General features: G+C 33.9%; 54 protein-coding genes and 1 other RNA gene (2 of these 55 running past the window's edge). 36 read left to right on the top strand and 19 right to left on the bottom strand.

The features are described 5' to 3' along the window. The 3 genes from JHL15_RS13770 to JHL15_RS13760 all read right to left on the bottom strand — a co-directional run. Window positions 1–246, bottom strand: the 5' portion of a protein-coding gene (locus JHL15_RS13770) for a putative quinol monooxygenase (protein ID WP_200246612.1). Its footprint begins 54 nt before the window's first position; 246 of the gene's 300 nt are visible here — the first part of the coding sequence; it begins with the start codon at window positions 244–246; its stop codon lies beyond the left edge, outside the window. Window positions 247–269: 23 nt separating this feature from the next. Then, the gene (locus tag JHL15_RS13765; RefSeq protein WP_200246610.1) at window positions 270–950 is read right to left on the bottom strand and encodes a type 1 glutamine amidotransferase domain-containing protein; all 681 of its coding nucleotides are present in this window, start codon (window positions 948–950) and stop codon (window positions 270–272) included. Window positions 951–1,088: 138 nt separating this feature from the next. After that, window positions 1,089–1,664, bottom strand: coding sequence for a Crp/Fnr family transcriptional regulator (locus JHL15_RS13760; RefSeq protein ID WP_200246608.1), 576 nt, complete (start codon window positions 1,662–1,664; stop codon window positions 1,089–1,091). A gap of 152 nt (window positions 1,665–1,816) precedes the next feature. Here JHL15_RS13760 and uvrA point away from each other — a divergent pair, with 152 nt between their 5' ends. The 3 genes from uvrA (at window position 1,817) to JHL15_RS13745 (ending at window position 5,602) form a co-directional block, all read left to right on the top strand. Beyond that, on the top strand, window positions 1,817–4,648 hold the full coding sequence (gene uvrA, locus JHL15_RS13755) for an excinuclease ABC subunit UvrA (protein WP_200246606.1): 2,832 nt from the start codon (window positions 1,817–1,819) through the stop codon (window positions 4,646–4,648). Between the two features lie 282 nt (window positions 4,649–4,930). Then, the gene (locus JHL15_RS13750; RefSeq protein ID WP_200246604.1) at window positions 4,931–5,326 is read left to right on the top strand and encodes a hypothetical protein; all 396 of its coding nucleotides are present in this window, start codon (window positions 4,931–4,933) and stop codon (window positions 5,324–5,326) included. A 141-nt stretch (window positions 5,327–5,467) separates the two neighbouring features. After that, window positions 5,468–5,602 carry a bacteriocin-like protein gene (locus tag JHL15_RS13745; protein ID WP_089026601.1) on the top strand — a complete coding sequence of 45 codons (135 nt, stop codon included), beginning with the start codon at window positions 5,468–5,470 and terminating at the stop codon, window positions 5,600–5,602. Window positions 5,603–5,671: 69 nt separating this feature from the next. Here JHL15_RS13745 and JHL15_RS13740 read toward each other — a convergent pair whose 3' ends face one another. Next, window positions 5,672–6,199: a hypothetical protein gene (locus JHL15_RS13740; RefSeq protein WP_200246602.1), complete on the bottom strand. Its 528-nt coding sequence runs from the start codon at window positions 6,197–6,199 to the stop codon at window positions 5,672–5,674. Between the two features lie 165 nt (window positions 6,200–6,364). Here JHL15_RS13740 and JHL15_RS13735 point away from each other — a divergent pair, with 165 nt between their 5' ends. The 3 genes from JHL15_RS13735 (at window position 6,365) to JHL15_RS13725 (ending at window position 7,834) form a co-directional block, all read left to right on the top strand. Beyond that, a complete protein-coding gene (locus JHL15_RS13735; protein WP_200246600.1) occupies window positions 6,365–6,877 on the top strand; it encodes a DUF421 domain-containing protein in 513 nt (170 codons plus the stop codon). A 5-nt stretch (window positions 6,878–6,882) separates the two neighbouring features. Next, window positions 6,883–7,392 carry a GNAT family N-acetyltransferase gene (locus JHL15_RS13730; RefSeq protein ID WP_200246598.1) on the top strand — a complete coding sequence of 170 codons (510 nt, stop codon included), beginning with the start codon at window positions 6,883–6,885 and terminating at the stop codon, window positions 7,390–7,392. A 202-nt stretch (window positions 7,393–7,594) separates the two neighbouring features. Further along, window positions 7,595–7,834, top strand: coding sequence for a hypothetical protein (locus tag JHL15_RS13725; RefSeq protein WP_200246596.1), 240 nt, complete (start codon window positions 7,595–7,597; stop codon window positions 7,832–7,834). A 317-nt stretch (window positions 7,835–8,151) separates the two neighbouring features. Here the strand turns inward: JHL15_RS13725 and JHL15_RS13720 are convergent, their stop codons facing one another. Then, window positions 8,152–8,466, bottom strand: coding sequence for a DUF4286 family protein (locus JHL15_RS13720; protein ID WP_200246594.1), 315 nt, complete (start codon window positions 8,464–8,466; stop codon window positions 8,152–8,154). A 148-nt stretch (window positions 8,467–8,614) separates the two neighbouring features. Between JHL15_RS13720 and gyrA the strand changes: the two genes are divergently transcribed. The 6 genes from gyrA to JHL15_RS13690 all read left to right on the top strand — a co-directional run bounded on the left by gyrA (window position 8,615) and on the right by JHL15_RS13690 (window position 15,780). Beyond that, on the top strand, window positions 8,615–11,215 hold the full coding sequence (gene gyrA, locus JHL15_RS13715; RefSeq protein WP_200246592.1) for a DNA gyrase subunit A: 2,601 nt from the start codon (window positions 8,615–8,617) through the stop codon (window positions 11,213–11,215). Window positions 11,216–11,239: 24 nt separating this feature from the next. Further along, entirely contained in the window at window positions 11,240–12,265 is a 1,026-nt protein-coding gene (locus JHL15_RS13710) for a tetratricopeptide repeat protein (protein WP_200246590.1), read from the top strand. A gap of 171 nt (window positions 12,266–12,436) precedes the next feature. Next, complete coding sequence (locus JHL15_RS13705) at window positions 12,437–13,273, top strand: 1,4-dihydroxy-2-naphthoyl-CoA synthase (RefSeq protein ID WP_089026593.1); 837 nt, start codon at window positions 12,437–12,439, stop codon at window positions 13,271–13,273. An 82-nt stretch (window positions 13,274–13,355) separates the two neighbouring features. Further along, window positions 13,356–14,285 (top strand): 1,4-dihydroxy-2-naphthoate octaprenyltransferase, encoded by a 930-nt coding sequence (menA, locus tag JHL15_RS13700; RefSeq protein ID WP_200246588.1) that lies wholly within the window; start codon window positions 13,356–13,358, stop codon window positions 14,283–14,285. 14 nt (window positions 14,286–14,299) lie between these two features. Continuing rightward, window positions 14,300–14,749, top strand: a complete 450-nt coding sequence (locus JHL15_RS13695) for an SRPBCC family protein (RefSeq protein WP_200246586.1) — start codon at window positions 14,300–14,302, stop codon at window positions 14,747–14,749. A gap of 344 nt (window positions 14,750–15,093) precedes the next feature. After that, a complete protein-coding gene (locus JHL15_RS13690) occupies window positions 15,094–15,780 on the top strand; it encodes a metal-dependent hydrolase (RefSeq protein WP_200246584.1) in 687 nt (228 codons plus the stop codon). Window positions 15,781–15,795: 15 nt separating this feature from the next. On the opposite strand, the gene ffs is transcribed toward JHL15_RS13690, so the two are convergent. After that, window positions 15,796–15,893, bottom strand: an RNA gene (gene ffs, locus JHL15_RS13685) — signal recognition particle sRNA small type. Window positions 15,894–16,025: 132 nt separating this feature from the next. Here ffs and JHL15_RS13680 point away from each other — a divergent pair. The 12 genes from JHL15_RS13680 (at window position 16,026) to JHL15_RS13625 (ending at window position 26,590) form a co-directional block, all read left to right on the top strand. Next, window positions 16,026–16,604: a DUF4199 domain-containing protein gene (locus JHL15_RS13680; RefSeq protein WP_200246582.1), complete on the top strand. Its 579-nt coding sequence runs from the start codon at window positions 16,026–16,028 to the stop codon at window positions 16,602–16,604. A 15-nt stretch (window positions 16,605–16,619) separates the two neighbouring features. After that, a complete protein-coding gene (locus tag JHL15_RS13675) occupies window positions 16,620–17,570 on the top strand; it encodes a glycosyltransferase family 2 protein (RefSeq protein ID WP_200246580.1) in 951 nt (316 codons plus the stop codon). Between the two features lie 3 nt (window positions 17,571–17,573). Next, window positions 17,574–17,966: a hypothetical protein gene (locus JHL15_RS13670; RefSeq protein ID WP_200246578.1), complete on the top strand. Its 393-nt coding sequence runs from the start codon at window positions 17,574–17,576 to the stop codon at window positions 17,964–17,966. 19 nt (window positions 17,967–17,985) lie between these two features. Further along, entirely contained in the window at window positions 17,986–18,714 is a 729-nt protein-coding gene (locus JHL15_RS13665) for a DUF3667 domain-containing protein (protein WP_200246576.1), read from the top strand. A gap of 6 nt (window positions 18,715–18,720) precedes the next feature. Next, window positions 18,721–19,422 carry a GIN domain-containing protein gene (locus tag JHL15_RS13660; protein WP_200246574.1) on the top strand — a complete coding sequence of 234 codons (702 nt, stop codon included), beginning with the start codon at window positions 18,721–18,723 and terminating at the stop codon, window positions 19,420–19,422. Between the two features lie 136 nt (window positions 19,423–19,558). Then, complete coding sequence (locus JHL15_RS13655; protein WP_200246572.1) at window positions 19,559–21,274, top strand: phospho-sugar mutase; 1,716 nt, start codon at window positions 19,559–19,561, stop codon at window positions 21,272–21,274. Window positions 21,275–21,378: 104 nt separating this feature from the next. Beyond that, window positions 21,379–22,632 carry a pyridoxal phosphate-dependent aminotransferase gene (locus JHL15_RS13650; protein WP_200246570.1) on the top strand — a complete coding sequence of 418 codons (1,254 nt, stop codon included), beginning with the start codon at window positions 21,379–21,381 and terminating at the stop codon, window positions 22,630–22,632. Window positions 22,633–22,756: 124 nt separating this feature from the next. Further along, on the top strand, window positions 22,757–23,725 hold the full coding sequence (locus JHL15_RS13645; RefSeq protein ID WP_200246568.1) for a phosphatase PAP2 family protein: 969 nt from the start codon (window positions 22,757–22,759) through the stop codon (window positions 23,723–23,725). 58 nt (window positions 23,726–23,783) lie between these two features. Next, window positions 23,784–24,509 (top strand): 3-deoxy-manno-octulosonate cytidylyltransferase, encoded by a 726-nt coding sequence (gene kdsB, locus JHL15_RS13640; protein ID WP_200246565.1) that lies wholly within the window; start codon window positions 23,784–23,786, stop codon window positions 24,507–24,509. A 187-nt stretch (window positions 24,510–24,696) separates the two neighbouring features. After that, window positions 24,697–25,359 carry a histidine kinase gene (locus tag JHL15_RS13635; protein ID WP_200246564.1) on the top strand — a complete coding sequence of 221 codons (663 nt, stop codon included), beginning with the start codon at window positions 24,697–24,699 and terminating at the stop codon, window positions 25,357–25,359. A 55-nt stretch (window positions 25,360–25,414) separates the two neighbouring features. Then, window positions 25,415–25,990, top strand: coding sequence for a glutathione peroxidase (locus tag JHL15_RS13630; RefSeq protein ID WP_200246562.1), 576 nt, complete (start codon window positions 25,415–25,417; stop codon window positions 25,988–25,990). Window positions 25,991–26,074: 84 nt separating this feature from the next. Continuing rightward, window positions 26,075–26,590, top strand: coding sequence for a VOC family protein (locus tag JHL15_RS13625; RefSeq protein ID WP_317193039.1), 516 nt, complete (start codon window positions 26,075–26,077; stop codon window positions 26,588–26,590). 164 nt (window positions 26,591–26,754) lie between these two features. Here the strand turns inward: JHL15_RS13625 and JHL15_RS13620 are convergent, their stop codons facing one another. Then, window positions 26,755–27,411, bottom strand: coding sequence for an NAD(P)H-binding protein (locus tag JHL15_RS13620; RefSeq protein WP_200246560.1), 657 nt, complete (start codon window positions 27,409–27,411; stop codon window positions 26,755–26,757). A 287-nt stretch (window positions 27,412–27,698) separates the two neighbouring features. Here JHL15_RS13620 and JHL15_RS13615 point away from each other — a divergent pair, with 287 nt between their 5' ends. After that, window positions 27,699–28,052, top strand: a complete 354-nt coding sequence (locus JHL15_RS13615) for an MmcQ/YjbR family DNA-binding protein (protein ID WP_200246559.1) — start codon at window positions 27,699–27,701, stop codon at window positions 28,050–28,052. 37 nt (window positions 28,053–28,089) lie between these two features. On the opposite strand, the gene JHL15_RS13610 is transcribed toward JHL15_RS13615, so the two are convergent. Together JHL15_RS13610 and JHL15_RS13605 are read right to left on the bottom strand one after the other, a co-directional pair. Next, a complete protein-coding gene (locus JHL15_RS13610) occupies window positions 28,090–28,578 on the bottom strand; it encodes a hypothetical protein (RefSeq protein ID WP_200246557.1) in 489 nt (162 codons plus the stop codon). An 11-nt stretch (window positions 28,579–28,589) separates the two neighbouring features. Beyond that, entirely contained in the window at window positions 28,590–29,510 is a 921-nt protein-coding gene (locus JHL15_RS13605; RefSeq protein WP_200246555.1) for a bifunctional riboflavin kinase/FAD synthetase, read from the bottom strand. Between the two features lie 321 nt (window positions 29,511–29,831). Between JHL15_RS13605 and atpD the strand changes: the two genes are divergently transcribed. The 3 genes from atpD to JHL15_RS13590 all read left to right on the top strand — a co-directional run bounded on the left by atpD (window position 29,832) and on the right by JHL15_RS13590 (window position 32,577). Further along, window positions 29,832–31,340 carry a F0F1 ATP synthase subunit beta gene (gene atpD, locus JHL15_RS13600; protein WP_200246553.1) on the top strand — a complete coding sequence of 503 codons (1,509 nt, stop codon included), beginning with the start codon at window positions 29,832–29,834 and terminating at the stop codon, window positions 31,338–31,340. A gap of 56 nt (window positions 31,341–31,396) precedes the next feature. Beyond that, complete coding sequence (locus JHL15_RS13595; RefSeq protein WP_200246551.1) at window positions 31,397–31,678, top strand: FoF1 ATP synthase subunit delta/epsilon; 282 nt, start codon at window positions 31,397–31,399, stop codon at window positions 31,676–31,678. Window positions 31,679–31,755: 77 nt separating this feature from the next. Then, window positions 31,756–32,577 (top strand): hypothetical protein, encoded by an 822-nt coding sequence (locus tag JHL15_RS13590; protein WP_200246549.1) that lies wholly within the window; start codon window positions 31,756–31,758, stop codon window positions 32,575–32,577. An 808-nt stretch (window positions 32,578–33,385) separates the two neighbouring features. Here the strand turns inward: JHL15_RS13590 and JHL15_RS13585 are convergent. The 4 genes from JHL15_RS13585 to JHL15_RS13570 form a co-directional block, all read right to left on the bottom strand. After that, window positions 33,386–35,569, bottom strand: coding sequence for a B12-binding domain-containing radical SAM protein (locus tag JHL15_RS13585; protein ID WP_200246548.1), 2,184 nt, complete (start codon window positions 35,567–35,569; stop codon window positions 33,386–33,388). A gap of 87 nt (window positions 35,570–35,656) precedes the next feature. Next, entirely contained in the window at window positions 35,657–36,112 is a 456-nt protein-coding gene (locus JHL15_RS13580) for a glucosaminidase domain-containing protein (protein ID WP_200246546.1), read from the bottom strand. Window positions 36,113–36,244: 132 nt separating this feature from the next. Then, window positions 36,245–37,516: an aminotransferase class I/II-fold pyridoxal phosphate-dependent enzyme gene (locus JHL15_RS13575; protein WP_200249166.1), complete on the bottom strand. Its 1,272-nt coding sequence runs from the start codon at window positions 37,514–37,516 to the stop codon at window positions 36,245–36,247. A gap of 79 nt (window positions 37,517–37,595) precedes the next feature. Further along, on the bottom strand, window positions 37,596–38,633 hold the full coding sequence (locus tag JHL15_RS13570) for a PLP-dependent cysteine synthase family protein (protein WP_200246545.1): 1,038 nt from the start codon (window positions 38,631–38,633) through the stop codon (window positions 37,596–37,598). A 224-nt stretch (window positions 38,634–38,857) separates the two neighbouring features. Here JHL15_RS13570 and JHL15_RS13565 point away from each other — a divergent pair, with 224 nt between their 5' ends. The 8 genes from JHL15_RS13565 to JHL15_RS13530 all read left to right on the top strand — a co-directional run bounded on the left by JHL15_RS13565 (window position 38,858) and on the right by JHL15_RS13530 (window position 52,814). Then, window positions 38,858–42,343: a glycosyltransferase family 117 protein gene (locus JHL15_RS13565; RefSeq protein ID WP_200246543.1), complete on the top strand. Its 3,486-nt coding sequence runs from the start codon at window positions 38,858–38,860 to the stop codon at window positions 42,341–42,343. Window positions 42,344–42,637: 294 nt separating this feature from the next. After that, window positions 42,638–46,123, top strand: coding sequence for a glycosyltransferase family 117 protein (locus JHL15_RS13560; RefSeq protein WP_200246541.1), 3,486 nt, complete (start codon window positions 42,638–42,640; stop codon window positions 46,121–46,123). An 89-nt stretch (window positions 46,124–46,212) separates the two neighbouring features. Then, window positions 46,213–47,697 (top strand): LTA synthase family protein, encoded by a 1,485-nt coding sequence (locus tag JHL15_RS13555; RefSeq protein ID WP_200246540.1) that lies wholly within the window; start codon window positions 46,213–46,215, stop codon window positions 47,695–47,697. A 235-nt stretch (window positions 47,698–47,932) separates the two neighbouring features. After that, entirely contained in the window at window positions 47,933–48,463 is a 531-nt protein-coding gene (locus tag JHL15_RS13550; protein ID WP_200246538.1) for a DUF1697 domain-containing protein, read from the top strand. A gap of 107 nt (window positions 48,464–48,570) precedes the next feature. Further along, a complete protein-coding gene (kdsA, locus tag JHL15_RS13545; RefSeq protein WP_200246536.1) occupies window positions 48,571–49,380 on the top strand; it encodes a 3-deoxy-8-phosphooctulonate synthase in 810 nt (269 codons plus the stop codon). A gap of 44 nt (window positions 49,381–49,424) precedes the next feature. Next, a complete protein-coding gene (locus tag JHL15_RS13540) occupies window positions 49,425–51,656 on the top strand; it encodes a TonB-dependent receptor plug domain-containing protein (protein WP_200246534.1) in 2,232 nt (743 codons plus the stop codon). Window positions 51,657–51,853: 197 nt separating this feature from the next. Then, window positions 51,854–52,231 (top strand): HYC_CC_PP family protein, encoded by a 378-nt coding sequence (locus tag JHL15_RS13535; protein ID WP_200246532.1) that lies wholly within the window; start codon window positions 51,854–51,856, stop codon window positions 52,229–52,231. 109 nt (window positions 52,232–52,340) lie between these two features. Beyond that, window positions 52,341–52,814 carry a DUF3347 domain-containing protein gene (locus tag JHL15_RS13530; protein WP_200246530.1) on the top strand — a complete coding sequence of 158 codons (474 nt, stop codon included), beginning with the start codon at window positions 52,341–52,343 and terminating at the stop codon, window positions 52,812–52,814. 127 nt (window positions 52,815–52,941) lie between these two features. On the opposite strand, the gene JHL15_RS13525 is transcribed toward JHL15_RS13530, so the two are convergent. The 6 genes from JHL15_RS13525 to JHL15_RS13500 all read right to left on the bottom strand — a co-directional run. Further along, a complete protein-coding gene (locus tag JHL15_RS13525) occupies window positions 52,942–54,060 on the bottom strand; it encodes an FAD-dependent monooxygenase (RefSeq protein WP_200246528.1) in 1,119 nt (372 codons plus the stop codon). 13 nt (window positions 54,061–54,073) lie between these two features. Further along, entirely contained in the window at window positions 54,074–54,574 is a 501-nt protein-coding gene (locus tag JHL15_RS13520; RefSeq protein ID WP_200246526.1) for a GNAT family N-acetyltransferase, read from the bottom strand. 35 nt (window positions 54,575–54,609) lie between these two features. Beyond that, a complete protein-coding gene (locus JHL15_RS13515) occupies window positions 54,610–55,203 on the bottom strand; it encodes a hypothetical protein (RefSeq protein WP_200246524.1) in 594 nt (197 codons plus the stop codon). Between the two features lie 154 nt (window positions 55,204–55,357). Beyond that, window positions 55,358–55,819 (bottom strand): hypothetical protein, encoded by a 462-nt coding sequence (locus tag JHL15_RS13510; protein ID WP_200246522.1) that lies wholly within the window; start codon window positions 55,817–55,819, stop codon window positions 55,358–55,360. 67 nt (window positions 55,820–55,886) lie between these two features. Then, window positions 55,887–56,753, bottom strand: coding sequence for a sigma-70 family RNA polymerase sigma factor (locus JHL15_RS13505; protein ID WP_002979276.1), 867 nt, complete (start codon window positions 56,751–56,753; stop codon window positions 55,887–55,889). A 211-nt stretch (window positions 56,754–56,964) separates the two neighbouring features. Further along, on the bottom strand, window positions 56,965–57,671 hold the 3' portion of the coding sequence (locus tag JHL15_RS13500) for a S1/P1 nuclease (protein ID WP_200246520.1). Its footprint extends 85 nt past the window's final position; only the last 707 of its 792 coding nucleotides appear in the window; its start codon lies off the right edge, out of view — the gene reads right to left on this strand; its stop codon occupies window positions 56,965–56,967.

The following is a 57,671-nucleotide window of genomic DNA, read 5'->3' as shown; positions in this document are numbered from 1 at the left end:
CTGTTCGAGAACTACATTCTTGAAATATTCTGAATTACGGTGAACTTCTACAGCATCTGCATTTACGTATCCCTCAAATAAAATCAATGTATTGGCGTCAGACTGACTTTGATGAAGTTGATACAACAAATTTCCTTCTTCCTGGGAGCTTTTAAAAGCAACCTCTTTCATAAGGTTTAATACTTGGTCTAATTGCCCCTCTTTTACTTGCCATCTGGCATAAACATAAACTGCTTTTTTATCCATCTTTTGAAATTTACGATTAAAAACTACCCTCTTTTAGATTCTAAAATAGCAACTATTTTTTCACCAACACCTTTTGCGGAAGCTGGGTTTTGTCCGGTTACAATGTTTCCATCGGTAATACTGTTTGCAGACCAGGGTTCAGAAGCATGAAAAATTGCACCTTGTTCAGTTAATGCAGATTGAAGGTCGAAAGGAACATCTGCTCTTGCATAATTATCCTCTTCTTCTGTGGTAAAGGAAGCGATGTTTTTTCCTTTTACCAAATAAGTTCCATCACTTAACTTGACATTAAGAAGAGATACAGGGCCATGGCAGACAGCGCCAACGACACCATTTCTTCCATATACTTCAGCAATAACCTTTTTTAAAAGAGCTGCTTCAGGCATATCTACCATTGGAGCAAGACCACCTGGAATGAATACAGCATCATATTCTTTGATATTGACATCAGAAAGTTTTTTCCCTTTTTGCATATCTTCCCATCCTTTTCCAGTCAGGAATTTTAAATTATCAGGATCATCAGCTAAATGTAAAGCATCTAAATAGGGAGTTTCACCCGTTAGACTTGCAAAATCGATTTGATAATCTGCTTTTGAAAATTCAGCATAAGGATGTGCTACTTCTGGTAAGAAGGTTCCGGTTCTTCTATTTCTTGGTCCGATCGAGTTGGCATTGGATACAATGATTAATACTTTTGGCTTCATAACTGACATTATTTTGTTGATTAAAAATTTCGTTCTTCTTTTGAAAATGTTCTTAATTTTCATAGCAAATGTATGGTGAATAAACGCCTGAAAAGAAGGAGTGAAGTCACAAAAAAAGTGTGATTCAAATCACACCTATTACCTATTACTGTTCGTATACAGCCTACTTAATGTTTCCCTGCTGATACCCAGATATTCTGCAACATACTTTTTAGGAATGTGAAGGATAAGATCAGGATATAATTTTGAAAACGCCTCATATCGTTGCTGAGGTGTACTGGATAACAGGATGGTAATCCTTTGCTGTAAAGCGATATAACCATTGGTAAGCTTTACCCTGAAGAAATGTTCCATTTTATGAAACTCTGATGCTAGTTTTTCTCTTCCTTCTAATGTAAGACATACGACCTCTCCATCTTTCAGACATTCTACAAACATGGTGGCATTCTTTTGCTTAAAGAATCCAATATAATCTGTCATCCACCAATTTTTTTTAGCAAATTGCAAAATATGTTCTTTCCCGTTTTCGTCAATATAAAATACCTTATATATTCCATCCAGCGCTAAAAATTCATACTTTACTTCGTCGCTTTCATGAAGCAAAAACTGGTTTTTTCGAACTTTTTTTAAAATAAAGAATGTTTTGATGTATTCAAATTCCTCATCACTGATTGGGGTTATTTCTTCAATATGTTCTCGTAATCTTTGCATCATAAGGCTAAGTTAAAATCAATGTAAAATTAAACTTTAAAAACAAAAAGTTAAGTCTTTTATGGCTAATTAATCTAACACTTTTTAACATAAAAAATTCCATAAAATTCCGTATTTTTGCACATTGTGATTTTCAGGTAAAGTCACGCCAAATTATGAGTAAATCAACAGAATATATAGAAATTTACGGTGCACGCGAGCACAATCTAAAAAATATCAATGTCAAAATCCCACGCAATGAATTGGTGGTTATTACCGGACTTTCCGGGAGTGGAAAATCTTCATTAGCTTTTGATACTATTTTTGCAGAGGGGCAGCGTCGTTATATCGAAACATTTTCAGCATACGCAAGACAATTTTTAGGAGGACTGGAGCGTCCGGATGTAGATAAAATTGAAGGTCTTTCTCCTGTTATTGCGATCGAACAGAAAACAACCAATAAAAATCCCCGTTCCACTGTAGGAACAGTTACCGAACTATATGACTACCTCCGTTTGTTATATGCACGTGTTTCTGATGCTTATTCATTGTCTACAGGAAAGAAATTGGTAAGTTATACAGAGGATCAGATTCTCGAAACCATTAAAGAAAACTATAAAGGGGAAAAGATCATGCTGATGGCTCCTGTGGTTCGTTCAAGAAAGGGGCACTATCATGAGCTTTTCGTACAAATGGCGAAGAAAGGATATGGGCAGGCCAGAATAGATGGTGAATTGCAGGATATTGAATACGACCTAAAACTTGACCGTTATAAAACCCATGATATCGATATTGTTATCGACCGTTGGATTATCGGGGAAAGTGCTTCTGAAAGCAGAATGGAGAAATCGTTGAGAACAGCGATGGAGATGGGAGAGGGAATTATTGGAATTCAAAAACTGGGAAGTACGGATATTGAGTATTTCTCAAAAAATTTAATGGATGCTGAAACAGGGCATTCATTAGCGCTGCCGGAACCTAATACTTTTTCATTTAATTCTCCAAAAGGGAGCTGCCCGGATTGTAAAGGTCTGGGAACGATAAAGAAAATAAATACGGATTACTTTGTTGAGAATCCAAAGTTATCGATCAATCAGGGTGGGCTATTGCCATTGGAAGATATTAAATCTAACAAATGGATTTTAGCACAGATCAAAAATATTCTTGAGATCTTCGGTCTGGGTTTAACGACTCCTATGAAAGATATTCCGGCAGAGGCGTTAGACTATATGTACTATGGCTGTCATAAAGAATTTAATAAAGATCTTAAATATGCAGGTATCACCAAGAAAATAAAAATCAGTTTTGATGGATTGATTCCGTTTATGGAAGAGATTATTGATGAGAAAGAGTCCTATGAAGGTGTTTTGCTGGAAAGACATTTTACTACTGAAGAGACCTGTCCTGAATGTAATGGCACACGTTTACAACCATCAAGTCTGAGTTTTAAAATAGATGGTAAAAACATTGCTGAAGTAAATGGACTGAGTTTATCAGATCTGAAAGACTGGCTGCATGATGTAAAAGACAAATTCTCAGAAAAGAATAAGATCATTGCCTATGAAATTTTAAAAGAAATCGAAACCAGACTTCAATTCTTACTTGACGTCGGATTAGATTATCTGAGTTTAAGCAGAAGTTCTAAAACACTTTCCGGAGGAGAGTCCCAAAGGATCCGTCTTGCAACACAGATTGGATCTCAGCTGGTTAATGTTCTTTATATTCTGGATGAGCCAAGTATCGGTCTTCATCAAAGAGATAATGAAAGACTTATTAATTCATTAAAAAATCTTAGAGACATCGGAAACTCTGTTCTGGTTGTAGAACATGACAAAGATATGATCCTTGAGGCAGATGAAGTTTTGGATATCGGACCAAGAGCAGGAAAGTTTGGGGGTGAAATTCTTTGGCAGGGAAAACCAAAAGATTTGCTGAAAGCTGATACGATCACAGCAGATTATATCAATGGGAAAAGAAAAATTGAAATTCCGGCTGAAAGAAGAGCGGGGAATGGAAAAAATATTGTTTTAAAAGGAGCTACAGGTAACAATTTAAAAAATGTGACTCTTGATATTCCTTTAGGAAAATTGGTAGTGGTAACAGGGATTTCAGGAAGTGGGAAATCTTCTTTGATCAATGGTACTTTATACCCAATTTTAAACAAACATTTTTACAGAGCTGTTCAGGAACCATTGCCTTATAAGAAAATTGAAGGCCTGGAGCATATAGATAAAATAGTAGATGTAGATCAGGCTCCGATCGGAAGAACGCCAAGATCAAATCCTGCAACATATACAGGAATGTTCACTGATATCAGAAACCTTTTTGCTGAGTTACCGGAAAGTAAGATCCGTGGTTACAAACCAGGAAGATTTTCGTTCAATGTAAAAGGAGGAAGATGTGAAACTTGCCAGGGAGGAGGACTGAAAGTGATCGAAATGAACTTCCTGCCTGATGTGTATGTTCATTGTGAAACCTGTAATGGAAAACGATTCAATAGAGAAACTCTGGAAGTTCGCTATAAAGGAAAATCGATCTCTGATGTACTGGATATGACGATTGATGAAGCGGTAGATTTCTTCCAACCTATTCCTAAAATTTTCAGTAAAGTAAAAACACTACAGGATGTCGGTTTGGGATATATCACAATGGGACAACAGTCAACGACACTTTCCGGAGGAGAAGCTCAACGTATTAAGCTGGCTACAGAATTGGCAAAAAGACAAACGGGAAATACACTTTATATTCTCGATGAACCAACAACAGGATTGCATTTTGAAGATGTTAAGATCTTGATGGATGCGATCAATCAATTGGTAGAACTAGGAAACTCATTCATTATTATTGAACACAATATGGATGTGATAAAACTGGCGGATCATATTATTGATGTTGGTCCGGAAGGAGGGAAGCATGGAGGACAGATTGTTGCTCAGGGAACTCCGGAAGAAATTATTAAATCTAAGAAAAGTTTGACAGGGAAGTTTTTGAAGAAGGAATTCGAATAATTTCATCACTTCCTGTTTATACAAGTTCAATTTGAGGTTAATGCAACCTAGAATAAAGTAAAAAAAGATTAAACTGTATCAGTTTAGTCTTTTTTTTGTTTCTAATTTGAATTTCAATATTAAATTTTTATCTTTTTTAAAAATTAAATCATTGAAAATCAGATAAATAAATTTCAATGTTAATTTAATGTTAACTGAATATTAATTTAATGTAAATTATTTTAATAACTTAGTGTTAGAAATATAAAATAATTCAATTATAATATTTAAAACCATATAGTTATGAAAAATAAAATTCAAATATTTGTAGCTTCGTTTTTAGCTATTGGGTTTATCTCAATGAATATATGTAAAGCACAAACTACCGATAGTAATGTGATTCAGGAGATTCAACTGAATAAAAATGATACATTCAGTAAGATCAGAAAAGAACTGATCAATAATTTTGATTTTCTGAATTATGAATATAAGCAAGGAGTTGTGAATTCAGAGGTGAAATTTGATATTACAGAAAGTGGAAAAATAGTCAATGTCCATTCTACAGGCGATTGCAAAAATGTAAGCAAAGAGATTGAAAACGTTTTGTCACACCTTACCATAAACCGCAAAAATTTTAATCAGAATATCATCGCTTATACTTACGTGATGCCAGTAACTGTCGAGATTGATAACAGGTAAATGTCATTCTAGAAAAGATAGTACGGTTCCATTTCAGTTTTTATTTATGAGATGTAAATAGTGAAAATTTTCTATAAAAAACTGTAATAAAATAGTAAGTAATTCGTTTTAAATTTAACCAACCATTAAAATTAAAACAATATGAACAATTTAAAGAAACTTAACAAGCAGGAATTAAAATCAGTATATGGTGGACAGCCAAAAAAATACTGTGTATACTGTGAAAGATTAAATCAGACAGTTTGCAGTGAAGTTCCAATCGCTCAATGTCCGTAAATAAAAGAGCTGCCTGACGAGGCGGCTTTTTTTATGGCTAAAATAATGATATTTACTTTTGAAAGTTTCCTATAATCCTTTCTTTGTTTCTGTAATAAAAGCTTTTAACTGTTCTTTGAGATTGGAGCGTTCAGTGAAAATAATATTGTCGATTTTCCATCCATTATCATTAATCAATTGAATGCTGTTTTCCCAAACAACAGCAGGATATGTTTTATCGTCAGCTTTATATTCACCTATTTCAAGTTCTACAGTGGCTTCCGCAGTATTTCCGGTTATATTTATCTTCGTTACTTTTTGTTTTGTAGCATCCGGTACACCAGTGAAAATAAAACTTTCTACCATAGCTGGTTTATCAGTCGGATGATCACTCTTCTTTATTCTCTCCGCATCAGCAACTGAAACGCTATGTGCTTCATCAAGTATATTTTTTAAATCAGGGGAAAATAAATCTTTTGAAGAGATCGAATTCGATGAGGTGGTGTACTTGTATAATTGGTCTATTTTTGAGGAAACTTCAACTTCAGATGTTGTCTTGCTTGTTACACAGCTGTTGAAAATTAATAGAATACATAAGCAAGAAAATAAGTGTTTCATAATTTGTGTTTGGATGTGTAATCAGGTCTCAAACTTTATGCCATAAATAAATTTAGAAAGGTGAAATAATTCAGGTTTTCTTGTTTTAAAATTTTAACAGTCTCTTTAAAAATGATAAACAGAATCAGAAAAATTTATACATTTGAATAGACATAAATAAAAACAGTGAATCCTATTCTAGATGTAGTAGTCCGATCGCTTTGCGTTTATCTTTTTATGGTTATTGCCATTCGTTTGTTTGGTAAAAATCAGCTTTCTCAGCTTAATGCAGGAGATGTGGTTTTACTGCTTCTTATTTCCAATGCAGTACAGAATGCGATGGTGGGACCGGATACTTCTTTACAAGGAGGTCTTATTGCTGCATTAGTTCTTTTTGCAGCTAATTTTATATTAAAAAGACTGATGTTTTCAAGTCGTTCCTTTGAAACTTTTATGGAAGAAGATCCTGTTATCCTGATTAGAGATGGGAAGGTAGATGAGAAAGCTCTTGATAAAGTGAAAATCACCAGGGATGAATTAGAAGAGGCGATAAGAGAACATGGAATAGAAAAGATAGATAATGTAAAACTATCAGTTCTTGAAGTGGATGGAAATATCAGTGTTGTTTCAGAAGATAATCAAACGAAACAAACCCATTATTCCAGAATAAAAAGAAAGAATAAAAGAAAATATCATTAAATAAAATGAACTACGAGATCAGAGAAATGCTTCCTAGCGATGAAGTACGTGTTTTAGAAATATTTCAACAGGGAATAGATGGCGGTATTGCAACTTTTGAAACAGAAGTTCCTAACAGGGAGGCCTGGAATATGGAGTTTTTTAACGATTGCAGATGGATACTTGAGAATGAAAATAATGAAGTGGTTGGATGGGCTGGTTTAAAACCTGTAAGCAAAAGAGAATGTTTTAAGGGAGTAGCAGAAGTGAGTATCTATTTTGACACCAATTATCAGGGAAAAGGTTTAGGGTCAGTATTACTAAAAAAACTGATTTTAGATAGCGAAAACCACGGTTTCTGGACTTTACAGTCCAATATATTCCCAGAGAATGAGGCGTCAATAAAATTCCATCAGAAAAACGGATTCAGAACAGTTGGGGTTCGTAAAAAAATAGGACTGTTGAATGGAGAGTGGAAGGATCTGGTTATGCTTGAGAAGAGAAGTGACACGGTTGGGTTTGAAGGCAATGTTTAATTAATAGTTGAAAATTGAAAATTGAAAGTGGAAAACTAGGAAAAGCAAAAGTTTATTATGGTTTATTTTCAAAGCCTTAATTTTGCCTTCTAGCTTCTAGCTCTCAACTTTCCACTTTCAATTTTCAACTTCTACTAAATATCAAAATTCCCTTTGGCATCAACCTTGTTTATATTCATTTCGAAATTTGAAAAATGAAAATATGAGCGGTTTGATAAAAATGCTAGGTGTGGTTTCTTTTACTTTAATGCTAAGCAGCTGTACAGTTCAGGAATACCACCATGGAAGGAGAGGATTACCACCGGGGCAAGCGAAGAAGGTGTATGGCGGAAGTGCAAGATACTATGCTCCAGGTCAGGTTAAAAAAAGAGTTTACTATTATGAATACAATGATAATCGTGGACGTAAACACAAAGAACATAAAAGACATCACAGAGACTAAGATCTCTTGAAAAATTAAAACCCTGTAACAGCAGGGTTTTTAATTTTATGTGGTGTTTTGAAATTTATTGTGTGTGAAATAAGCATCTGGCATTCAGATTGTTGTTATCATGGTAATCATAAAAAGTAAAAATATGAAAAGTCTCATCAAAACTATTGGAGCATTGGCTTTGGTTGGTTTGCTGGCTTCTTGTCTGCATCATCCGCCTCCACATCCAAGACCTCCGGAACCTCCACATCATTCGAGGTAAGAAAGAAATATTTTTGATTTAAAATTCAAAAAATAAAAAAGCCCTGTAATACAGGGCTTTTATCTTATTAAAGTCTCGTTTTTTTTGGGTTCAGAAAAGTATTGAAGATCATAACCTCCTGTCCAAATTGTTTTTCTACTCTTTCAGCGATGTTGACGAGTTCACTCTCTATAAAATCTGTTCGCAGTTCCTCATTATCGAAGATCAGCAAGAGATTGTAATTTTTTCCATCTTCAATATAATCACTATGCACTTCTGAAAGGATATATTTATTGACATCCATTAGATTTTCTGTCATTAAAACCAATGTTTCATCCATATAATTTTCCCATTCTTCAAGATTGTTTTTCGTGCAGTGGAAAGTTATACTTAATACGCTCATATTTTAAGAATTTTTAAGATTTTGTGGATAAATTCTACCACAAAAATCGGTAAAAATTTCGTAAATTAGCCCGTTAATAAAAAACCAAAATAAATAATTTTCAGACTCACAGCTAAAAGTCTGACTATCATTATAATAAAATTTGTTTATGCAAAAAGAAGGAGAAAGACTAATTCCTATCAACATTGTTGATGAAATGAAGTCATCTTATATCGATTATTCGATGTCGGTTATCGTTTCAAGAGCGTTACCTGATGTAAGAGATGGCTTGAAACCCGTTCATAGAAGAGTGCTTTATGGTATGTATGGATTAGGGGTTTTTTCTAATAGAAAATACTTAAAATCTGCGAGAATTGTTGGGGATGTTTTAGGTAAATATCACCCGCACGGAGACTCTTCGGTATACGATGCAATGGTAAGAATGGCGCAACCTTGGAGTTTACGATATCCTCAGGTTGATGGTCAGGGTAACTTCGGTTCTATGGATGGTGACCCGCCTGCGGCAATGCGTTATACTGAAGCAAGACTGAAAAAAATCTCTGATGATATCCTTGCTGATCTGGATAAAGAAACTGTTGATTTTCAGAATAACTTTGATGATAGCTTACAGGAACCTACTGTAATGCCTACCAAAATCCCTAATCTTTTAGTAAACGGAACTTCCGGTATCGCTGTAGGTATGGCGACCAATATGGCTCCGCATAACTTATCAGAGTCTGTGGATGCAATCATAGCCTATATCGATAACAAAGAAATCACTATTGACGAATTGATGCAGCATATTGTTGCTCCTGATTTCCCAACGGGTGGTATTATTTATGGATATGATGGTGTAAGAGATGCATTCCATACAGGAAGAGGAAGAGTTGTTCTGAGAGCGAAAGTTAATTTTGAAGAAATAGGAAACAGAAACGCTATTATTGTTACTGAAATTCCTTATCAGGTAAACAAAGCTGAGATGATTGCCAGAACAGCAGAGTTGGTAAAAGATGAAAAAATTCCTGGAATTTATGAGATTAGAGATGAGTCAGACAGAAATGGTCTTCGTGTTGTTTATGAATTAAAAAATGATGCGATCCCTAATGTTGTCCTGAACTTATTATATAAATATACAGCACTTCAGACTTCTTTTAGTGTTAATAATATTGCTTTGGTACATGGAAGACCGGAGCAGTTAAATCTAAAAGATATTATCCATCATTTCGTTGAACACAGACATGAAGTAATTGTAAGAAGAACTCAATATGAGCTTAAAAAAGCGAAAGAGAGAGCTCATATCTTAGAAGGGTTCATGAAGGTGATCGGTACGCAGGATTCATTGGATAAGGCTATTTCTATTATCCGTCACAGTGCGAACCCTCAGGCTGCTAAAGAAGGTTTGATTCAGGAATTTGATCTTTCTGAAATTCAGGCTCAGGCAATTCTGGATCTTCGTTTGGCTCGTTTAACGGGAATGGAACTTGATAAGATCCGTGATGAGTATGACGCGATCATGAAAGAAATTCAGAATTTGGAAGATATCTTGGCTAATGAAGGCAGAAGATTTGAAATCATTAAAGAAGAATTACTTGAAGTAAAAGAAAAGTATGGTGATGAGAGAAGAACTGAAATCGATTATTCAGGTGGAGAGATGTCAATCGAAGACATTATTCCAAATGATGCTGTAGTTCTTACTATTTCTCATGCCGGATATATCAAAAGAACTTCCCTTTCAGAATATAAAATTCAAAGTAGAGGTGGTGTAGGAAACAGAGCTGCAACGACAAGAGATGAAGATTTCCTTGAATATATCGTTTCTGCAACCAATCACCAGTACATGTTGTTCTTTACAGAAAAAGGAAGATGTTATTGGTTGAGGGTATTTGAAATCCCTGAAGGTTCTAAAACAGCAAAAGGTAGAGCTGTTCAGAATTTGATCAATATCGAACCAGATGATAAGATCAAAGCGTATATCAGAACAAATGATCTGAAAGATGCAGAATATATCAACCAAATGAGCGTTGTAATGATTACCAAAAATGGTACGATCAAGAAAACATCACTTGAAGCTTATTCAAGACCAAGGGTAAATGGTATTAATGCTATTGAGATCAGAGATAACGACCAGTTATTAGGAGCATGGTTAACGAATGGAACTTCACAGATCATGATCGCTACTAAAAATGGTAAATGTATCCGTTTCCCTGAAGAAAAAGTAAGAGAAGTAGGTAGAGGTTCTATCGGGGTTCGTGGTATTACTATGGAGGATAATGATGAGGTAATTGGTATGATTGTTGTGAACGATGTAGAGAACGAAACCGTTTTAGTAGTTTCTGAGAAAGGATATGGTAAGAGAACAGCTGTAGAAGATTATAGAATTACCAACAGAGGAGGAAAAGGAGTTATTACCCTAAATATTACCGAAAAAACAGGAAATCTTATTGCAATCCAGAATGTAACGGATGAGGATGGATTAATGATTATCAACAAATCTGGAGTTGCAATCCGTATGAATATGGATGAAATGAGAGTAATGGGTAGAAATACTCAGGGAGTGAGAATGATCAACCTTAAGAAAAATGATGAGATTGCGGCGATTGCAAAAGTAGAAATGGACAAAGATGTAGAAGAAGAATCAGATGAGAATGGAGAAGGAGTAGAATCTACAGAAAGTAACGATGCAGAAATTAATGTAACACCACAATTAGAGAATAATTCAGAAGAGGATAAACCTGCAGAAGAAACTGGAGATTCTGATTCTGAAGAATAAATGTAAATAAAATAAATTCTGATTATGAAAAAGCTAATTTTAAGTATAGCGATCATTTCTTCGGCTTTTGCTTTCGGACAGAAGAAAGATACAAATGCTCAGCTACAAGAAGCTAACAAAGCAGCTATGGATGCATACAATGCAAAAAACTATGCTGTTGCGGCTCCTAAATTTTTAGAAGTATATAACTTACTAAAGACTAATGGCCAGGATGATAAAGTGTATATGTATTATGCAGGACTTAACTATGCTTTGGCTAACAATGTTGACGAAGCTATTAAGATATACACTGAATTGATCAATTCAGGTTATACAGGAGTTCAGACAAACTATACTGCAAAAGAAAAAAAATCAGGACAGGTTGCTACTTATGATAAAGGAACTTGGGAAATGTTGAAAAAGTCAGCAGATTATTCTGATTTCAAAACTGAGCAGACACCAAGTGTAGAGCCAGATTTGTATGAAACTTTATCTACCTTGCTTTTAAATGCTAAAAAGAACGACGAAGCAGTTGCGGTAATCGAAAAAGGATTAGCTAAATTTCCTAACAATGCAAAGCTAAAAGATTTCCAAAGTACAGCTTATTACCAGTCAGGAAACACAGATAAATTTGTTGCTACTTTAAAAGAGCAATTAGCAAAAAATCCTAATGATGCTACCAATTGGTATAATTTGGGAGTTATGCAGTCTAAAAATCCTGCCACTGCAGCTGATGCTGAGGTTTCTTTCAAAAAAGCAATCGAATTAAAGCCTGATTTTGCAAATGCATACCAGAATTTGGTTTATTCTGTAATTGGAGAGGATGATAAAGCAGTAGCTGAAATTAATACCCTTAGAAAAACTAAGCCGGATGATGCGACTAAGTTAATTGAAGCAAGAAAGGAAAGATTTAACAAAGCTTTACCTTATGCTGAAAACTGGTATAAAGCACTTCCTAATGATGTAAATGCTGTTACTATGTTAAAAGAGATTTATAGCATTACTAAAAACCAGGCTAAGATGGCTGAAATGAAAGCTAAAGAAGCTGAACTTCAGGGAAAAGCTAAATAATAATTCTGAAAAAGAATTTTATAATATAAACCGGAACATTTTTGTTCCGGTTTTTGTTTTTTAATATAAAAATGAGTCACAGAAATATCAGTGTTTTTTTAGATGATAATCCTTATTTTCAGACGTTAAAATTCTTTGCAATTCCGTATCTTTGAGAAAAATTTTTACAAAATGATTGAGTGGAAAACCGCCAAAGAATACGAAGATATTACCTATAAAAAATGCAATGGTGTAGCACGAATTGCTTTCAATAGACCAGAAGTTCGTAATGCTTTCAGACCTAAGACTACTTCAGAATTATACGACGCTTTTTATGACGCCTATGAAGACTCTTCTATAGGAGTTGTTTTGCTTTCCGGTGAAGGGCCAAGCCCTAAAGACGGAGGATGGGCTTTCTGTAGTGGTGGAGACCAAAAAGCAAGAGGGCATCAGGGCTATGTAGGTGAAGATGGAAGACATCGCTTGAATATCTTAGAGGTTCAGCGTTTAATCCGCTTTATGCCTAAAGTTGTAATTGCTGTAGTACCAGGTTGGGCAGTAGGTGGTGGACATTCACTTCATGTGGTTTGTGACCTTACTTTAGCAAGTAAAGAACATGCTATTTTCAAGCAGACTGATGCAGATGTTACCAGTTTTGATGGTGGATACGGATCTGCTTATTTGGCGAAAATGGTAGGTCAGAAGAAAGCGCGTGAAATCTTCTTTTTAGGTAGAAATTATTCAGCTCAGGAAGCTTTAGATATGGGAATGGTTAATGCTGTAATTCCTCATGAAGAATTAGAAGATACTGCTTACGAATGGGCACAGGAAATTTTAGCTAAATCTCCAACTTCGATCAGAATGCTGAAATTTGCAATGAACTTAACTGATGATGGAATGGTTGGACAGCAGGTTTTTGCGGGTGAAGCAACTCGTTTAGCGTATATGACCGAAGAAGCACAGGAGGGTAGAAATGCATTTCTTGAAAAGAGAAAACCGGACTTTGGAAAAGATCAGTGGATATCTTAAAAATGTATAGAAGCATCAGTGTAAAATGTATGTATGATTTTTCATTTTACGTTAATACATTGTACATGAATACAAAAAAAATATGAAAGACTGGATAAAAGCCGCTAGGCTAAGAACTTTACCGCTTTCTTTAAGCGGAATTATTATGGGAAGCTTCATCGCCAAATGGAAACTATATGGAGAAGGTGGTGTTTGGGACTGGAGAATTTTTGCATTGGCACTTTTAGTGACTTTACTGTATCAGGTCTTGTCAAACTATGCTAATGATTATGGTGATGGAGTGAAAGGAACGGACGCCAAAAGAATTAATGAAGCAGAAGCGAGAGCAGTAGCCTCAGGACGAATTACAGCCAAGCAAATGAAGAATGCTGTTATTTTACTTTCAGCATTGTCTTTTATAGCTACTATAGTACTGTTGTATGTTGCTTTTATTCCTAACTATATGAAAGAATTTTACATTTTTATAGGATTGGGAGTAGCGAGTATTTTAGCAGCTATTGGTTATACAATGGGAAAAAAGCCTTATGGATATATGGGATTGGGAGACCTTTTTGTATTTATCTTTTTTGGTTTGGTTTCAGTTTGTGGAAGTTATTTTCTGTTTACTAAAACATTCAGCTGGGATATCTTATTGCCAGGAACGGCTGTGGGTATGATGAGCATGGCTGTTTTGAACCTGAATAACATGAGAGATATCGAAAGTGACAGATTATCAGGGAAAAATAGTTTTGCTTTAAGATTAGGCTTCAGAAATGCCATGATCTATGAAATGATCCTATTGCAACTTCCTCTTATTTTGATTCTTATCTTTTTAGGAATAAATGGTTTTATACAATCACAAAACTACTATGTTTTTATTGTAATGATCCTGTTGATTCCATTTGCTAAGCTGAGAAGAAAAATAATGTCTGTGAAAGAACCTAAAGAACTTGATCAATACTTGAAGCAGGTAGGTATTCTTACTTTTACAATGGCTGTCCTTACAGCAATCGGACTTAACTTTTTTAACTAAATATATTAATCATTATGAGTAATTCCCCTATTTACGTTGAAGCTCAAATGCTTATCAGAAAACCCATTCATGAAGTGTTTGAAGCATTTGTTAATCCTGAATTGACCACTCAGTTTTGGTTTACAAAATCAACCGGACGATTAGAAGTGGGTAAAACAATTACCTGGGAATGGGAGATGTATGGAGTAAAGAATAATGTTATGGTGCATGAAATCATTCCGAATCATCTGATAAGAACAGAATGGGGTGATCCTTCCAGCAATGTGGATTATGAATTCAAAGAAATGGAAAAGGGAACTCTTGTGGTGATTAAAAGTTATGGATTTACTCAAACTGGAGAAGATCTCTTAAAAACAATTAATGATAATACAGGAGGCTTTACGACAGTTTTGGATGGTTGCAAAGCTTACTTGGAACATGGAATTAATTTGAGATTGATTGAGGATAAGTTTCCACAGAAATAAAATAGATCAATGAAAAACACTTTAGCCTACAAAGTAATATCGTATATGTCACTTTTGTTGGCAACAGTCTTTTTCTGTGAATTTATTAAAGAGTTAATGGGCGGGATGGCAATTTATGATTTTAGCCTGATAGCTTTGATTACTGTGGTTATATTAATTTTTAATACTATACTGTCTATTCTTGTTATTAGCAAGTATTTAAGACAAAGGCTAATTCTCGCAATCTTTCAAAGCTTAATGATCATACTAAATGTCTGGGCATTATATCAGATTTATACATCAGTAGAAATGTGTATAAATTCCCAGATTGTTTCATAATTAAAATTTAAAAAATAAAATTGAAAATGAAAATACAATTCTTAGGACAAAACTGTTTTTTGTTCACGTATAAGGATAAAACGATTTTAAGTGATCCGTTTTATAATTACAAAAAAGCTGAATCAGGATTTGATATTTCAGCACAAAAAATAGATTATATTTTATTAACGCATGCACATGGTGATCATATTGCGGACGTAGCTGAAGTTTTAGAATATCATCCTGATGCGACAGTAATTGGAGTGCCGGAAGTATGCGCTTATTTTAAAGCAGCAAAAAATAAAGATGACGTAAACTTAGGAGGATCGGCAAAAATCGACGATCTTAAAATTTCCATGGTTCCGGCTCATCATACGAGTTCGTTCCCGGATGGAAGCTATGGAGGTGTTCCAGTAGGGTATATTTTCAGGTTGCCTGAAGGTAAAAACATCTATTTAGCTGGTGATACAGGAGTAATGGCTGATATGGAGTTGTTTCCAAAATTATATGGGCATCTTGATTTATCAATTTTACCTATTGGAGGTCACTATACCATGTGTCCGAGAAAAGCAGCATTTGCATCTGCAGAACTATTAAAAACTCCAAAAGTTATTGGATGCCATTTTGACACTTTCCCACCTATCGAAATTAATCATGAGAGTGCTTTAAAACATTTTAGTGATAAAAATGTTGAGCTTGTTTTACCAAAATTGGGAGAGGAGTTTGAATTTTAGAATAAAAGAAATAAAAAATGGCAAGCTATCTACATCACACCGCTACGACCGATTACCTTTGCTGTGTTCCCACCCTGGAGGATTCTCAGGAGCTGGTTGTGTAGGACTTGCCGTTGCAAAGATAGGAATTAATTATAAATTTGAAAATAATATTACAGAAAAATGAACAGGAAAATGCTTTATCAAAGCTAAATTGCTGAAATTAAGAGCAATAATTTTTCAAAAATTTTTCTAAAAATAAAAATATGACGAAAAGTCCATCCACCTTAGGAATTATACTATTTATCGCTACAATGATTGTTTTTTTTATAGCGTATTACTTTTTTTCAGGAATTCATTATTTTGATACCTCTCTCAAAATCAATGCGTTCGTATTACCTGTCATTTATGCTGCAACTGCATTTTGGTCTGTAAAATCTCACTGGAATAACCATAAAATGGGTTTCAGAGAAGCTTTCAAAAGATCTTTTGTACCTATGTTTATTGGTGGGATTCTTTCCATATTTAGCATCTATGCATTCCTGAATTTTGTAGATACAGATGCAAAAAAGTTATTAAATTATCAATATGTAGAGAGACAAAAATCAGAACTGGATTCAGAATATAAGTCTGCAAGAAAGATTCTGAAACATCAAAAAGATATCGATGAACTGGATCAAAAATATCGTGAAAGAGTTCAAAGTTTTTCTCCACAAGCCGTTAAAGGAAAAGATATGCTTACTGCAAGTCATTTTTCTGGATATTTTGCAGCAATTCTTATATTTTACGTAGTTTTGTCACTGTTTTTCGGAGCGTTTTTCAGAACAAAAACGATTCACCAATAATTTTATAAAAGTTAAATGAATTTATCTATAATTATTCCGTTACTTAATGAGGAAGACTCTTTAGAAGAGCTTTTTTCCAGGATTGATTCTGTTTGCAGAACAAACGAATTATCATATGAAATCTGGTTTGTAGATGATGGAAGTACGGATTTGTCGTGGAGCATTATTGAAAATTTAAAAGTTCAACATCCTCAAATCCACGGAATTAAATTTTCCAGAAATTATGGGAAATCTCAGGCATTACATGCTGCATTTGAAAGAGCACATGGAGATGTAATTATCACAATGGATGCCGATCTACAGGATTTTCCGGAAGAGATTCCCGATCTGTATAAAATGGTAATTGAAGATAATTACGATATTGTTTCGGGCTGGAAAAAGAAACGTTTTGATAACGTAATGACCAAAAATGTTCCTTCAAAACTATTCAATGCTGCGGCAAGGAAAGTTTCTGGAGTTGAACTTCATGATTTCAATTGTGGCCTGAAAGCTTATAAAAAGCAGGTCGTAAAATCGATAGATGTATACGGAGATATGCACCGATATATTCCGGTTTTAGCTGCTAATGCCGGATTCAGAAGAATTACTGAAAAAGAAGTTCGACATCAGGCAAGACCTTATGGAACTTCTAAATTCGGAACAGAAAGATTTATTCGAGGTTTTCTGGATTTGGTAACACTTTGGTTTGTAAGCCGTTTTGGTGGGAGACCGATGCACTTCTTTGGAGCAGTAGGAACCATTATGTTTATTTTTGGGTTCCTTTCGGCATTTTGGCTGGGTGTTTCAAAATTAATTGATGTTTCAAGAGGAATTTATGGACATCTTATTACCAATAATCCGTGGTTTTTTATTGCTCTAACAATGATGATTATGGGGACTCTTCTTTTTATTGCAGGATTCTTAGGAGAAATGATTATCAGAACCAACAGAGAACATAAGAACTACAATATTGATGAAGTGATATAGTATATGGACAATAATCTACCAAAAATATATTCTAAAAAGGCCATTTTTGGTTTTTCTGTTTTGATGTCAACTCTTTTTGGAGGTGTTTTATTATATCAGAACTTAATTGATATTAAAAAGAAAAGAGAGGCTTATATTGTATTAGGTCTCTCCATTTTAATAACGATAGTAACTATAGTTATAGTAAATATTCCGGAAGAGCCGAAAAGCTCACTTGCTTATGTTTTTGGTGCTGCCGGAGGAGGTTTGCTCTCATATTATTTCGTTCCCACCTATTTCCCGGATGAAGAGCATTATCCTAAAAAAGCGATTTGGAAGCCTTTGATTATTGCAGCTATCATAACAATGTCTTTTGTTGGTTTAATGGTTTATGCTGGATCACTTGAAAATACTTAATATAATGTGATATTTTTCCATGAATAAGAAAAGTTGTTTGAACTGTGGTTATACAATTTCCGATGAGTTTTGTGCTCATTGCGGACAAAAGACCGACACAGCAAGAATAACTTACCTATCACTTATTAAAAATGACATTTTTGGCTCCATCTGGCATGTAGAAACACGTTTTTTCAAAACAATAAAGAATGTTTTGTTAGAACCCGGGAAAACAGCAATGGATTATATATCAGGAAAAAGAATCAGGTACTACAATTTTATTTCGTTGTTGCTGATTCTTTTTAGCTTTAATGTATTGGCCTTACATTTTTATGAAAAATTTGTTACTGAAGAAACTATTCATGAAGTTTCTAAAATAAGAGCCTTTTTTTCAAAATATTCAAAAACAATACTGTTTGTTATTATTCCAATGCTTGCTATTAATGCATTTTTTGTTTTTAAAAAGACAAAATTAAATCTTGCTGAACATTTTATCATTGGAACAGTAAGTCTTTTAGGAATTTTAGTTATATTTTTGCTTGATGATATCGTGAGTTTTATAGGTTTATGGAAACCTATTTCAAAGATTACCGATGTTGTTGATAAAATTATATTTGTTCTTTTTATTCTCTTTCCTGCAGCCACTTACTGGAATGCTTTTAGAAAAATGTACTCAAAACTAGGTTTAATAGGAAGGGTATCAGTTCTCTATGTTTTAATGGGAATAGAAAGTCTTGCAATAATTACAGTTTTATATAAAATATTTTAGATAAATATGAAAAATATATTGTACACATTTGTACTTATGATGATTGTTTCTTGTGGAAAGATTTCCCCTAAGGGAAATATTGAGAGAAAAGATGTTGATGTTTCTGAATTTGTCAATTTAGATCTTGAAGGAAAGTTTCGGGTATTTTACGCAAGAGGTCCAAAGAACTTTGTTGAGATAGAGACCTATCCAAATGTTGCCAGTAATTTAGATGTTGATGTAAAGGACAAAACACTTTCAATCAAGGAAAAAAGAGGAACAAAAGGCGTTGATTTTTATAATGTTACCATCTATTCTAAATATAATCTTGAAAAAGTTTCAATTTCGGATTCAGTAGAAATGAACATTTCCAGCGAAATAAAAACGGATAATTTTAAGCTTAATTTAAAGAATAACGCTACTTTTATGGGTTCAGTGAATACAAGAAGAGCAGAAGTAGAAATGCTAAACAGAAGTAGAGCCAATTTTTTAGGTGAAACTAAAAATGCAGTGATCAAAATTTCCGATACAGCAAGTTTAATTGCTCCTTATTGGAAAATTACTAACCTGAATATCGATTCTAAAAACGGGAATTATGCAGAAGTTAATGTAAAGGATTCTCTAAAAGGTCACATTCAGAATACTGCAAAATTTTTATATTATAACGATCCGATTCGTGCTTTTAAAATTGATAAAACGACAAGGGTTGAGAATAAGAAGTTAGAGTAATGTAATGTCATTCAGAACGAAACGAAGTGGAGTGAAGAATCTACAATTCAATATTTATTATAGAGATTTCTCGTTCCTCGAAATGACAATCTGAAAGAAACAATAAGACAACAAATTTAAAGAACAAGATACAAATATGACAACATTAGAAAAAGCGAAACTTTGGTTAAGTGAAACGTTTGATCAGGAAACAAGAGATGCTGTGCAGGTATTAATTGATGGTAATTCTGCTGATCTGGAAGATTCTTTTTACAGAGAATTGGAGTTCGGAACCGGAGGAATGAGAGGAATTATGGGAGTAGGAACTAATCGTTTAAATAAGTATACGTTAGGTCAAGCTACACAGGGACTTGCGAATTATATGTTAAAGCAATTTCCCAATGAAGAAATTAAAGTTGCAATAGCTTATGATGTACGTCATAATTCTAAAGAATTTGGAAAACTGGTTGCTGATGTTTTGACAGCAAATGGAATTAAAGTACTGCTTTTTAAAGATCACAGACCAACTCCGGAATTGTCTTTTACAGTTAGAGATAAAAAATGCAATGGAGGTATTGTATTGACGGCTTCTCATAACCCACCTGAGTACAATGGATACAAAGTATATTGGAATGATGGGGCGCAGATTGTTCCTCCACATGATGAAGCTATTATTAATGAAGTATATTCCGTAAAATTTGACGAAATTAAATTTGATGGAAATGATGAGCTTATTGAATGGATAGGAGCAGAGCAAGATGATGTATATATCGATGCTTGTATCGAAAATTCAACTTATCAGAATGTAGGAAAAGAAAACTTAAATATTGTTTTCACTTCTATTCATGGAACAACATATACTACAGTTCCCAAAGCTTTGGAAAAAGCAGGATTTAAAAAAGTTGATCTTGTTACAGAGCAGATGATTCCTAGCGGAAACTTTACCACGGTGGAATCTCCAAATCCGGAAGAACCGGCAGCATTGGAAATGGCGATGGATCTGGCAAAAATAACCAATGCAGATATTGTTATCGGGACAGATCCGGATGGCGATAGATTGGGAATTGCAGTAAGAAATCTTGATGGTGAAATGCAATTGTTAAACGGGAATCAAACCAATACAATTCTAACCTATTACATTCTTAATGAATGGAGAAAATTGGGTAAGATTACAGGAAAAGAATTCATCGGTTCTACAATCGTAACTTCAGACATTTTCTTTGATATTGCTCATAAATTCGGAGTCGCTTGTAAAGCAGGACTTACAGGATTTAAATGGATTGGGAAAATGATCCGTGAGGCTGAAGGAAAAGAAAAATTTGTTTGTGGTGGAGAAGAAAGTTTTGGTTTTATGACCGGAGACTTCGTTCGTGATAAAGATTCTTGTGGAAGTATCCTTGTGGCTTGCGAAATTGCTGCATGGTGTAAAGCAAATGGTAAAACCATGTACCAATACATGATTGAAATTTACCAGGAAACAGGAATGTATTATGAAGGATTGGTTAACCTTGTAAGAAAGGGTAGAGATGGTGCTGAGGAAATTCAGAATATGATGAAAAACTTCCGTGAAAATCCACCAAAAGAAATAGCAGGATCTTTAGTTGAGGAAGTAAAAGATTTTAAAGAGCAGACCAACTTTGTTGTTTCTAAAAATGAAAAACAGGTCATGAACGATATTCCAAAATCCAATGTACTGATCTATTATACTCAGGATGGAACTAAAGTTTGCGTAAGACCTTCAGGAACAGAACCTAAAATTAAATTCTACATCTCTGTAAAAGACAGTATTACTTCTGAAGCAGATTTTAGAGATAAATTGAAATCTTTGGATGAGAAAATTAATCAAGTAAAAATTGACTTACAGTTAACGTAAATAGCTAGAAGGGCTTAGGATTTAGGAAATAGGGTTTAATTAAAACACCTAAATCCTGATACCTAATTCCTGCAACCTTAAAATAATTATAAATTTTAAATAAAGTGAAAGTTTCAAAATTAGCGGCGAACCTGATTGGTTCTGAAATTGTAAAAATTGGTAATGAAGTAAATGATTTAAAGGCAAAAGGAGCGGAGATAGCCAATCTTACCATTGGTGATCTGAATTCTAATATATACCCGATACCTGCAAAGTTGAAGGAGGAGATTCAGAAAGCTTATCAGAATAATCTGACAAATTATCCGCCTGCCAATGGACTTTTATCTTTAAGAACAGAGGTTTCAAAAGATCTTAAAACAAGATGGAACCTTGATTATTCAGCAAATGATATCCTAATTACTGCAGGATCAAGACCATTGATTTATGCAGTATATAAAACTATCGTGGATGAAGGGGATAAAGTTATTTACCCTATTCCTTCATGGAATAATAATCATTATGCTTATCTTACATCAGCTGATGCTATTGAAGTAAAAACAACACCTGAAAATAACTTTTTACCAACTGCTGCTGATCTTAAACCACACTTAAGCGGTGCTGTTTTATTAGCGCTTTGTTCGCCACTAAACCCTACTGGGACAATGTTCACAAAAGATCAGCTTTCTGATATCTGTGAATTGATCATAGAAGAAAATAAAAAGAGAGGAGCAGACGAAAAGCCATTGTACTTAATGTATGATCAAATCTATTCTAATCTTACTTTCGATGCAAAACATTACGACCCGGTTTCTTTATTCCCGGAAATGAAAGATTATACCATATATATTGATGGGATCTCAAAATGTCTTGCAGCTACCGGAGTTCGTGTAGGATGGGGATTCGGACCTGCTCACATTATTGATAAAATGAAAGCTCTTCTTACTCACGTTGGAGCATGGGCACCTAAACCAGAGCAGGAAGCAACAGCAAAATACTACCAGGATTCTGAAGATGTAAATTCTTTTGTTAATGAATTCAAAGGTAAATTGGAAGAAAGCCTGAAAGTTCTTCACAAGGGAATTCAGGATTTGAAAGGTAAGGGACTGGCTGTAGAAAGTATTGAGCCTATGGGAGCTCTTTATCTTACAATTAAATTAGACTATATTGGTAAAACCAAGCCAGATGGAAGTGTTATTGAAAATTCATCTGATCTTGGATTTTACTTAATTAATGAAGCTGGAGTGGCTTTAGTTCCTTTCTCTGCCTTTGGGGAAGAAAAATCAGAACCATGGTTCAGAGCTTCTGTAGGAGGATTAGCAACTGATGAAATTTCTACAATGATGCCGAAATTAGAAAAAGCTCTCAATAATTTAAAATAATTTTTAAATAATACATGCTTCGATTTCGCTCAGCATGACATCCTGATATTACATGTTTGATGTGGTGATGTTATAATGAATGAAGTCGGAGCATTTATCATTATTTTTCTTAAAGAAGCACAAGATGAAAAAAATTAGATTGATATTACTACCAATCTCTATATGGGTATCCTCCCAAAATAGTGATAGTATTGTTCTTAAAAAGAAAGCAATATCCCAAAACTATACTTTAAAAGATGGTTCTGTAAGAACATATCCTAAACCTAAGCTTTTTGAGTTTATTACGAGAGTTCCTAAAGATTTTATAGATACTAATAAAGATTTTGTAGCAAAAGATCATGCCTATTATTTGGGTGGTGCTGTAGCTGGTACTTTAATACTTTTACCGTTTGATCAGAAACTCATTGATAATTCAAGAGAGTTGGGTGATAGAATGGGGATGAGTGCGGACAATAATTACAATAAGGTTGGAGGATTGATAAAAATTCCAAAAGATATCGGATCAGGTCTTTATCTTATTGGTAATGGTTCTACAGTTGTATTGTTAGGGATAGGTTTTGCCACTTACGGATTAATAAAAGATGATTACAGAGCTCAGGCTACTGCAAGTGGATTAATGGAAAGCTTAATACTTTCAGGAGTTTTTTCACAAACTATTAAAAGAATAACAGGTAGGGAAAGTCCTTTCATAGCCATACAAAATGGAAATTCAGGAGGGCATTGGACGCCTTTTCCAAGTTTTTCTGCATTTGCAAATGATACATCACGTTATGATGCAATGCCTTCAGGGCATTTAACCACATTTATGTCTGCAATAACAGTTATTGCAGATAATTATCCTGATGCAGGATGGATCAAACCAGTGGGATATACATTAGCTGGGGCGTTGGCTTTTCAGATGATGCAGAGCCAGGTTCATTGGGCTTCGGATTACCCTTTGGCCTTGTTGATGGGGTATTTTATAGGAAAAACAATTTCTAAAAACAGATACACCTCTTCTGAATTTAGTGCAGGAAATGTAAAATATAAAATAAACCTTACAGCATCCAATAGTTTTGGTTATAATATGGCTGGTGTAAAGTTGACTTTTTAAAATAGCAATCATATTTTGCCTATATTTAGAGAAAATTTTAAACAATTAAAATTGTTCAATGAAGATCATAGCAGTTATTCCCGCTCGATATGAAGCGAGTCGTTTTCCTGCAAAACTAATGCAGATTTTGGGAGAAAAAACAGTGATTGCAACAACCTATCAAAATGTTGTAGATACCGGTTTATTTGATGAAGTTTTTGTAGCCACAGATTCTGAAATCATTTTTAATGAAATTGTAAATAATGGAGGAAAGGCTGTAATGACTGGCCAGCACGAAACAGGGAGTGACCGTATTGCAGAGGCTGTTCAAAATATAGACTGTGACATTGTTATTAATGTACAGGGAGACGAACCCTTTTTAAAGACAGAACCTCTTAAACAGCTGATTGATGTCTTTAAGGAAGATGATAATCAGGAGATTTCATTAGCTTCATTAAAAATAAAGCTTACAGAAAAAGAAGAAATTGAGAATCCAAATAATGTAAAGGTGATCACAGATAATAATGGATTTGCATTATATTTCAGTCGTTCTGTTATTCCTTTTCATAGAGAAATTTCTTACACTGTAGACTACTTTAAACATATTGGAGTGTACGCTTTCAGAAAACATGCGCTGCTGCAATTCTCTAAATTAGAGATGAAACCATTAGAAATTTCCGAAAAAATTGAATGTATCCGTTATCTTGAATATGGAATGAAGATCAAGTTAATAGAAACCAACTTTATCGGAGTCGGAATTGATACTCCGGAGGATTTGGAAAAAGCTCGGAAATTGATAAACTAAATTGCCAATAGGCAAAAAGGAAGAAAGGCTGAATTGCTAAATCGCAAAATCGTAAAATCGCAGATTTGCAAAACTGTTAAATGGGTGCGATTTTATAGTTTTACAAATTTGCCTTTTCGCCTTTTTGCCCTTTAACAAATTTGCTTTTCTACAAATTCGCCTTATATTTGAATTATAAATTGATTGAATGAAGAAATTACTTTTAGTATTCGTGCTGATTTATTCACAACTTTCTTTTGCACAGACGGCAAAGGAAATTATAGAAAAAAATATAGAATTATCAGGAGGACTAACGAATTGGAAGCTATTAAATTCTGTATTACTTCAAGGAAAAGTAGTTTTAGGAATAAAAGATGAATACCCTATAAAAATTTACCAGCAACGCCCAAATCTTACTAAAACGGTTCTTACCATTAATAATAAAGACACAGCCATTGAAGGCTTCGACGGAAGTAAAGGATATGCAATGAACTATGCAACCAATAAAGTTCAGGAATATCCTAATTATATTCCTGAGAGTTTTGATAACGATTTTATTGATTGGGAAAACAAGGGTTTTGATGCGAAATATTTGGGGAAGGAAAAAGTAGGGGATATCTATTGTCATAAAGTGGAACTGACGAAAAATGTAAATAAGAATTTTTATTATTTTGACACCAACACTTATATGCTTTTGAAGGAAATAAAAAAGGATGAAACTTTAACTTATTCAGAATATAAAAAAGTTGGAAATTTGGTGATGCCATTTAGAATAGAATCTTCCAGTTCTAAAAAAGATGGAGATTTTGTAATGCAGATCAACAAAATAGATATCAATAAAGTATTTCCTGCCAATACTTTTAAATTCTAATATGTAATTTATCCATAAAAATAATCGCAGCAAAGCTGCTCAATACAATATACTCATGAAAAAGATTTTCTTATTGCTGCTTTCTTTTGTAGCGTTCTTACAGAGTTGTACTAACCAAAAAAGTGAAATTTCTAAAGCTAAAACCAACGAACTTATGGGAAAAACAATATATGATTTCAAAGTAGAAAGCCTGGATGGTAAAGAAATCAATTTTGCTGATTTTAAAGGGAAAAAGATCCTTATTGTAAATACCGCTTCAGAATGCGGTTTTACCCCACAATATGCTGATTTGGAGAAAGTGTATGAAGAATATAAAGATAAATTAGTGATTGTTGGGTTTCCTGCTAATAATTTTGGAGGTCAGGAGCCAGGAACAAATACTGAGATTGGAGCTTTTTGTCAGAAAAATTACGGAGTAACTTTCCCGTTAGCAGCAAAAGTTTCTGTAAAGGGGGATGATACCGCTCCGATTTTTAAATATTTGACTGAAAAAGATCTTAATGGAGTAAAGAATACTACAATTCTTTGGAACTTTACTAAATTCTTACTAGACGAAAATGGTAAATTAGTAGATAGCTTTGTAAGTACTACGAAACCAACAGATCAGGCGATTACAAAATATTTGAAATAAATACAAAAAAGTATATTTTTACAGAGTGGATGTTTTTCATCCACTTTTTTTATACTATATTCTTACATAAATAAAACGTAACACATGAAAAAAATAATTTTTGGTCTTTGTATCCTTGCTTCTTTTATATTAGGGTTTGCTTTTAAATCAGCAACAGAAGATCAATCTGAGAATCAGAAAAGAGTAACCGGTATTGGTGGGATCTTTTTTAAATGTAAAGACCCTAAGAAAATGAGAGAGTGGTATAAAGACCATTTAGGTCTTAATACGAATGAATATGGAGCTGTATTTGAGTGGTATCAGGGAGCTGATAATTCTAAAAAAGGCTTTTCACAGTGGAGCCCATTCAATGAAAAAACAAAATATTTTCAGCCTTCAGAAAAAGATTTCATGATTAATTATCGGGTAGAAAATCTTGAAAAACTAGTCGAAGAACTAAAAAAGGAAAATGTAACCATTGTTGATAAGATTGAAAGCTACGAATATGGAAAGTTTGTACATATTATGGATATGGAAGGAAACAAAATAGAACTTTGGGAACCTAATGATATTGAGTATGAGAAACTGGGGCAAAGTATGGGGAGTAAAACGACGAAATAGTTGAGATGCGAGGTGCGAGATCCGAGTTAAAAGTTGAGAGTGGAAAATTGAAAGTTAGAATGTAAAAAGTTGTAATGTGAAATTACTATTCCACAAACTTGTATCTCGAATCCCGAATCCCGTAACTCGAATCCTGCAAATTTTCCACTTTCAATTTTCCACTCCTATTCATTCGTCTTTTCGGCAAAGCAAAAAATATTTCCCAGCTTAATACTTGAATACCCATTGCTTTTTATTTTTGATGAATTGATCATTGCCTTAGCTAAGATATTAGTGGGTAGTGGCTTTTGACTTTCTAAAAGTCCAATTTTATTTGCAAATTTTATAATTCTGCTTCCTAAAACTTCCCCGGCTCTGTCGGAATCTTTTCTTTCCAGCATACCAGGTTTGAAAATCGTAATTTTATTAAAATGAAGCTGCTTTACTGCATCTTCAAGTTCCCCTTTCATTTTAGAGTAGAAAATTTTGGATTTAGGATTAGCTCCATAAGCAGAAACCAGAATATAATCATCTACATTATTTTCTTTAGCCGCTTTGGCAAATTGATACTGATAATCGAAATCTACTTTTCTCTGAGCTTCCTTGCTCCCTGCTGTTTTTAGAGTGGTACCAAGGCATGAGAAAGCTACATCTCCTTTCACAGCATCTTTCCATTCTTCAGGATTGTCAAAATTAACGACATGAACATTTAATTTATCACTCTTAAGATCCAAAGGTTTTCTCACGAAAACATCTACTTCATCAAATTCTTTATCATTCAATAGTTGAGTGACTAAATCTTTTCCGGTTGCACCTGTTGCGCCAATAACCAAAGCTTTCATAATAAATGTGATTAAGTGGTGATATATACTATTCTTTTCCTTTTCTAAATTTACTAAATTTGAGATTAAGAATGGAAAAAGATTAAAAGATTAAAAGATTAAAAGATTAAAAGATTAAAAGATTAAAAGATTAAAAGATTAAAAGATTAAAAGATTAAAAGATTAAAAGAACTTGATAAACACTAATTTTGCACTATCAACTATCAACTATCAACTATCAACTATCAACTATTAACTTCTCACTTTCAATTTTCAATTTTCATCTTTCAACTAACAAATAATTAAAAATGGACGCCAACGAAATACTAGATTACTGTCTTGCAAAAAAAGGAGTTACAGAAACTTTTCCTTTTGATAATGAAACGCTTGTGATGAAAGTAGGAACAAAAATGTTTTTATTGATGGCTTTGGAAAAACAGCCTTTGGGAATTAATGTAAAGACAGATCCAGAATGGAGTGCTGAACTTCGTGAGCAATATCCACAGATTACCGGAGCGTATCATATGAATAAAACCCACTGGAATTCAGTTTCTGTAGATGGTTTGAAGAGAGATCTTATTTTTAAGATGATCGATCAATCGTATGAATTGGTATTTAATTCACTAACAAAAAAGGATCAGAGTACAATTAATAATTTATAAAATGATATTTTGAAAACCCTTTGTGGTTGATAAGATTTTAGTTATTTAGTTTTTCTAACAATCTATAATAAATTACATTTCCACTTCCGTCATCCAAGGTCATCATTAAGTTTCCCTTTTTAAAAAGATTTTCAATGTCCATCGCAAAAAGATTAACTCCCCATAATTCTTGATAATTTTCAATCTCTTTATTGTCGATTGTTAAAAATTGTCCATCTAATTTGTAGGTAGGCGTCTTTTCTAAAGGTAAACTACTAAAGATTTCTTTTAAATCTTTCACAGAGTAATTATAATCTTTGTCAGACATCATTGAATATACTTTTCCGTTCTCGTAAAATGCAAACCATTGATATTTTTGAGGCCATGGATTTTCTTTGTTATGAGTATTTTCATTAGGAAGTTCAACTTTTTTCCAAAAACCTATGAGTTCAGAAAGTTTAGGTGGCCCACCTGCTTTAGATAAATTCTCCTGACCAAAAACAAAAAAAGAAAGAAATAGTAATAATATTAAGACTGTCTTCTTCATTATCATTTATTTTAAAAATCAAACTCTTCCGTTAATCTTTTATCCTCATCTAGTCTTTCAATTAATTTTTCAAGACCTTCAAATTTGATCTCTTCGTGAAGGAAATCCCTGAACTTTACAGTTATTTCCTGATCGTAGATATTTTCATTAAAATCAAGAATATAAACTTCAACAGTTAGGGTATCGCCATTCACTGTTGGATTGGTTCCAACACTTAGCATCCCTTTATATTGTTGACCTTTTACTTCAACTTCGACAATATAAGCCCCTTTTTTAGGTAGTAATTTAATGGAGTCTGTACTGATATTGGCAGTAGGATAGCCAATGGTTCGGCCTAATTTTTTTCCATGAACCACAGTTCCAGAAACAGAGTAGGAGTATCCTAACATTTCATTAGCCTGTACAATGTTTCCTGCTAATAATGCATTTCTGACTTTGGTAGAACTGATGTTGTTTTCGTGGATGTTGATTGCTTCCATTTGCTCCACTTCAAAATCCAATTCTTTTGAGAGTTTCTGAAGAAGCTCAAAATTTCCACTTTTATTTTTTCCGAAAGAATGGTCATACCCTATAATAAGGTATTTTACATTCAGTTGATCAACAAGGATCTGTCGAACAAATTCTTCTCCGGTAAGATTTCTAAACTCTTCATCGAATTCTTTTAAAAATAAATTATTGATACCATACGTATTCATCAACAATCTCTTTTCATCTAATGTATTTAAAAGCTTTAAATCTTCATTTGGATTAAAAACAAATCTTGGATGTGGCCAAAAAGTAAGGATAGCAGTCTCTAATTGGTTTTCTGCACCTACTTTTTTTAATTCATCAATAATACATTTATGCCCAAGATGTACCCCGTCAAACATTCCTAAAGATAATGCTAGAGGCTTTTGAGAGGAATAATCTTTAAAATTCTTGAAAACTTTCAAAACGGAAAAAATTTGACTGCAAATATAAAACCTTTAAAATAATCTATTATTATATAGTAAGAGTTATTTTCAATAGGAATATTAGATAAGAGATTAATTTGGAAATGCTTTAATTTATATATTCATTAATGAATCGCAATAATGGTTGTTAAATATTCAAATATTGAGAATGAATTGACTTTTTAGAGTGGTGAGTTCCCCTAACCTGAAACCTAATTCCTAATTCCTTTTACCTGATCAAAAAGCATGATAAAAATCTTTTTTTTAGCAATTGTGGGTTTATGAAGAATCATTATATTTGCACCAAGAAAAAATTTAGCAATGGCAAACCAAATTAAAGGAAAAATTTCTCAAATTATTGGTCCGGTAATCGACGTAGTATTTACAAATGTGGAGTCAATCCCAAGTATTTATGACGCGTTAGAAATTACTAAAGGAAACGGTGAAAAAGTAGTCTTAGAAGTAGAACAACATATTGGTGAAGATACAGTAAGATGTATCGCAATGGATGCTACAGATGGTCTTCAAAGAGGGCAGGAAGTAACTGGATACGGAAATCCTATTACTATGCCAATCGGTGAGGCTGTGAACGGAAGACTATTCAACGTTGTTGGTGATGCTATCGACGGGCTTCAAAATATCTCTAAAGAGGGTGGGTTACCAATCCATAGAGAAGCTCCAAAATTTGATCAACTTTCAACTTCTGCAGAAGTTTTATTTACAGGTATTAAAGTAATCGATTTAGTTGAGCCTTACGCAAAGGGAGGTAAAATTGGATTGTTCGGAGGTGCTGGTGTAGGTAAAACAGTATTGATCCAGGAGTTGATTAATAATATTGCAAAAGGACACGGAGGTCTTTCAGTTTTCGCTGGAGTAGGTGAAAGAACGAGAGAAGGAAATGACCTTTTGAGAGAGATGCTTGAATCAGGAATTATCAAGTATGGTGACGATTTCATGCACTCTATGGAAAACGGAGGTTGGGATCTTTCTAAAGTTGATTTAGAAGCTATGAAAGAATCTAAAGCAGCATTCGTTTTCGGACAGATGAACGAGCCACCAGGAGCAAGAGCTAGAGTAGCACTTTCTGGTCTTACATTAGCTGAATACTATAGAGATGGTGGAGAAAGCGGACAAGGTAGAGACGTTCTTTTCTTCGTAGATAACATCTTCCGTTTTACACAAGCTGGTTCTGAGGTATCTGCACTTCTTGGTCGTATGCCATCTGCGGTAGGTTACCAACCAACACTTGCTTCTGAAATGGGTGCAATGCAGGAAAGAATTACTTCTACTAAGAATGGATCTATTACTTCAGTACAGGCGGTTTATGTACCTGCGGATGACTTAACTGACCCGGCTCCGGCAACTACGTTTGCTCACTTGGATGCTACAACAGTACTAGATAGAAAAATTGCTTCTTTGGGTATTTATCCAGCGGTAGATCCATTGGCTTCTACTTCTAGAATCCTTGCTCCTGAAGTAATCGGAGAAGAGCATTATAACTGTGCTCAAAGAGTAAAAGAAATTCTTCAGAGATACAAAGCGCTTCAGGATATCATCGCGATTCTAGGGATGGAAGAACTTTCAGAAGAAGATAAATCTGTTGTTTACCGTGCTAGAAAAGTTCAGAGATTCTTATCTCAGCCTTTCCACGTTGCAGAACAGTTTACAGGTATCCCAGGATCATTGGTAGATATTAAAGATACCATCAAAGGATTCAACATGATTATGGATGGTGAATTAGATCACTTACCAGAAGCTGCTTTCAACTTGAAAGGAACTATCGAAGAAGCTATTGCAGCAGGACAAAAAATGTTAGCTGATAACGCATAATAATGCTAATTGCTGATAGCCAATAGCTATTAGCTGAAAGCCAAAAGCAATTTAAAATGAATATAAAAATTTTAACACCAGAATACGTAGTTTTTGAAGGCGAAGTAAGCTCTGTATTACTTCCGGGAAAAAATGGTGAATTTCACATCATGAAAAACCACGCAGGAATTGTTTCTTCTTTAATTGGAGGTAAAGTGAAGTTATTTGTGAATTCTATTGATGAAGCTTATGCTAAAAATCTTACCAAGGAGAATGAAAAAGATTCTGTTTTTTCTTATCCTATCAAAAGCGGTGTTGTAGAATTTAATCATAATAAAGGAATTATCCTTTGTGAGTAATTAAATGAAAAGCTAAATATATTTTCAAGAAAGTGTAACTTTGTTACACTTTTTTTTATGTAATAATATCTGATTTTATGGGGAGAAGTATGGTCATGCTGTTTACAGTTTTAGGTGTTTTATTCAATGCTCAAAACTTTAAAACAAAAAGAGGGATTATAAGTCTTGATGGAGTGCACGTTGCAAAAATTTCAAACAAATCAAGTGAATACACTTTTATGGATTTGAAAGAAACTCCCATTTATACTATTCATTTTATTGATAAAAGTGTTGTAGACTCTGTAAGAGATAGCTATATCACCTTGAATAGGGTGTATAACAGGGATAAAACAATAGATCTGGATTACATATCTCCATCGGCATTTTCAGGCGAAGAAAGATCGGCGGTTTATACCTCCATAAAAGATCTGAAGATCATTGATAATAAAGGAATCAATGTTAAAAATTTAGATGAGCTTTTTCAAAATACACCGAAACGAAAGCTTGATACCAAAACAAAAGATGCTTACACAACAAGAAGTAAAATTGATAGATTAAATATTACCGTTAATAATGTTGGAGAGATTTTAAGTAACGGAAAGCCGGTTGGTTATTTTACTAATTTACCCGTGAGCTTCGGATCAGAAGATACCATTACAGATAAGAGCTTTATAGATATTGAAATCTATGATGCAAACAGTAAATACATTGGTAAATATATCACCACAACCAAGCAGTTAAAGACTGCTGGAGGAAAGGTTTTTACGATCTACAGGGAGATGTCAGGACGTGCTTCTATTTTAAAGTTCCCAACCTACAAGGCTATTGCAGAGCGAATGGCAATTTTGGACCCTAATTTTATTAAAATTCAGGAAAAGGTAGTTGTCGGGCAGGTTGTAAAAGATGGTGTTGAAAAATAAAAAGTTTATTTAGATCATATAATTACCAAAAATAAATCGGTGTTATCTGCAAAATTAAAGGGAGAAAAGATGAATGGAATTGGTTTTTTAGCCTGTTAAACAGAATATACAATTGACTTTAATCTAATTTTAGGAGAAAAATAGGTTTTGGCTAAAGCCAATGGATTTAATATTATTAACAAGCTGGGTTAAAACCCAGCTTTATTGATATTGGAGAATAAAGATATTGTGTTTCCTTTTTATAATTAGAGAATGAGCTCTAAAATTTAATAAAATTTGAAGAATCAATTGCAGGAAAAATATCAATAGGAACGGGCTTTAGCCCGTTAAAACAAAATATAAACTACAATTGGCTTTAGCCAAAACATAGAATCCAACGTCTAAGACATGTAAAAACTAATTTCACACAATCTTTGTCATTCCGTAGGAATCTCAGTACACTTTATAAAAGCCATAATCTAGATTCCTACGGAATGACAAACTCGATGCTTAAATTATGTTGTAAAATCAGAATTATTAATTCAATGATCACCAAAATAATTGAGATTTGAAAATTAAATCTGCGTCATCTGCAAAATCTGCGAGCGAATTAAAAAAGCCATCAATAGGAACGGGCTTTAGCCCGTTAAAACAAAATATAAACTACAATTGGCTTTAGCCAAAACATAGAATCCAACGTCTAAGACATGTAAAAACTAATTTTACACAATCTTTGTCATTCCGTAGGAATCTCAGTACACTTTATAGAAGTCAGAATCTGGATTCCTACGGAATGACAAACTCGATGTTAAACTTTTTTTAATTAAGACTACAGACTCAGGATCACTCCATTTTCTTTCAACTGTTGTATCGGCTTTGAAAACCAGAACAACTCAAAATCCTCAAAGTTTTCTTCAAACTGAGTCTTCAATTGTTGAAGCGTAATTTTCTTTGCGTTGTCCGGAGCATTTTCACCTAGTATTCTGATAAACCATTCTGCTTTTTCCTGTTCCATATCAACTTTTACAATATTGGTCTTTAAATGGAATGTAAGCTGTGTATATGGCCAGGAATTTTGTTTTTTTGTTTTTATGTAATTCTCGGCGATAACATTTCTATCTAGGAAAACAATTTTTGAGTTTTCTTTAAAAGAAAAATTGTCATCTTCTAATAAACAATCGTGAATATAATCCGGATGAATAGTTGTTTTTGGGATTTTAAAATCAAACCAATCCTGAAGAGGAATTTCAAAATTAATTCCATGCATATAATTGAAAAGAGATTTCTTTAATCCAAAACTGAATTTACTGTGATCAATTCCCGTTTTATCTGTAAAATCAATATCATTATTGGCAAACAAAATTTCCTGTTTGAGTGGAGTAACGCCAAATTCTTCAGGGTTCAATCCTACTGGTGAATGTGCAGTCATGGCGAACTGGTGCCAGAATCCACTTTGTAAAATTCCCATTTCGAATAGTTGTCGAACCATCTCCAAAGAGTCAATGGTTTCCTGAACTGTTTGAGTAGGGTAGCCGTACATCAGATAAGCATGAATCATGATTCCGGCTTCTGTAAAGTTCCTGGTTACCTGTGCCACTTGTTCTACGGAAATGCCTTTGTCGATTAATTTCAGCAAGCGGTCACTTGCAACCTCTAATCCACCAGAAACAGCAACACATCCGGAAAGCTTTAACAAAAAACAAAGATCTTTTGTAAAACTCTTTTCAAATCGAATATTTGTCCACCAGGTAACCACTAAATTTCTTCGTAAAATTTCCAAAGCTACCTCTCTCATTAAAGCGGGTGGTGCAGCTTCATCTACAAAATGAAATCCGGTTTCTCCCGTATCTCTGATGAGTTCTTCCATTCTGTCTACCAGAATTTTGGCGGAAATGGGTTCATAAATTTTGATATAATCTAATGAGATATCACAGAAAGTACACTTTCCCCAATAGCAGCCATGGGCCATGGTAAGCTTATTCCATCTTCCATCACTCCATAAACTGTGCATTGGATTGGCAATTTCAATTACTGAAATATATTTGTCAAGCTGCAAATCTGTGTATTCTGGTGTTCCTACCTGAGCTTGTTTATAATCGTGTCTTGTCGAATTATTTTTATAAACGACTTGTTGATCTTCAAGTAAAAAAGTACGTTTAAATTCGCCGTTTTGATTAGTAATACTCTCATAAAGCAATTCAATCGGAAGTTCGCCATCATCCAAGGTAATGAAATCAAAAAACTCAAAAACTCTCGAATCTTTTACTTCCCTTAATTCCGTATTGGGGAAACCACCTCCCATTGCTGTTTTAATATGAGGGAAATTTTCTTTAATATATTGAGCACACCTAAAAGCAGAATATAAATTTCCTGGGAAAGGAATGGAAAAACAAACCAACTTTGGTTGAACCAGTTCTAGTTTTTCCTTCAGAATATGTAAGGTGATATCGTCGATAAAGGTTTGAGTACCTATTAACTTTTCATATAATTCATCAAAAGAATTGGCACTTTTCCCCAATCGTTCTGCATATCGGCTGAATCCAAAATCAGGATCTATGTTTTCAACAATATAATCAGATAGATCTTCTAAGTATAATGTAGCCAGGTGTTTGGCTTTGTCTTGCAATCCCATATTCCCGAAAGCGAATTCCATATCATCCAATTGGTTGAATCGGGAAGCTTCCGGTAGAAAATTCATGCTGCAGATCTGTCTTGCTAACGTAGCATTTTTACCTTGTAGAAAAAGTATAACTTGGTCAATAGTTTTGAGGTATTCTTCTCTCAAGGCAAAAATCCTTTGTGTATTTTCTGAAACTTTTTTAAGGTCAACTTTTTGAGAAAAAATTTTCTGTAGTCCACCTTTTGAGAATAATTCCAAAATAACCTCAATCCCCAAATCGATCTGATAGCTGGAAATATTTTTAGTGTTTAAAAAACCTTTAATATAAGCAGTTGCAGGATAAGGAGTATTAAGTTGAGTGAATGGCGGAGTAATAAGAAGAAGATCTTTCAATAGAAAATTTTTACAAATTTATTGAAATTATTACAGGTGTGCCAAACAAAAAGTAAAAGGTGAGTAAAAGATAGGATAGGGCTATTTCTATAAGCCGAATTTAATGATCGTGGTATTGATCTTTTTTATCCATTCGTTGGGCTTTGTGGAGTATCCTGAAGAGGCTATAGCTTTCACCCAATCATTAGAGTTGTTATTATCCTTTAATTTGGTGTAAAGCTTCTTTTTTGAAAGCAACAGACAAAAAGCTTCATAGCTTTCCCGAACTGAATTAAAACTCTTAAATCGGGATGTATTGATGTTGTTTTTACCAAGAATTCCAAAATGGTTATTAAGCGTCTTGCTGGCTTTACTGGTTCCCGCTCCGGATTCAACAATCGCGATAGCCAATATAATTGAACTCGGAATTCCATATTGTTTTGAAAGATCTGTCGCAATACCCTTATAACTATCAATATAGGATCGTTGGGCATTAGCCATGGTGAAAAAGAAGGTCAGAAAAAGGCTAAGAACTGCTATTGTACTATTTTTAGATCTTTTCATATAAATTTATTTTGACGTGAATTTATCAGATAAAACAGAGTCTTAAAAGGTCGATTGTGTGTCTTTTTTAAATGGATATGGTGCTAAAGATAAAAAGGCCATTTTTATTCAAATGGCCTTTTTATTTTTGAATTAAATAGGTTTAAAACTTAAACCTTGTTCTTGTAATAATTTTTGTTCCTGCTCTTTGTAATACCCACTCACTAATTTATCATGAATAGCCTCAAAAGCAGCAAGCGTTTCATTAATTTCTGAATCGGTATGGGAAGCAGTTGGAATTAATCTTAGTAAAATCATTCCTTTAGGGATAACAGGGTATACAACTACTGATGTAAAGATTCCATAGATCTCTCTTAAATCTTTTACCAATAATGTTGCTTCTACCGGAGTTCCCTGCATCATTACAGGAGTTACACAAGTATTGCTATCTCCGATATTGAAACCTCTTTCCTTAAGACCATTCTGCAATTTATGAGTGTTTTCCCATAATTTAGCTTTGATCTCAGGTCTAGTTCTTAAAAGCTCAAGTCTTTTCAATCCTCCGATTACCATTGGCATAGTAAGAGACTTGGCAAAAATTTGAGATCTTAAATTAAATTTCAAATATCTGATTACCTCTTTATCTCCGGCAATAAAGGCTCCAAAACCTGCCATTGATTTTGCGAATGTAGAGAAGTATACATCGATCTTATCCTGACATCCTTGCTCTTCACCAGCACCGGCACCTGTTTCACCAAGTGTTCCGAATCCGTGAGCGTCATCTACAAGAAGTCTGAAGTTATATTTTGATTTCAGATCACAAATTTCTTTGATTTTCCCTTGTTGTCCTCTCATACCGAAAACACCTTCGGTAATTACCAAAATACCACCACCAGTTTCCTGTGCTACTTTTGTAGCTCTCTGAAGGTTTTTTTCAAGGCTTTCAATATCATTATGTCTGTATGTAAATCTTTTACCTGAATGCAATCTTACACCATCTACGATACATGCGTGAGAATCTACATCATATACGATTACATCATTTCTGTTAACTAAGGCATCAATTGTGGAAACCATTCCCTGGTAACCAAAATTCAATAAATAAGCAGATTCTTTTTGAACAAAATCAGCAAGCTCTCTTTCTAATTGTAAGTGCTGTTCTGTTTCTCCGGACATTGCTCTTGCTCCCATCGGATAAAACATTCCATATTCAGCAGCAGCTTTTGCATCAGCTTCTAATACTTCAGGATGATTACACAATCCTAAATAATCATTAGCACTCCAGAAAATTACTTCTCTTCCCTGAAACTGCATTCTAGGTCCAATAGGTCCTTCAAGTCTCGGAAAAATAAAATAACCTTCTCCATAATCTGCAAATTGTCCAAGAGGTCCTGGATTTTCTTTTATTCTGTCAAAAATATCCAACATTTTTATAAGTGATTTTTTAAGTAAAAAAGCCTTTTGTGGTCTACAAAAAAGGCTTTATTGTATGGTAATTTATGTTCTATTTAATGAATTCAGTTTTAAAAACTTCATCATAATTGTGTACACAATTATTAACAAAGCCCTGTTCAGCCATCCACTTATCGCTATATACCTTGGTGATATATCTTGATCCGTGATCCGGGTAGATTAAAACAACAATATCATCTTTTGAAAACTCGTTAGATTGTGCATATTGTATAAGTCCCTGCGTAACTGCTCCCGTAGTATAACCGCCCATAATAGCTTCTTTTAAAGCAATTTCACGGGTTCTATAGGCAGACATTTCATCATTTACTCTTACAAACTGGTCTACTTTGTCAAAAAGCAGGGCACCAGGAATCAGGTTTTTTCCCATTCCTTCAATCTGATAAGGGTGAACATCTTCTTTATGAATTTCTCCAGTCTCATGATAGCTTTTAAGAATAGAGCCATCAGCATCTATACCTATAATCTTGATATCCGGATTTTTCTCTTTTAAGAATTTCGCTGATCCGGATAAAGTTCCTCCTGTTCCGGTACAAGCAAAAAGATGTGTGATCTTACCTTGCGTTTGTTCCCAAATTTCCGGTCCGGTGGTCTGGTAGTGAGCATCAATATTCAACTCATTAAAATATTGATTGATATAAACGGAATTTGGTGTTTCTGAAGCGACTCTTTTAGCCACTTCGTAATAAGATCTTGGATCATTCGCCGGTACATTGGCAGGGCAAACATACACTACAGCACCAAGTGCTTTAAGATAGGCGATCTTTTCGGGTTTCGTCTTGTCACTTACAGCAAGAATGCATTTGTATCCTTTGATGATGCAAACCATTGCAAGAGAAAATCCAGTATTCCCGGAGGTGGTCTCTACAATCACAGAATCTTCTTTTAATAAACCTTTTTTCTCAGCGTTTTCTATAATGTGAAGTGCGATTCTATCTTTAGTGGAATGTCCAGGATTATATGATTCTAACTTGGCATAAACAGTTGCAGGAATATCTTTCGTTACAGTATTTAGCTTCACCATAGGAGTGCTTCCTATTAGGCCAAGGATATTATCGTAAACATTACTCATTATTTGTTATTTTTCAATAAAAATCTGAGGGCAAAAATACAAAAAAATAAATAATTTCTAAACTTTTGTTTGATTTCTAAGCTGTCATTACCTAAATCCATATTTTTTCTTCCTCAATCTTTGCTCCATTATCAACGCAAATACCACACCAGTATTTTTAAAATTTGTTAAAATCGATATAAAATCATATAAAAGCCCTATTTTCGCGTAATTGATTTTATACTATGAAAAACTGGACTTTTAGGCAATGGAACACCGTTTTAGGATGGGTAATTTTCGTCATTGCATTTTTCACGTACTTATCAACGATAGAACCTAAACTTAGTTTTTGGGATTGTGGTGAGTATATATCTTCTGCAGTAAAATTAGAAGTAACGCATGCTCCAGGAGCTGCCTTATTCCAGATTGTGGGCGCTGTGGCGGCCATTTTTGCTTTAGGAAAGGGTGAAAACTATTCTGTTGTCATCAATGCAATGTCTGCTATGTTCAGTGCATTTACGATTTTATTTTTGTTCTGGACCATTACTCATTTTGTGAGAAGGCTTTTGAACAAAGATTTTGAAGAGATAACGAAACACCAGGAAATTTCCATTTTATTTGCTGGGGTAATAGGAGCTTTATGTTTTACATTTTCTGACACCTTCTGGTTCTCTGCGGTAGAAGGAGAAGTATATTCAATGGCTTCCATGTTTATTGCGCTTTTAGTCTGGTTGATTACCAAATGGGAAAACGAATATAATGCGATTGATAATGAAAGATGGATTATTCTGATTTTCTTTATTGTAGGACTCTCAGTAGGAGTGCATATGATGTGTATGTTATCGATTCCAGCAATCTGTTTGGTATACTATGCAAGAAACTACAAGTTCACATGGAAGAATTTTATCTGGGCCAACCTGATTACTTTGGGTATCCTGATCATTGTATTTAAAATTATCTTCCCACTGATCATGACGATGTTTGGTAAGCTTGAAATATTCTTTGTTAATGGTTTAGGACTTCCTTTCCACTCAGGGACTATTGTAGCTTTCATTCTTATGGTAGCGATCTGCTATTTCATGATTAAATATGCAAGAAGAACTAAAAAGAATATTTATCAGACAGTTGCCTTATCTATTGTTTATATGATGATTGGTTTCTCTTGTTGGATGGTAATTCCAATCAGGGCAAATGCTAATCCACCGATGAACCTTAATGATCCGGACACCGCTATTGGGATGCTGGATTATTATAACAGAGAACAGTATGGAGACTGGCCAACCATTTACGGACAAAACTATACTGCATTCCTTGATGCTAATGGAATTGAAAAAAATGAAGATGGAAGTTTCAAGACCCAGAAAACAGGAGAAATTTTCGAAAAAGATGAAAAAACCGGAACCTACAGAAAAACAGGAGATCGTTTTAATTATGTTTTCAGTAAGTCTCAGGTAAGTTTAATGCCAAGGATGTTTAATGAAGATAAATCCGTGATGGCCAATTACATTTCGATGTACGGAGCTCCTGACTTTACATTCAATTACGGAAATGAAGATGTGGCAGATAATCCTCAGGCAAAACAGATCTTTGAGGAATTAAGAAAAAAATACGAAGATAAATCCATTACTGCAGCGGATTATTTAAAGGTAAAACCTTATGATCTGATAACGGTTCAGAAGCCTTCTCTGGCTCAGAATATGGATTATTTCATTACGTTTCAGAATGGATATTACTTTGTGAGATACCTTTTGTGGAATTTTGTCGGAAGACAAAATGATTTAGAAGGAAACATGGAGAATACCAAAGGAAACTGGATTTCAGGTTTTTCTTTTATTGACAATGCATTGTGGGGAAATCAGGATAAAATGCCTGCTAAATTCAAAAATGAAAGCACCGTAGCCTTTTTCTTCTTACCATTTATCTTAGGGCTAATAGGATTTTTCTTCCAATTCAACAGAGATTTTGGAAGATTCTACGCTATATTGTCATTATTCGTCATTACAAGTGTTGGTATTATTTTCTACACAGGCGTAAAACCATTTGAGCCAAGAGAAAGAGATTACGCAATGGTAGGTTCCTTCTATGCATTTGCTATCTGGATAGGATTAGGAGCTGGTGCTATTTTATGGTTGATTCAGTCTAAAGTGAAATCTAATGCTGCCAATATCGTAGCAGGAGTAGTATTACTGGGAGTTCCTTTTATGATGGGATTCCAGAACTATAATGTCCATGACAGAAGCAACAGATATACTGCATATGATTATTCTTATTCGGTATTAAAATCATTACCTAAAGAAGATATTTTATTTGTATATGGAGATAATGATACGTATCCGGTTTGGGCTATTCAGGAGACGGAAAACTTCCGTGATGATGTAAAAGTTGTCAACTTCACCCTTTTATCAACTCCATGGAATATTGACCAGGTAAAAAGAAAAACCTATAATGCGAATCCTATTCCTAGTCAGTTGACCCATGAGGATTACAGAGATGGGGTAAATGACCAGATCTATCTGATGAAAAAAGAAGACTGGCAGAATATCTTCAGTAATCTTCAGGAACAAGGAGCACCATCTGGTGAATTCGAGCCCTTCAAAAAATACCTTACTCAGGATTCTATTACTTTGAAAGAAGCAATCAGTTTTATTAAAATGAAATCTCCTGCAAAAGATGAAATTTTGAAGATGATTTTCGGAGAAGCGCGTTATGAGAAATATAATTTCTTACCGGTAAGTAAATTTATTTTACCGGTAAATAAAGAAAATGCACTGAAAGCTGGAATTATCAATGCAAGTGATTTGCCGAATACAGTTAATCAGATTATGATCGATTATAAAGCCAACACCCTTTATAAGAATAACCTGATGATGTTTGATATTCTTGCTAATTTCGATTGGAAAAGACCGATCAACTTCTCTTCGGGAGGAATTTATGACAGTGAGAATATTTTCTATTTAGATGATTATTTACAATTAGATGGCTTTAGCTACAGATTGATTCCGATTCACACTCCTCCAAACAGTGATGGTGATATGGGAAGGGTAGATGCCAATTCATTATACAATGTGGTGAAAAACTTCAAATGGGGTAATTTTAAGGATTTAAATTCTCACTTTGATGAAACAGCCACCTCGAATATCATCAGCTACCGAAGTGCAGCAAGTAGAGCTGCGGCGGCACTTTCTTTAAAAGGACAAAAAGCAAAAGCTGTTGAATTATTAGATCTTGCTGCAAAGGAAATTCCAGTAGAAAAATACAATGATCCACGTTCATTAAGTTCTATTGTTTACGGATATATCGTAGCAGGCCAGGAACAGAAAGGATTGAAACTGGCAGAAACTCTTAAGAAAGGGATTTTTGAAGAATACGATTACTATTTAAGCCTTACTCCTGGAGAACAAAGATACTTGAGAAGACAAATGGGAGCTAAGCCTATGGAATATTCTCTTGTTGTATCAGCGGTAACTACAGCTTACAATGCCATCGGTCAAAAGGATAAAGCGTATGATTATCTGGTGAAGTCTATAGAGCCTATTGATAAAAAATTCAATGTGTTTGTGAAAGACCTTCAGCAGATGGGTAAAGAAAAAGCAATGAGTAAGTCTGAAGATGTACAGAAGATTACTCCTTTCTATCAGTATTTATTCGATATCATGGAGCCTTTTGATTCAACATACTCAAAGGAAAAAGAGAATCAGATCACGACAGCTATTATGAAAGCAACGCAATAATAAAAGCGATACATAGAAAGCATATTTAAAAACGGAACTTAGGTTCCGTTTTTTTATTTATATGAACTTTATTTTATTCAATATTGCGCAGGGAAATTTTGTATTGTAATTATATAAATCGTACTATTTTGCACAAATAGTTATGGCTTCAAAAAAGTTATTTTACATTAAATAAATTATTAAAATAAATAGGATCACAAAAGCTTGAAAAAAGTATCTTTGGAGTTTTTGCGGAATACGCGCAGTTTTAATGAAAATATTTTAAAAAAAGATTATTAGAAATTAATTTTTTATATGAAGAATTGGACTTTCAGGAAATGGAATACCGTTTTAGGATGGGTGATTTTTGTTATTGCATTTATTACTTATATTTCAACAATAGAGCATTATTTAAGTTTTTGGGATTGTGGTGAATACATCTCTTCTGCAGTAAAGTTAGAAGTAACGCATGCTCCGGGAGCTGCCTTATTCCAGATTGTAGGTGCTGTGGCGGCCATTTTTGCTTTAGGAAAAGCTGATAATTATGCTATTGTCATTAACGCAATGTCTGCTATGTTCAGTGCATTTACGATTCTATTTTTGTTCTGGACCATTACTCACTTTGTGAGAAGACTTTTGAACAAAGATCTTGAAGAAATAACCAAACATCAGGAAATTTCCATTTTATTTGCTGGAGTAGTAGGAGCTTTATGTTTTACATTTTCTGATACCTTCTGGTTTTCAGCGGTAGAAGGAGAAGTGTATTCAATGGCTTCCATGTTTATTGCGCTTTTAGTCTGGCTTATTACTAAATGGGAAAATGAATATAAGGCAGCTGATAATGAAAGATGGATTATTTTGATTTTCTTTATTGTAGGGCTTTCAGTAGGAGTACATATGATGTGCATGCTATCTATTCCTGCCATTTGCTTAGTATATTATGCGAGAAACTATAAGTTTACCTGGAAGAATTTTATCTGGGCTAATCTGATCACATTAGGAATTCTGATCATTGTATTTAAGATTATTTTCCCATTGGTTATGACCATGTTTGGTAAGCTTGAAATATTCTTTGTTAATGGCTTGGGGCTTCCTTTCCATTCGGGAACTATTGTGGCCTTCATTCTGATGGTCATTATATCTTATCTGCTTATCAAATATGCGAGGAAAACAAAAAGAAACCTATTTCAAACAATAGCACTGTCAATCGTTTATATGATCATTGGTTTTTCATGCTGGATGGTGATCCCAATCAGAGCCAATGCTAATCCACCGATGAACCTTAATGATCCTGATACTGCTATCGGAATGAGGGATTATTATTATAGAGTTCAGTATGGAGACTGGCCAACCATTTATGGGCAAAACTATACTGCATTCCTTGATGCCAATGGAATTGAAAAAAATGAAGATGGAAGCTTTAAAATAGAAAAGACGGGCGATATTTATGAAAAGGATGAAAAGACAGGAACGTACAGAAAAACTGGAGATCGTTTTAATTATGTTTTCAGTAAATCGCAGGTAAGTTTAATGCCAAGGATGTTTAATGAAGACAAAGATGTAATGGCCAATTACATTTCGATGTATGGGGCACCTGATTTTACATTTAATTATGATAATGAAGACGTGGCAGATAATCCGCAGGCGAAACAGATCTTTGAGGAATTAAGAAAAAAATATGAGGACAAATCCATTACAGCAGCAGATTATTTAAAGGTAAAATCATATGATCTGATAAAAGTTCAAAAGCCTTCTCTGGCTCAGAATATGGATTATTTCATTACGTTCCAGAATGGATATTACTTTGTGAGATACCTGTTATGGAATTTCGTAGGAAGGCAGAATGACAGGGAAGGGCATATGGAAAGTACCAATGGAAACTGGATTTCAGGTTTTTCTTTTATTGACAATGCATTGTGGGGGAATCAGGATAAGATGCCTGCTAAATTCAAAAATGAAAGTACAGTAGCCTTTTTCTTCTTACCATTTATCTTAGGGTTAATAGGATTTTTCTTTCAACTCAACAGAGATTTTGGAAGATTTTATGCTTTGCTGTCTTTGTTTATTTTAACCGGAGTAGGAATTGTTTTCTATACCGGAGTAAAGCCATTTGAAGTAAGAGAAAGGGATTATGCAATGGTAGGTTCCTTCTATGCATTTGCCATTTGGATAGGATTAGGAGCTGGTGCTATTTTATGGTTCTTACAGAAGAAAATAAAGTCGAATGGAGTAAATATTGCAGTGGGAATCCTGTTATTAGGAATTCCTTTTATGATGGGATTCCAGAATTACAATACCCACGACCGAAGCCGTAAATCAGCTGCGCATGATTACGCCTATTCATTTTTGAAATCATTACCGAAAGAGGATATTATATTTCTATATGGTGATAATGATACCTTTCCGGTTTGGGCCATTCAGGAAACGGAAAGATTGCGTGATGATGTGAAGAGCGTCAATTTTACGTTGCTTTCTACTCCCTGGTATTGTGATCAGGTAAAGAGAAAAACCTATAATGCGAATCCTATTCCGGGACAATTGACGCATGATGATTATAAAGACGGAGTTAATGATCAGATCTACATCATGAAGAAAGAAGACTGGCAGAATATCTTCAGTAATCTTCAGGAACAGGGAGCTCCTGCAACGGAACTGCAATCTTTTAGGAAATACCTTACTCAGGATTCGATTACTTTGAAAGAAGCAATCAGCTTTATTAAAATGAAATCTCCTGAAAAGGATGAAGTTTTGAAGATGATCTTTGGTGAAGAACGGTATGAGAAATATAATTTTTTACCTACAAATAAGTTTATTCTACCAGTAAATAAAGAAAATGCGGTGAAAGCTGGAATTATCAAAGCAAGTGATTTAGCGAATACAGTTAATCAGATCATAATCGACTATAAAGCGAATACGCTTTTTAAAGGGAACCTGATGATGTTTGATATTTTTGCCAATTTCGATTGGAAAAGACCGATCAACTTCTCGTCGGGAGGGGTTTATGATAGTGAGAATATTTTCTATCTGGATGATTATTTACAATTTGATGGTTTCAGTTACAGACTGGTACCTATTCATACTCCACCAAGTCCTGATGGTGACTTGGGAAGAGCAGATGCCAACTCATTATATAATGTCGTAAAAAACTTCAAATGGGGTAATTTTAAGGACCTTAAAAATCATTATGATGAAACAGCAACATCAAACATTCTAGCTTACAGGTCAACAGTGAGCAGAGCTGTAGGGGCATTATCCTCAATAGGTGAGAAGGCAAAAGCAAATGAACTATTGGATCTGGCAGCAAAAGAAATCCCAGTAGAAAAATACAATGATCCACGCTCATTAAGTTCTATTGTTTACGGATATATCGTAGCAGGACAGGAGCAAAAAGGGTTGAAACTGGCAGAAACTCTTAAGAAAGGAATTTTTGAGGAATATGATTATTATTCAGGGCTTAGCAGAAGTGAACAGAGATACCTGCGAAGACCAATGGGATCTAAACCGATGGAATATTCTCTTGTTGTATCATCTGTAACATCTGCTTACAAAGCCATTGGACAAAAAGATAAAGCGTATGAATACCTTGTCAAATCCATTGAGCCAATCGATAAAAAATTCAATGTGTTTGTGAAGGACCTTCAACAGATGGGTAAAGAGAAGGCAATGAGTGAATCTGAAAATGTACAGAAGATCACTCCTTTCTATCAATACTTATTTGATATCATGGAGCCTTTTGATTCTACTTATTCAAAGGAAAAAGAAAATCAAATTACCACGGCTATTATGAAAGCTACACAATAGAAAGCATATTTAAACGGAACTTCGGTTCCGTTTTTTTGTTATTGTATTCATACATTTTTAAGATTATATTTGTGCCATAAAGATGCACAATGTCTGAAAGAACAAATAAACTTCCCATCTATGCTGTAATTTTTACAGTTATTTTTAAGCTCCTTTTTTTACTGACACACCATATTCAGGAAGATGCATTCATTACCTGGAGGGTTGCTCAGAATTTAATGGATTACGGAGTAATAGGATTTAACGGAGATACAAAAATTTCTGCATCCACGACCCATTTGTATGTTTTTGTTTCCTATCTGTTTAATATTATTTTTGGGAAAGAATGTTTCATTGAGCCTCTTCTTATTTTTAATTCAATACTCTTTACAATAGGGAGTTTGCTTTTATCTCATTTGCTTTTTAAAAATCCCTGGCATAAAGCAATTTTTATTTTTCTGTTTGGGATATTGCCTCCTTCCATAAAAATCTCTATCCTCGGAATGGAGTATGGAATCCTTTTCTTCTTAGAAATGGCTTTATTGTATTATGGCTTAAAAAAAGAGAAAAAATGGGCTCTTATTGTCTTACCGATCCTTATTTTATTTACAAGAATAGACACTGTTATTTTTTTAGGAATTGTGTTTTTGGTAGATGTTTTCTGGAATAAGAAAATCCGATGGAGCTATATTGCCGGTGGAGTATTGGGAGTCTCTATCGCGCTTGCTTTCAACTGGTTTTATTTTGGTGAATGGGTAAATAATACAATTGTTGCGAAAAAGCTTCTTTATGATAAGAACTTTACATTCAGTCAGGATGTAGAATATTTCATAACCAACTATGGAAATTTCTGGGGAATGTTGAAATTACCGGGGAATTTTAATCCATTTACTATAATTGTTCTGATCTTTGAACTGGTTTGTTTTATATTTTTGATTCGCCAGAAAGAAAAAAGAAATTATTTTTTATGGATGATATTTCTTTTTGGCTGGGCGAAACAATTGATTTTCCTTTCCCAGAAAAGTCTTTTTGATTGGTATTATTGGGTTCCACAGATTTTACTTTTTGTTCCGGTTTTAGTATTTGTATTAGAGCAAAAGGTGAAAAGAAATATATGGTTGTTTTTATTGATCATTATCTACATTCTCCCTATGACGATCTTTCAGACCATTCATTCTATCGCAACAGGAAACGGAGAATGGAATTACAGAAGGTCTATAGGAACCTCTTTAAATTTTTATGAGAAAGATAAAAGTCAATGGATTTTACTGGAGCCGGCTGGATATGTTCCTTATTTTTCAGGATTAAAAACGATCGATGAAGTAGGTTTGGTTGATAAACAGATTCAAAATGAAATCAAAAAAGACAAGAAGAATTATTGGATCAATACCGTAAAAAACAGAAAACCGAAGTACCTGCTTTCATACAATGATCTGTTCAAAGGTAAAGATGCAGAGTATTACAAAACCCACTACAGGTTATTAGAAGAGTTTAGAATAAAAGACCATTTGAAGAGTGAAAATACCATTCTGGAGAAGATTTATCGTTTGAAACCTTCAGGAACGGATTATAATTTGTACGTTAGGATTAAGTGATGCGAGGTTCGAGATGCGAGGTACGAGTTAAAATTGCTAGTTGAAAATTGAAAGTTGAAAGTTGAAAGTTGAAAATGAGAAGTTAGATGTTAGAGGCTAGAGAAATTAGATTCCAAAAGTTTAAAACCTCGAACCCCGAACCCCGTAACTTATTTATAACAGTTATTTTCCCTAAACCCTACCACCTATAACCTAAGAACTACAACCTAAGATCTACAACCTAAAAACTAAAAATATGAAATACTGTGCTTTTCTTCGAGGCGTAAACGTGAAAGGAACCAATATGAAAATGGCAGATGTTTGTCAGGTTTTCAAAGAAGCAGGAATGAAGGATGTAAGTTCTATACTAGCTTCCGGAAATATTGTTTTTTCTTCAGATAAAAAAGTGTCTGATTTAAAGGTGATTCTTGAAAAATCTATGTCAGAGTACTTTTCTTATGAAGCTTTTCTGTTTATCAAATCTCTTGCTGAAATTGAAGCCTTCTGGAAAGGAAACCCTTTTGAGAAGAACGATGATTTCCATAGCTATACTTTTGTGGGAAACGGAGGTGTAGAGACTGTTTTAATGAAAGAATTTGAGCTAGCTTCTAAAACTGAAAATGAGAAGGGTGAGATCATCAATGATATTTTCTACTGGCAGGTTCCTAAAGGAAATACATTGGATTCCAGTTTTGGAAAAATTTTAGGGAAGAAAAGCATGAAAGATCAGTTTACAAGTAGAAATATCAATACTTTTGAAAAGATCTTAAAAAAGATGAATTCTTAATGGTTTGGAAAGAAATGTCTTTGGGATTTTAAAAATATTAAGATTTCAAATAATTTCGGATTCTGAAACATTATAAGTATTTTTACTGAACTTTTAATTATAATAAAATGATTCAGTATTTAGATAATATCCACCACAAAGATTCAAAAAACTTTTTTCTTACCGCAGGACCTTGTATCATCGAAGGCGAAGATATGGCATTGAGGATTGCTGAAAAAGTAATAGAAATTACTAATAAATACAATATTCCTTATATTTTTAAAGGAAGCTTCAAAAAAGCAAACAGAAGTAGAGTAGATTCTTTTACGACGATTGGTGAAGAAAAATCTTTAGAAATTCTAAAAAAAGTTGGAGAAACTTTTAATATTCCTACCACCACAGATATTCATGAAAATGAACATGCGGCTTTAGCAGCCCAATATGTAGATGTTCTACAGATTCCGGCATTTTTAGTACGCCAGACTGATTTATTAGTTGCAGCAGCAGAAACTGGAAAATGTGTTACATTGAAAAAAGGACAGTTTCTTTCTCCGGAATCGATGAAATTTGCTGTTCAGAAAATAACAGATTCCAATAATCAGAAAGTAGCGATCATTGAAAGAGGAAATTCTTTTGGATATACAGATCTGATCGTGGATTACAGAGGAATTCCTACCATGAGACAGTATGCTCCGGTAATTCTGGATGTTACTCATTCTTTACAACAACCAAACCAAAATTCAGGGGTTACAGGAGGAAGACCGGACTTAATTGAAACAATCGCCAAAGCAGGAATTGCGGTAGGTGCAGATGGACTTTTCATAGAAACACATCCTACACCAGAAACGGCATTATCTGATGGAGCTAACATGTTAAGGCTAGATTTATTAGAAGATTTGTTACAAAAATTAACAAGAATTAGAGAATCGATTTTGTAATTGTTAAAAAATACTTAATTTTAGAAATTCTTAAAACATTTCTTTTGAAAAAACTAGTTTTACCGTTGAGCCTTGTGGTTCCCATGTTAGTATTCTCTCAAACAAAAAAGAGGGATACTACAAAAGTCTCAGATATTGAGGAAGTCGTATTCCAGAAAAAAATCGTAGGACGTACAACTGACCTTAGTACTGTGAAAATTTCGGCAAAAGATGCTAAAAATGTTGCGAGTATTTCGGGAGGAATAGAAGGGATCCTTAAAACCCTGCCATCCGTAAACTCTAATACAGAGCTTTCTTCGCAATATATGGTTCGTGGTGGAAACTATGATGAAAACCTTATTTACATTAATGATATTGAAATTTACAGACCTTTCCTGATCAGAAACTCTCAACAGGAAGGATTGAGTATCATTAATCCGGATATGGTTTCAACAGTGAATTTCTCTGCAGGAGGTTTTGAGCCAAGATATGGAGACAAGATGTCTTCTGCTTTAAATATTTATTATCGGGAACCTGAAAAATTTGAACTCGGTGGAGAAGCCAGTTTAATTGGAGGACGATTAACGACTGGTTTTGCATCAAAAAATAAAAAACTAACCGCTTTATTTTCTGGAAGATACAGAAATACAAACCTGGTTCTGAATACATTAAAAGAGGATACGAATTTCAATCCTACGTATTGGGATTTTCAATCTTATATCAATTATCATATCAATCCGAAGCTTAGCCTTTCATTCGTAGGATATTATTCTAAAAATGACTACGAGATGATCCCTAAAGAAAGAAGCGTTGATTTCGGAAGTCTTCAAAGACCATTAAACCTGACTGTTAATTATGCCGGAAAGGAAAATGATCAGTATAAGAATATGATGGGAACACTTTCCATGAATTTCAAACCATCAGACCAATGGAAGTTTACTTTAGATGCATTTGCATATCAAAACCGTGAAAGGGAATATTATACGATAGCATCCGCTTATATATTGCAAACGTTTGATCCCATTACTGGAGCACCTGTAACAAGTTATGATAGCGGGGGGCAGATTGATCATGCAAGAAATGATCTTTTTGTAAGAACTTATGGAACACAGTTCAGAGGACGCTTCTCACCCAATGTAAATACGGATATTGAAGTAGGTTTTAAGTATGAGAAAGAAAATCTGAAGGATCTCACCAACGAATGGAAATTAATAGATTCTGCAGGGTACAGTATACCAAGACCTCCGGATGATCCAAGATTAGGAATAGGAGGTGATCTTAAATTATTATACAACATAGCTGGCAAAAACTCAATTGAACCAACAAGGCTATCTGCATATGCACAGTATTCACAGAAGTTTTTCTGGGGAACCAATAAAGTTTTCATCAATGCAGGAGTGAGGGTTTCTCACTGGAGTTTTAATAATGAAACTATCTTCTCTCCACGTGCTCAATTTGCTATTAAGCCAGACTGGGAAAGCGATATGTTATTCAGGTTATCTGGTGGAGTGTACTATCAGGCGCCATTCTATAAAGAGATCAAAGATTTAGATGGAAACTTTAATAATACCATAAAATCTCAGCGTTCTATACAGTTGATTTTAGCAAATGATTATGAGTTCCAGATGTATGACCGACCGTTTAAATTAACAACGGAAGCTTATTATAAAAAGATGGATAATCTGATTCCATACTACATGGATAATGTAAGGATCCGCTATTCCGGTAAAAATAATGCCACAGGTTATGCTTATGGAATTGATACCAGATTATTTGGTGAATTTGTACCGGGAATAGACTCCTGGTTATCGGCAAGTTATGCGAGAGTGTATGAAAACATTGATGGAAGAGGGAATATCCCAAGACCTACTGATCAAAGATTTAGGTTTGCCATGTTCTATCAGGATTATATGCCTCAGTTTCCTTCTATGAGAGTGAATCTTACATTAACGTATGCGATGGGGCTACCAACGGGAGCTCCAATCATATTAGACCAAAATGGAGCACCAGATGTAACTGCAGCTTATCAATATCAAAGAACACTAACTTCCTACAAGAGAGTTGACCTTGGGTTATCCAAAGTATTTATTGACTCTAAAGATAAAAAGAAGAAATATGGATTCTGGGGTAACTTTGAAGAATTGATTTTAGGAGTACAGGTTTTCAACGCATTCAATATCAGAAATACAGTAGCAAACCAATGGATTACAGATGCGAATACGAATTATATGTATCCTGTTCCAGTTCGTTTAACAGGACGATTTTTCAATGTAAAACTTGAGTTTAAGATTAGGTAAGATTTAAATTAAAAGTTGAAAGTGGAGAGTTGAAAATTGAAAGTTAAACGATCTGCAAAATCTGCGAGATATAAAAAATAAAAAACTTCTGAAAATTTCAGAAGTTTTTTTATTTAGCGCTTTTCTGAATTTTATAATAACATTACATAATTTTATAACATCTGTCCAAAAGATATTTTTACCTTTGTTTTAGCATTATGAAAAAGATTCTTGCCATATTGTTTTCTATTTTCTACTTCGGATTTTCTTCCGGAGCCGTTTTTAGCATTCACTATTGTATGGACGAACTGGTTTCTATAAGTCAGAAAACAGATGATGTATGTGCTAAATGTGGCGTTAAAACTAAAAAAGACTGTTGCAAAACAGAAATCAAAATTGTAAAAGTTGATGATTCACAGAAATCAGATTTCTTAAAAATTGATTTTTTAAAGCAGATTGTAGCATATAAAGCACACGAATTCTTTTTTATTGACCGATCTTTTTCGACTACAAAATTTACTCAGATTCAGATCAATGCTCCTCCTGAGAGTAAATCTATACCTATTTTTATTACACATTGTAACTTCAGAATTTAGAATTAAGTTTTTCACTTTATGTTTTTTAACATAAACAATACATGTTGTCGCAAAATGCGATTTCAAATTATTCTTAATTAAAACTTATTTAATTCTAAATTTTAAAACAATGAAAAAGTATATCATTACCGCAGTTCTATCTATATTCTCAGTAATCTCTTTAACAGCACAAACTAAAGCGAATCCACAGGTTTCAAAGTTATATGAGAATTATGTTGCCATTAAAACAGCATTAACTTCTGATGATGCGGATAAAACTTCAAAAGCAGCCGCTGAATTCCTAAAAACAACTTCAACAATTGATTCCAAAGTAATCTCTGAGGGAAATTTGAATGCTATTAAGAAAGGTGCTGCTACTATTTCTGAAACGAAAAGTATTGTTGCTCAAAGAGAGGCTTTCCTTAGCTTGTCAAATAATATGATTGCATTAACAAAACAATTTAAACTTTCTGAAAAACCAATTTTTGTTCAATATTGCCCAATGGCTGATGGAAGCTGGTTGAGCAACGAAAAGCAAATTGTAAATCCTTATTATGGAAGTAAAATGCTTTCTTGCGGAAGTGTCAAATCAGAGATTAAATAACTACTGTATTTATCTTTAAAGTAATAAGTTGTATAGCTTTATTTATAATTAACTTTAAGTGTTTAAATAAGGCTATACAGCTTTTAATATTTTTATGATCTTCATTTTATGAACATGAAATAGTTGATCACATTTCCAATTGAATCAACTTCTCTATCATCTTTTTATTGGTATTTTCCGGGACCATTTTCATTAAAAAATTTCGAAGCCCGGTTGCGTGTTTCCACATAGATATCTTACCTACCTGATGACTTGTACTAACAATATAATCTACTTTCTTTCTCCTAATCTTCTGGAATTCTTCAAAAATGGAATTAAAGTCTTTACTTTTTTCTAATAACTTTCCGATAATGTAAGCATCTTCTATAGCTTGGCAAGCTCCCTGACCCATATTAGGGGTTGTTGCGTGAGCTGAATCTCCGAGTAGGCATAAATTGTCGGAATACCATTTTGGAATTGGTAAAAGGTCTGTAATGTCATTTAAAATAATATCCTTAGGATCTGTAGCTTTGATAATTTCTTTAACAAGAGGGGTGAAGTCTCTAAAAACTGAATATACATCAAGATCCTGTTTAAAGTTTTTATCAAGAATTACTGCATACCAATATACCTTAGTCGCCGACATTTTGACAAAACCAAATCTTTTCCCTTTACCCCAAAGTTCCATAGCTTCATGCTGGTATTTTTCGGGCAGATCATAAGTAACAATTCCACGCCAGCACTTTTGTCCATTGTTCCGAATGGTTCCTGTTTTTAAAATCTGGTTTCTGATTTTGGATTTTATTCCATCTGCCCCAAAAATGATTTTGCTTTCTAGATCTTCTCCATTTTCAAAGTGTAAAAGATAATGGTCCTTTTTTTCTATTTTTTCTAGACTATGGTTTAACCGGATATTTTCAAACCCAACACTTTCGGCAAGTATTTTTTGTAATTCTGCTCTGTGAATGGCTACATTATACAAATTAAATTTTTTCTCATATTCAAAGCTGTTCGTTCTTGAAATAAGGTGCAAAGAGCTATCGGTTATAGAGATTCCATGAATCTTGTTTCCTGCGTTTTCAATTTTTTCTTTCAAATTCAGATGCTCGAAGACTTTCATTGCATTCATCGCCATCATAATTCCTGATCCCACCGGCTTGATTTCCGAGGCAGATTCATAAATTTTGAAATCCAGTTCATGCTGCTTAAGAATATTTCCGAGCGTCAGGCCGCCAATTCCGGCACCAATGATTGAAATTGAATTCATCAGAATCAATATTTTATAATGTTAAAATGTAAGTTTCGGATACTTTTTGGAATCCGTATTTATTAAAAAAATGATGAGCACCATGATTATTGACTCCACTCTCCAACATAATAAAACTAATGTTCCAGTTTTTGGACTCCTGAATCACCTCGTTCAATAGTTTGCTTCCAAGGGATTGCCCTCTAACAGATTCATCTAAAAGCATATCTTCTAAAATAGCATACTTTTTAAAAGGGCTATTAATAACATTGAAAACTAACATTCCGACAATCTTTCCATCTTCATTTTCTGCAATTAAGATGTTTAATTTTGAAGTATTGTCGTAGTCATAATCAGACATAAGCTGTTCAGTAAATACCGCTCTGAGATCAGGGTTCCAATGTTCAGAATCCAGGGCTCTGCCATACATGATTTCACTGTGCGAGATATAGGAATCGGTTTTGTGGGTGATAAAGAAATCAACCAGTTCAGGAACACGGCTTTTATCTGTAAGCCATTGGGTAGTATATTGCATTTTGTTATTAAAAGATTGAAAAATTAGGAAGGTTATTATTTTAAATTTTTTACTTCATTCAGTAATTGATTCTGTTTATTAATAAAACCGTTCAGATGATCTGGTTTCAAAGGATGTGCCTTTTGGTATTTTTCAATTTCGGGTAAGGTTTTTTTGATTTTGAAAATAGTATACAAATCATTCATTTTTTCCTGATTTGCGTTAACCTTTGCAATTAGATCTGTTACATTTTTCATTTTCAAATCATATTGATCTGAGCTGCTTTTAATCATATCCAAGGTTTCTATTTTCATAAGAGAGTCACCTATAGCATTGGCGTGATATTTTGCATTCATGTAGTAGGATTCAGATTTGTCAAATATTTCTTTATATTCGAAAATCACTTTGTTTGACTCGTCATTCGCGATTTTTACTTTGTCGTCAATTGCCTGAAGGTTTTTATTGCTTTTAATCAGTTCAGAGTAGATCTGATCAATTTTGTCATCATGTCTGCTGCTTTTAAAAGATCCTGAAACAGAAGATTCTGCATTATCCACAACATTATCTACGATTGGGGTATTTTCATTTCTGTTTTCCTTACATGCTGACAAGGCTATAATAAAAGATAGGGTATACAGTATTTTTTTCATTTTTATTTTTTTTGTGTTTTGTCATTTCGACGATAGGAGAAATCTTTTGGTACTCTATAATTTCATGATATGTATTGAGATTCTTCATTCCGCTTACGCTTCATTCTGAATGACAAACTTTATTATTATTTTAATGAGTTGAAGTTACATAGATTTAATTTAAAACAGAAGCGATATCAAAACCTTTATTTTTTAAATGTAAAGTGATTTTAAAGTTTTGGGTTAAGATAAAATCAACAAATTGTCCTTTGATTTCAAGTTGTTCACTTACTTTTAATTTAGAATGACAAATTAATTTTCGGGAAACACCAGAATGAAAATCTGAACTTTTGCTTATTTGTAAAATTTTTCCACTTTTAATACATTGCTTATGAATGATTATAAAAATCTCATCTTTTAGAAAAACGATATCAGCCATTCTATGCACAAATTTATATTTTAGCTTCGAATAAATTTCAATATCAGTTTCAACGTCTCTAATGATGTTGTAATTTTTATCCTGAATAGAAGTAAAAAAAAGTTTTTGTTGTCTTTTAAAATAAAAATATTGTATTAAAAGAACTACGGTTAGTAGTAAAATAACTATTCCAAAGAAAATAAATGGTTCTTTACTCATGAGATACAAAGATAAAAAAAAGCGGAGTCTGAAAAATCAAACTCCGCTATTAATTATTTAGGCTAAATTATTTACCTAGGTAAGACTTCAAAATCTTACTTCTTGTATTATGTTTTAGTCTTTTGATCGCTTTTTCTTTGATCTGACGAACTCTTTCTCTTGTCAGGTCAAAAGTTTCACCAATTTCTTCTAAAGTCATTGGATGTTTTCCGTTCAATCCGAAATACAATCTTACCAAATCTGCCTCTCTTGGCGTTAAAGTGTTCAATGCTCTTTCGATTTCAATCTGAAGAGATTCAAGCATTAGATCTTTATCAGGGCTTGGAGATTCTCCGGAACGTAATACATCATAAAGATTAGAATCTTCACCTTCTACTAAAGGCGCATCCATAGACAAGTGTCTACCGGAGTTTTTCATAGATTCTTTAATATCTTCTTCGCTCATGTCAAGAACTTCAGCCAATTCTTCCGGAGAAGGAGGTCTTTCATTTTCCTGCTCAAGGTGAGCGTATGCTTTATTGATTTTGTTAATTGAGCCAATCTTGTTTAGTGGCAATCTTACAATTCTTGACTGTTCTGCCAAAGCCTGTAAAATTGATTGACGAATCCACCAAACTGCGTAAGAGATAAACTTGAAACCTCTGGTCTCATCATATCTTTTTGCAGCTTTCATAAGTCCTAAGTTACCTTCATTGATCAAATCGGGTAAAGAAAGTCCCTGGTTTTGATATTGTTTAGATACAGAAACTACGAAACGAAGATTGGCTTTGATTAATTTCTCCAATGCGGCTCTGTCGCCAGCACGTATTCTTTGTGCCAATTCTACTTCTTCGTCTGCAGTAATCAATTCTACCTTACCAATTTCCTGCAAATACTTGTCTAATGAAGCAGTTTCCCTGTTGGTTACCTGCTTAGTAATTTTTAACTGTCTCATTTATTTTATCCTCAAACTAGAGTTACATATATTATACGCTTGAGAAGGTGAAAAGGTTACACGAGTTTTAATTTTTTTTAAACTTAAGCTGAATTTTATGAAAACAAAAAGCGAAACCTAGGTTTCGCTTTTTGTTTTCATAGTGGAAAATTGAAAACTAAAATTTGATAGTTAGTATTTTGTTAATTTTCAACTTTCCATTTTCAATTATTTAAAATAAATCATTCAACAATTTAGCCAATCTTAAGCCTCCATAAAGAAGTTGCCTTTCCATTGTATCGTTGAATTTATATTGATAGTCATAAGATAATTTTGAACCATCCGGAGTCTGTGCATAGATCTTATTGGCAATTTTATGAGAATCATACAACCAATCCTCTAATGTTCCGTATTGGATCTGTTTTACTTCGTCCTTAGATTTGATATCCAGTAATCTTGAATATTCAGTATAGCTGTATTTTTGTGAATCCACTAATTTTCCATCCCAAACAGAATGTAAATTTGTTTTCTCTCCAAAATAAGTAACATTAATTTTGTTACCTCCTAAATCTTCAGCTCTTCCTACATGTAAAGGCTGTGCAAGATCTCCCATAATATGAATCAGAAAGATCAATGCTATTTTTCTATCTTTTTCAGAAGTTTTTTCATCTTTTACCTGTGCAGACAACGTTTTTACCTGAGAATAAAGACTTGGGCCTGCCTGAGCTTTCAGGTTTTGTTCAAATGTTTTGAAATCAGCTTGCGGATCTATATTTACATAATGCCATGCTGATGCTTCCTTCCAAACACCCGTAGTATCAGATTTAATAAAATCCGGCCAGTTGGCCCAGTACGCAAGACGTTCCTGACCCATTATTTTTCTGATTTCCCTTCTTGCTTTTCCGGAAAGGTGATTTTGTGCGATTTCTGCAATAATTC

This window comes from Chryseobacterium paridis, from assembly GCF_016595215.1.
Taxonomy (GTDB): Bacteria; Bacteroidota; Bacteroidia; order Flavobacteriales; family Weeksellaceae; genus Chryseobacterium; species Chryseobacterium paridis.
Note: the sequence above shows the minus strand (reverse complement) of the source record. Positions and strands in the feature narration are given on the sequence as shown.

Bases quoted from the DNA above. Each gene is read 5' to 3' on its own strand.
- JHL15_RS13645 (WP_200246568.1), top strand. From the start codon at position 22,757: ATGAAAAAAATTAGATTGATATTACTACCAATCTCTATATGGGTATCC.
- kdsA (WP_200246536.1), top strand. From the start codon at position 48,571: ATGATTCAGTATTTAGATAATATCCACCACAAAGATTCAAAAAACTTT.
- JHL15_RS13760 (WP_200246608.1), bottom strand. From the start codon at position 1,664: ATGATGCAAAGATTACGAGAACATATTGAAGAAATAACCCCAATCAGT.
- JHL15_RS13705 (WP_089026593.1), top strand. From the start codon at position 12,437: ATGATTGAGTGGAAAACCGCCAAAGAATACGAAGATATTACCTATAAA.
- JHL15_RS13610 (WP_200246557.1), bottom strand. From the start codon at position 28,578: ATGAAGAAGACAGTCTTAATATTATTACTATTTCTTTCTTTTTTTGTT.
- JHL15_RS13710 (WP_200246590.1), top strand. From the start codon at position 11,240: ATGAAAAAGCTAATTTTAAGTATAGCGATCATTTCTTCGGCTTTTGCT.
- JHL15_RS13745 (WP_089026601.1), top strand. From the start codon at position 5,468: ATGAACAATTTAAAGAAACTTAACAAGCAGGAATTAAAATCAGTATAT.
- JHL15_RS13675 (WP_200246580.1), top strand. From the start codon at position 16,620: ATGAATTTATCTATAATTATTCCGTTACTTAATGAGGAAGACTCTTTA.
- JHL15_RS13690 (WP_200246584.1), top strand. From the start codon at position 15,094: ATGAAAATACAATTCTTAGGACAAAACTGTTTTTTGTTCACGTATAAG.
- JHL15_RS13665 (WP_200246576.1), top strand. From the start codon at position 17,986: ATGAATAAGAAAAGTTGTTTGAACTGTGGTTATACAATTTCCGATGAG.
- JHL15_RS13620 (WP_200246560.1), bottom strand. From the start codon at position 27,411: ATGAAAGCTTTGGTTATTGGCGCAACAGGTGCAACCGGAAAAGATTTA.
- JHL15_RS13570 (WP_200246545.1), bottom strand. From the start codon at position 38,633: ATGAGTAATGTTTACGATAATATCCTTGGCCTAATAGGAAGCACTCCT.
- JHL15_RS13565 (WP_200246543.1), top strand. From the start codon at position 38,858: ATGAAAAACTGGACTTTTAGGCAATGGAACACCGTTTTAGGATGGGTA.
- JHL15_RS13560 (WP_200246541.1), top strand. From the start codon at position 42,638: ATGAAGAATTGGACTTTCAGGAAATGGAATACCGTTTTAGGATGGGTG.
- JHL15_RS13670 (WP_200246578.1), top strand. From the start codon at position 17,574: ATGGACAATAATCTACCAAAAATATATTCTAAAAAGGCCATTTTTGGT.
- JHL15_RS13750 (WP_200246604.1), top strand. From the start codon at position 4,931: ATGAAAAATAAAATTCAAATATTTGTAGCTTCGTTTTTAGCTATTGGG.
- JHL15_RS13720 (WP_200246594.1), bottom strand. From the start codon at position 8,466: ATGAGCGTATTAAGTATAACTTTCCACTGCACGAAAAACAATCTTGAA.
- JHL15_RS13530 (WP_200246530.1), top strand. From the start codon at position 52,341: ATGAAAAAGTATATCATTACCGCAGTTCTATCTATATTCTCAGTAATC.
- JHL15_RS13725 (WP_200246596.1), top strand. From the start codon at position 7,595: ATGAGCGGTTTGATAAAAATGCTAGGTGTGGTTTCTTTTACTTTAATG.
- JHL15_RS13765 (WP_200246610.1), bottom strand. From the start codon at position 950: ATGAAGCCAAAAGTATTAATCATTGTATCCAATGCCAACTCGATCGGA.
- JHL15_RS13740 (WP_200246602.1), bottom strand. From the start codon at position 6,199: ATGAAACACTTATTTTCTTGCTTATGTATTCTATTAATTTTCAACAGC.
- JHL15_RS13660 (WP_200246574.1), top strand. From the start codon at position 18,721: ATGAAAAATATATTGTACACATTTGTACTTATGATGATTGTTTCTTGT.
- atpD (WP_200246553.1), top strand. From the start codon at position 29,832: ATGGCAAACCAAATTAAAGGAAAAATTTCTCAAATTATTGGTCCGGTA.
- JHL15_RS13635 (WP_200246564.1), top strand. From the start codon at position 24,697: ATGAAGAAATTACTTTTAGTATTCGTGCTGATTTATTCACAACTTTCT.
- gyrA (WP_200246592.1), top strand. From the start codon at position 8,615: ATGCAAAAAGAAGGAGAAAGACTAATTCCTATCAACATTGTTGATGAA.
- JHL15_RS13595 (WP_200246551.1), top strand. From the start codon at position 31,397: ATGAATATAAAAATTTTAACACCAGAATACGTAGTTTTTGAAGGCGAA.
- uvrA (WP_200246606.1), top strand. From the start codon at position 1,817: ATGAGTAAATCAACAGAATATATAGAAATTTACGGTGCACGCGAGCAC.
- JHL15_RS13505 (WP_002979276.1), bottom strand. From the start codon at position 56,753: ATGAGACAGTTAAAAATTACTAAGCAGGTAACCAACAGGGAAACTGCT.
- JHL15_RS13580 (WP_200246546.1), bottom strand. From the start codon at position 36,112: ATGAAAAGATCTAAAAATAGTACAATAGCAGTTCTTAGCCTTTTTCTG.
- JHL15_RS13535 (WP_200246532.1), top strand. From the start codon at position 51,854: ATGAAAAAGATTCTTGCCATATTGTTTTCTATTTTCTACTTCGGATTT.
- JHL15_RS13615 (WP_200246559.1), top strand. From the start codon at position 27,699: ATGGACGCCAACGAAATACTAGATTACTGTCTTGCAAAAAAAGGAGTT.
- JHL15_RS13550 (WP_200246538.1), top strand. From the start codon at position 47,933: ATGAAATACTGTGCTTTTCTTCGAGGCGTAAACGTGAAAGGAACCAAT.
- JHL15_RS13630 (WP_200246562.1), top strand. From the start codon at position 25,415: ATGAAAAAGATTTTCTTATTGCTGCTTTCTTTTGTAGCGTTCTTACAG.
- JHL15_RS13520 (WP_200246526.1), bottom strand. From the start codon at position 54,574: ATGCAATATACTACCCAATGGCTTACAGATAAAAGCCGTGTTCCTGAA.
- JHL15_RS13625 (WP_317193039.1), top strand. From the start codon at position 26,075: ATGAAAAAAATAATTTTTGGTCTTTGTATCCTTGCTTCTTTTATATTA.
- JHL15_RS13695 (WP_200246586.1), top strand. From the start codon at position 14,300: ATGAGTAATTCCCCTATTTACGTTGAAGCTCAAATGCTTATCAGAAAA.
- JHL15_RS13515 (WP_200246524.1), bottom strand. From the start codon at position 55,203: ATGAAAAAAATACTGTATACCCTATCTTTTATTATAGCCTTGTCAGCA.
- menA (WP_200246588.1), top strand. From the start codon at position 13,356: ATGAAAGACTGGATAAAAGCCGCTAGGCTAAGAACTTTACCGCTTTCT.
- kdsB (WP_200246565.1), top strand. From the start codon at position 23,784: ATGAAGATCATAGCAGTTATTCCCGCTCGATATGAAGCGAGTCGTTTT.
- JHL15_RS13525 (WP_200246528.1), bottom strand. From the start codon at position 54,060: ATGAATTCAATTTCAATCATTGGTGCCGGAATTGGCGGCCTGACGCTC.
- JHL15_RS13680 (WP_200246582.1), top strand. From the start codon at position 16,026: ATGACGAAAAGTCCATCCACCTTAGGAATTATACTATTTATCGCTACA.
- JHL15_RS13555 (WP_200246540.1), top strand. From the start codon at position 46,213: ATGTCTGAAAGAACAAATAAACTTCCCATCTATGCTGTAATTTTTACA.
- JHL15_RS13510 (WP_200246522.1), bottom strand. From the start codon at position 55,819: ATGAGTAAAGAACCATTTATTTTCTTTGGAATAGTTATTTTACTACTA.
- JHL15_RS13730 (WP_200246598.1), top strand. From the start codon at position 6,883: ATGAACTACGAGATCAGAGAAATGCTTCCTAGCGATGAAGTACGTGTT.
- JHL15_RS13590 (WP_200246549.1), top strand. From the start codon at position 31,756: ATGGGGAGAAGTATGGTCATGCTGTTTACAGTTTTAGGTGTTTTATTC.
- JHL15_RS13655 (WP_200246572.1), top strand. From the start codon at position 19,559: ATGACAACATTAGAAAAAGCGAAACTTTGGTTAAGTGAAACGTTTGAT.